The following is a 57,671-nucleotide window of genomic DNA, read 5'->3' as shown; positions in this document are numbered from 1 at the left end:
GGTAATTAAAATCTGTTAGTAGTAAAGATTAATAATATTGCAAAAATATATTGCGTATGCGACATAATTCGATTATATTTTTAGTAGCCAAAATGAGTGGCTATTCATCAAGGGGAGACAGGGGGAAGAAGTTTGAATGAGTTAAAGGGGAGCAACACAAATCAAGGATTACAAAGAACGATGAAAGCACGGCATTTGTTTATGATATCACTGGGGGGAGTTATCGGATCAGGTTTATTCTTAGGCTCCGGTTATACAATTAGCCAGGCAGGCCCGGCTGGTGCTATTCTTTCGTATTTAGTTGGCGGATTTATCATGTTCTTAACGATGTTATGTTTAGGTGAGTTATCTGTCGCTATGCCGGTTTCTGGTTCGTTCCAAACATATACAACAAAATTTATTGGTCCTGGCACTGGTTTTGCACTGGGCTGGCTTTATTGGTTAGGCTGGTCTGTTACAGTTGCGCTTGAGTTGCTATCATCTGGTCAGCTGATGCAACGATGGTTCCCAGATTCGCCAGTATGGATATGGTGCGTTATATTCGCCATTGTATTATTCTCATTGAATGCGCTTTCAGCACGAGCTTTTGCTGAAACTGAATTCTGGTTCGCGAGTATTAAGATATTCGCTATAATTGCGTTTATCGTTTTAGGAGGAGCAGCGATTTTTGGTTTAGTCCCAATGCAAGGTGGACAAGCTGCACCGTTTTTGAGTAACTTTACAGCAAACGGCTTTTTGCCACATGGTATAGGTGCACTGCTTATTACAATGATAGCTGTTAACTTCTCATTCCAAGGAACAGAGTTAATCGGGATCGCTGCGGGTGAAAGTGAAGAGCCAGAGAAGACGATTCCAAAATCAATCAAGCAAACGGTTTGGCGTACGCTGTTTTTCTTTGTATTAGCTATCTTTGTTGTAGCGAGCTTGATTCCAATGAAGCAAGCAGGTGTGGTAGAGAGTCCATTCGTTGTTGTATTTGATAGTATAGGTATACCATATGCTGCAGATATAATGAACTTTGTCATTCTAACAGCATTATTATCAGTCGCAAACTCAGGAATTTATGCTGCAACACGTATGTTGTATGCTATGTCTACTGAGAAAATGGCAAGCCCTGCACTGACAAAGTTAAATAAACGTGGCGTTCCAATTAATGCACTTTTATTAACAATTGGCATTGCGTTATTATCCTTACTTTCAGGATTCTTTGCAGAAGAAACGGTATTCGTTTGGCTATTGTCGGTCGCTGGATTAGGTGCTCAGGTTGGGTGGATTTCTATTTCCGCTTCACAAATTGCATTCCGCAGAAAATTTATTCGCGAGGGTGGTAAGGTGGAGGATCTTAAATTTAAAACACCACTGTTCCCACTTGTTCCGATTGTTTCGTTAACATTAAATTGTATTGTGTTGCTCAGCCTTGCCTTTGATTCTGAACAACGGCTGGCACTGTATCTAGGCACACCATTTGTTATCGCATGCTATCTGATTTATCATTTCAAAATTAAAAAGAAACGTGAAAACTTAGGTGTAGGCGAACAACAACTGCAATTGAAAGAAAATAAAACAATGACTGTCTAACTGACATGTAAAATCTTCAATCTCTTCGGAGGTTGGAGATTTTTTTATTTTGAATGGATGGTGAGTTTGAGTTAAAAATAATCGGTTATAAAAAGAGTTGGGGAGAGATATGAGCGAGCAGAGAAAAACTAAGGAGAGAATAGAAATTAAAAAAGTACTACATGCTTCATTGATTATTTTAAAAACATCTATACTGAAAGATAAATTTCTTAAAAAAGGGCAATATAAAAACATATATAGCGCTTGCTTAATTAAATGCTTTTATAAAAGATTATTTACCGAAGAGGAGTTGTTTATGTGGATCAAGACAATTTAACAATAGAGCCCGGCGATATTAATGTTGTAAATTCGAAAAAAACACGAAAAGCAGTAGTAGCGACGGGCATTGGAAATGCGATGGAATGGTTTGACTTTGGTCTGTATGCTTATTTGGCTGTTACGCTAAGTGAACTCTTTTTTACAGGTGTAGGTAACAGTGGTCTGCAATTGATCTTTACGTTTGGTACTTTTGCTGTTGCCTTCCTCGTGCGGCCAATTGGGGGAATTATCTTTGGGCGGATAGGTGATCTTCATGGGAGAAAAATTGTATTAAGCGTCACCATTATTATGATGGCCTTTTCAACTTTGATTATCGGTCTATTACCTACGTATGAAAAAATTGGTGTCTGGGCACCCATTTTATTGTTGCTTGCCCGTATGATTCAAGGTTTCTCCACAGGCGGCGAGTACTCTGGCGCCATGGTATATATTGCAGAATCTTCCCCTGATAAGAAGCGAGGAAGGTGGGGAAGTGGTCTTGAGATTGGTACACTCGTCGGCTATATTGCAGCCTCAGGCATTGTGACTTTACTGACAGTATTCTTATCTGATGACCAAATGAATTCCTGGGGATGGCGATTGCCGTTTCTGATTGCTGCACCGATCGGGCTGATTGGTTTGTATCTTCGTCGCCATCTAGAAGAATCTCCAGTTTTTGAGGAGATGGAACAAGCGCAGGAGGATGCATCACAGCCAACCTTTAAGGATATTGTGAAGCATTACAAGAAGGATTTGCTGTTAAGCATAGTGATAGTTGCCTTTTATAATATTACCAACTATATGATTTTATCTTATATCCCATCTTATTTGACTGAGACGCTGAAGATTAATCAAACGGCTGGCTTAATTATTTTGCTTATTGTAATGGTGCTAATGATTCCGCTTGCGTTATATTTCGGACGGCTTAGCGACCGTATAGGTAACAAGAAAGTTGTGCAAATCGGCTTAATTGGCTTATTGATCTTTGCCATCCCAGCTTTTTGGATGATGGGTACAGGCAGAATAGGCTTCGTCTTTGTTTCCATTTTGCTGCTAGGCCTGTTTTTAAGCTGTTACGAAGGTACAGTGCCTTCTTTGTTGCCATCATTATTTTTCACAGATGTTCGTTACCGTGCATTAGCAGTATCGTTCAATATTTCCGTCTCCATCTTTGGTGGAACAACCCCGCTTTTAGCTTCATATCTTGTTCATGCGACCAATAATACTCTCTCACCTGCTATTTATTTAGTCGTCGTCAGCTTGATTGGCTTGATTGTATTTACATGGTTATTCACTAGCACTTCTGGGATTGCCCTAAAAGGTTCATACCCAACGGTCGATACAAAAAAGGATTTCAAGGATGTTCTGAGACAAGACCCGGAAGAGGCTTTATGGTGGAAGGATGAAACCATTGAAGCGAAAGAGAACAATAAAACAGAAGGTACCTAAATAAAAAAGGCAATGCAGAATCGTCTGCTTGCCTTTTTTTGTTTATTAAATGTCGACCAAATTGTTATTGTATTTTCATCTAGGATACGTTAGCATTAGCGTTATTAACTGAATTAACAAAAAATTAGTAGTGTATGATTAAAAGAGTAATTGGAGAGTCGGAATTATGAAGGGAATGAATAGAAAGAAAGGTCTTACACTTGTCATTATCGGAGCAGTGCTTTGGGGGATTAGCGGCACGGTTTCGCAAAAATTATTTCAGCAATATCATGTCAATGTGAATGGACTTGTGACGATACGGCTGCTAGTAGCAGGTGTTCTACTTTTGGGGATGCAATCTTTTAGAAGTACACGTTCCCACGTTTTTGACGTATGGCGAAACAAATGGAGTGCCCTTCGGCTACTGATCTTCGGGCTTCTCGGCATGCTTGCGGTTCAATATACATACATGGCATCCATCAAACACGGTAATGCAGCGGTGGCGACATTGTTGCAGTATTTAGCGCCAGTAATGATTATTCTTTACTTATTGCTCCGTAGACAAACAGTTTTTTCACGACATGATGCAGTAACTGTTTTGCTTGCATTGATGGGCTGTTTTTTACTACTGACGAATGGATCAGTATCCAATCTATCAGTGTCACCTGTTGCCGTTGTCTGGGGCCTATTATCTGGGCTTGCATTGGCCTTTTATACTTTATATTCAGTGCCTTTACTTGCTCAGTTTGATTCTCAGGTGATCGTTGGCTGGGCCATGATTATTGGCGGAGTCGCACTTAGTTTGATTCATCCGCCATGGCAAATAGACTTTTCAAGTTTTTCACCAGTTGCATATATGTACTTGCTATTCGTTATTGTATTCGGAACGATGCTTGCATTTTGGTTTTATATCGAAAGCCTTCAAAGTCTCTCCCCAAAAGAAACCAGCCTTTTTAGCAGTTTAGAACCCCTGGCTGCAGTACTTACAACTGTATTTTGGTTAAAAGAACCCTTTGGTATCTTTCAGTGGGTTGGAACGCTCTGCATTTTTGGAATGATTTTGTTATTGGCATTTCAAAAGAAGCCTTCTTCTAAAGCAGAGAAAGTTGCGGAAACAAATTACGATGAAAAGAGTGATGTGGGATAATGATTACGTTCAAAGATATCGATCGGCATAATTTTATGAATGTCATTAATTTAAAAGTGGCAGATGAACAAAAAAACTTCGTGGCATCGAATTTATTTTCACTTGCCCAGGCAAAAGCTTATCCAGAATGTATTTGCTTAGCTATCTATGCTGAGGAAGTTCTAGTCGGTTTTACTATGTATTGTATTGATGCGGATGACGGAGAGTATTGGATTTACCGTTTAATGATTGATGCGCAATACCAGGGGAAAGGGTACGGGAAGGCTGCTATGAAAAAACTGATGAGCTTGATCAAAGAAGATACAGCTCATCATGTGATTTATCTAAGCTTTGAGCCAGAGAATGAAGGCGCAAAAGCACTGTATGAAAAATTGGGCTTTAACGGCGATGGTAGAGTAATCGAAGGGGAAATTGTGTATAAGTATAGCTATTAATAGTTGTATGGTCAAAATTTGATTTATACAGTGTAAAAAAGGGAATCTACCTAATAGATTCCCTTTTTTTTATTCTATAGAGAAGTTGTTTTTACCGTCTTGTTTGATGCGATACATAGCATTATCGGCCTTTGTAATGAGAGAAAGAAAATCTTTACCGTCATCGGGATAAACACTAATTCCAATACTGCCTGTCACACTGATTGTATGACCTTCAATTTCAAAAGGCTGTTTAAAGGCCTCTAAGATACGTTGTGTTTTTTCTTTTATGCTTTCTATATCCCAAATATCTTCTAAGATGAGAATAAATTCATCTCCACCATAGCGGCAAATAAAATCGTTCTTCTCTACATAGCTTTCTAAGTGTGCAGCTGTCATGACAAGCAATTGATCGCCGATTTCATGGCCAAGCGAATCATTAATGCTTTTGAAATTATCCAAATCCATGAATAAGAAAGCAACTCGTTTCTTGTCAGTCGTATCTTCAATGATAGTTGCCATTTTTTTATGCAAAAAGCGTCTATTAGGTAAATTTGTAAGCTGGTCATAATGAGCTTGGTTGTAGATAACCTTTTCTAGCTCTTTTCTTTCGGTTATATCGTGTGCAATAGTTGACAGGAATTCCACCGTACCATTTTCAGTTTTATGAGCGACTAGCATGTGAGAAACCGGTATTTCAATACCCTCACCATTTATAACGGTTGTTTCACCTTTCCAATAGCCTTTTTCTATTGCTGTAGGAATGCCTTCGTTTTTAATAAAATCAGTCATCCATCTACTCGTTACAGATGGAATATTTTCCTCCGTAATGCCAAGGATGTTGCGTGCGGCTGGATTGTAATAGAAGCTATTTCCGTTGATATCTAAAGTTGCTATAAAGCTAGGCGAAGCATCTAAAATTTCTATTAGCTGTTTCTGTTTTTGTTCTATTAGTTTTCTTTCAGTGATATCCCGGTCTACCCCTATATAGCCAATACATTCACCTTCGTCATTTAAAATAGGAGAGCCGCTCGTTTCTAAAATAACTTCATGCCCGTCACGATGCAAGTTAATATTTTCTAAGCTGTTAATTGGCAGCTTGTTCGCAACGTGATACTGAAAAATGGGTCCTATCCGCTCTCCCTCATCTGGTTCCATCAAATCGAATGGAGTTCGGCCTATTATTTCATCTGGTGTATAGCCTAAAATCTGTTCAATTTGCGGACTTGCGTAGGTATAAACTCCATTAGCATCCACTTCCCATATCCAATCACTTACTTGCTCCACAAGCTTGCGATATCTTTCATCATCTGCTTGAAGAGTAACTTTACTTAATATATGTTTTTCCATAAATACCATCCTAAAATTTCTAATTGTAAGAAAGATTATAGCAAAAAATGGTGAAAACACTACTACTTTTTTTCTAAGAAATGTTAAAATTTTTTATTTTGAAAAAGTAAAGTCTTAAAATCTCTTAGTTACTGTCTAGTTTATTAAATCGCATGAAATAGAGGCATTCGAGCTGTTTGGGGAAGAATCGTATACTCATAATCTAAAACTATGTCAGCTGCTTTTTTATATTTATAAAAGATTTAGAGGTTATTTTCAGCAATTGAGGGGTAAGTAACAATATAACTTGCTTTGGAGAGAGGAGAGATGAAGCATGAAAAAAACATACATATTTACCTTGTTAGGCTTGTTATTGATCGGTTTGCTTTCTGGATGTGCAGAAAAGGAAAAGCTTAGCGATGGCACAGAGCTAGTTGAGAAAGGTAAGTTTATATATGCTGCTTCCGGAGAGTTTAAGCCATTTAGTTATATGAAGAAAGACCTTACTATGACAGGTTTTGATATTGCAGTAGGAGAGGCTGTTGGTAAGGAATTGGGTCTTGAACCGGTACAAAAAAGGATGAAATTTAAAGGGTTAATAGAAGGAATTAAAACAGGTAGAGCGGATGTTGCTGTTGCCAGTCATACGATAAATGATGCTCGTGCAAAGCATGTCGCATTCTCTACACCTTATTATTACTCTGGCCCACAAATCTTTACAAGGCCAAACAGCAAAATTAAAACAACTAAAGATCTAAAGGGCAAAGAAGTGGCGGTTGCCAAAGGTTCTACGTATGCAGACATTGCTGGTAGATATACGAAAAATGTCAAAACATACGATAGTGACATTACAGCGTTAAAAGCGCTTAGCATGGGGCGCCACGATGCAGTAGTGACGGACTTTGTTACAGGTAAAAGTGCGAAGAAGGAAGGCTTTAAGATTAAGGGCCAACAATTAATTGAACGAAGTGAACAAGCAATTGTATTGCCGAAAGATAATCCGAAGCTTCTTAAACGTGTTAATGAAGCGCTAGACCATCTGCGTGACGATGGCACACTAGCTAAAATCAGCAAAAAATACTTTGGCCAAGATATCACCAAAAAGCCAGAATAATTACTAGATATTAATAAGGAAGGAAGTGGGTAACATGCCTAGCTTTTCACATTTTTTTGACACACTTATAAGCAGCAAAGGTTTATTTATAGATGCGATGATGGTCACCCTCGAATTGACGGTTGTATCTATTTTAATCGGTATTATTTTTGGGTTATTCTTTGCCCTACTAAAAATTTCACGTATTAAAGTTCTTGGTTATATTTCAAATTTATATGTATTCCTTGTGCGCGGGACTCCGCTAATTGTACAAATCTTTATTCTATATTTTGGTTTTAGTGGTATCTTTTTAATCTCAGATTTCTGGGCAGCAGCATTAGCGCTTGCTTTCCATAATGGGGCTTATATCGCTGAAATTTTCCGCGGGACTATTCAATCTGTGGACAAGGGACAAATGGAAGCAGGTCGTTCTCTTGGGATGACTAGAAGTACGACTATCCGTCGAATTATTCTTCCACAAGCATTCCGAAGAGCATTGCCACCACTTGGCAACCAATTCATCATCGGTCTGAAGGATTCATCATTAGCTGCCTTCATTTCCATGAATGAGCTGTTCAACGTAGCGACGACACTTGGTTCCAATAACTTTGATGAGATGACGTACTTATTGATTGTAGCAGTGTATTACTTAGTACTTGTTGCACTATTAACATTAGCTGTTAGCTTGTTTGAAAAGAAATTAGCAGTGAGCGACCGATAGGAGGTTACTAGAGTGAGTGAAAGAGAAATGATACGAATTGAACACTTAAACAAGTCTTTTGGTGATTTGCATGTTTTAAAAGATATAAATCTTTCTGTACATGAAAGTGATGTGGTTTGTCTTGTCGGGGCATCTGGTTCGGGGAAGAGTACATTATTAAGATGCTTGAACTTTCTAGAAAGAAAGGATAATGGGAATATCTTTATCCAAGGCGACAACATTATGCCAAAAACGCATGATATGAATGAGGTAAGACAAAGAGTTGGCATGGTTTTTCAGCATTTTAACTTGTTCCCTCATAAAACAGTCATTGAAAATATTATTGAAGCACCAACCGTTGTAAGGAAAGTATCAAAAGAAGAGGCAATTGCTGAAGCAAAAGAATTACTTAAGAAAGTGGGACTTGAGGACAAAGCAGATGTCTATCCAAGTAAACTATCTGGCGGTCAAAAACAAAGGGTAGCGATTGCTAGAGCACTTGCAATGAAACCGGACATTATGCTTTTCGATGAGCCAACATCCGCGCTAGACCCTGAACTTGTTGGTGAGGTATTGGCGACGATGAAAGAATTGGCCGATGAAGGGATGACAATGGTTGTCGTAACGCATGAGATGGGCTTCGCACGTGAAGTAGCGGATTGGATTGTCTATATGAACGAAGGTCAAATTATCGAATTAGACCGTCCTGAAGAATTCTTTGAAAATCCAAAAGAAGAACGGACGAAGGAATTCCTTAAAACCACCGCGCTTAAATAAAAGAAATATAATTAAAAGGATAGAAGAGCTTTAAGTAACTTGCTCTATCTATCCTTTTTTATTTTTTGTGCCTTTTGAACAATACAGCACCAATTTATTTTTCTTTAACAGTTATATTATTTCCTTTGAAAAATATTCGGCGTGGTTTATAATTTTTGTTAACCAAATTAATTATTAGGTTAACAAACGTTAATTTCTACTAAAGGGGGAAATGTACATGATTAAAGAAAAAGAGCTAGAACAATTGGCAGATCAAGTGATTAAAGGGAAGGCATTAAATAAAGTTGAAGCACTTTCACTGTTGCAAATAGGCGATAAAGATGTTTTAGCATTAATGAATGCGGCTTATAAAATTCGATCCCATTACTTTGGTAATAAAGTGAAATTAAATATGATTATTAATGCGAAGTCAGGCCTTTGCCCAGAAGACTGCGGGTATTGTTCCCAATCAATTATTGCAGAAACGCCAATAGAGAAATATGCGTGGCTTACAAAAGAGACGATTATCCAAGGTGCCAATGAGGCCATCTCTCGCAAGGCGGGTACATACTGTATTGTTGCATCTGGTAGACGCCCTACTGATAGGGAAGTAGCCCATGTAATTGAGGCTGTAAAGGAAATTCGCGATACAACAGATTTAAAGATTTGTTGCTGTTTAGGATTTTTAAAACCAAGCCATGCTGAAGCATTAGCAGATGCGGGCGTGCATCGCTACAACCACAATATAAATACGCATCGTGATCAATACGAGGAAATTTGTTCAACACATACGTACGACCAAAGAATTGATACAGTACAAGAGGCAAAAAAGGCAGGGATTTCTCCGTGTTCTGGTGCTATTTTTGGAATGGGGGAAAGTGAAGAGCAACAGGTAGAAATGGCCTTTGAATTGCATGATTTAGATGCCGATTCAATCCCATGTAATTTCCTTGTGGCCATAGAAGGAACACCATTGGGTGGAAAAAAAGAATTAACGCCTGTGGAATGTTTAAAAATTCTTGCTATGATGCGTTTTATAAACCCAACGAAAGAAATTCGTATTTCTGGGGGGCGAGAAAAAAACCTTGGAACCCTTCAACCTTTAGGGCTATTTGCGGCTAATTCCATCTTTGTGGGGGACTATTTAACGACCAAAGGACAACAACCGTTAGATGACTGGAAAATGATTGATGATTTAGGATTTGAAATTGAGGAATGTGCTTTGTAAAAAGCGGTTATTTAATTCAATGAGGACTAAAGTTTTGGCATCGGATGTTTAATGAGTAATTGGCAAGAAGTTAAATACTCACTGTATTGTATTTCAAATAAAAAAAGGTACATCACTAAATACATGTGATGTACCTTTTAACTTTTGCTAATTATAACACTACATTCATTTAACTAAAATTTTGCAGGTATATTCCTGCATTTTTGGTGTAAGCAACGTTAAACCGTCTTTCTAGCCTAAAAATAATGGTAGCCCCGTTGCCAAGAAAATAATTGCCGCGAGTATTATCCAAGAAAGTGGGTGAGCCCAGTTATTTGTCCAGCCTACGCCAAATCGTTTTTCCAAAAAGATGGCTGGGTCATTGCGGTTGAAATAAAAGACTCCTAGCTTCCAATGCTGGTCATCATCTCGATCAATCAAATCGCCATTTACTGTAGAGACCACACTTCGAACACGGCTTCCGCCTTGCCCTGTTGTGATCGATAATACAATGGCTCCAATGCAAATGACTAAAGTAAACATCAGTGGGACATATAGTTGCACTTGGCTATTAATCTGATAAAAAAGTGATAGCTGTGGCACCGTTAAAATTAGAATCAGTGCAAGGCCCGTTAAAATAGTAAACAATGACCATCTGCGACGAAAGACAATGTTTTTTTGCAAAGATTCCTCAGGATTAGCAGAAGACACCTGTTGTTTTGCTTTTGCAATCACGACATTAATGAAGAGCATCAGTAATGTTAGATAGATTTGTAAAATCGGCATTAGCATAACAGAACGATAAGATTTGGTCGACCAGCTTGTAACTTCTCCATTAAAGTCATACTGCGAAGGAAAACGAGCAGGAATGTCGTCATAATGCAATAATGTGAAAATCATTGTGGCAAAAGATACGACTAAATGAATAACAAACCAGTAGTTAGAGTAAGTAAGCTTTTGGTGGCGGAACTGTGTATTGACTGTAATCTTTTGCGGCTTCCTCATCCAATCAGGATTTTGTTCTTTTAACTTTTTCATCTTTCCATGGAAGAAAAGATAAAGGGCAAAGGATGCAGCAAGAAAAATGAATATCATGGCGGTATACAAGCCGGCGATTTTGTTCTCGCTCATCCCAGAACCTAACCATGCAAGGATGGCCGTTAAGATTATGGCAAGGACACTGGCTGACCAAGCGTATGTTTTACGCATTTGTTTAATGTTAGATTGTACATAAACCTCTTCAGGAATGGAAACACCAAAGCTTTCTGTCTTCCGTGTCCAATACGGAATAAAGATAGTTGGAATAAATAATGGAACCAACATAAGAATTAAAAAGATGAACATCAACTATCACTCCTTTTCTCGAAATCTTTATAAATTTGTAAACAAAGCTTTTGAAACTCATCAAGGGATACATCCCTGCAAATACTTTCGGCTATTAAGGGACGGAGCTTGGCAGATAGCGTAGTGTAGTAGGATTCATCTGCTTTTTGAACACCATCCGGGTGGATAACCACGCCTTTTTGTCGATGAATCTGGATAAAGCCTTCTTGCTTTAACTGTTGGTATGCTTTATTGACGGTATGAAGATTGATACCTAGATCTGCGGCTAGGGATCTGACAGACGGCAATCCTTCACCTGGCTTTAACTCTTTTTTAGCGATTCCTTCAATAATCTGTTGTTTTAATTGTGTGTAAATGGGTTCTTCAGTTTCAAGATCAAGAGAGATAAACAAACTTTTCACACTCCTTTTTTGTGTTAACTGTTATATATAATGTATAACAGACAAACGAAGGTGTCAACATATTATCTGAAAAATATAAATCTGTTCTATTTTTTAGTAAAAAAGGGGAATAAGTGATATATGCCAATCGTAGTTAGTAAATGAAGTGTGTTTTTAGAGTTGTTCATGATAGATAGTGAATCAGGCTAGACGATGTTTGAACCTGGAGGGTGACAATTAACGAGTGAGCAGCGAAGAAATTTAGGATGAACTATAGTCAAATGTATACTTTTTTCAGATTCCCTAATACTAATTCAGATTATCTAGTTAGCAGGAAGGGAAGAGAGAAATTTGGCAAAGCACTCAGATACAAGCTGGAAACAAGACCATCCCAGCACATTATTCGGTAATTCTGTACAAAAGGCAGACCGCATGTTAAAAATTGCGAAGTCACATCCAGAGGAAATCGCGGTTGAGCATGCATTTGATCAAATTGCGCACAGTGAAAATGCGAAGAAAAATGCAGAGGAATATGGAGAGCATCTTGATATGGTAGAGCTAAATGCAAAACAATTAGAGCTCATCAAGAAAGATTTGGAGCAAGTACAAAAGATGATTAAAGAATAATAATGTAAAATCCCCACCGGAAAAAAATGGTAGGGGATTTTTAAATGGCGATGTTAGTTTTAATGGTCTTTTGAAGAACTTCGAACGTTCTCTGCAACCAATTGAAAGTCCTCCAGAAATTTTGACCATAGATTTGACGTCGTCTTACCGCGAAAGGATGATAGGCGACAGTAGTTAGAAAACCGCGCACATCGTAAAATTTCCCTCGTAATGTTTTCACATCTGCAGCTTCATCATGAAAAAAAGACTGGACTGCCACATTCCCAAGACAAAAGACGAGCTTTGGATTTGTAATAACCAATTGTTGTTGGAGATGTTGGAGACAGATTTCGCGTGTTCTTTCTTTATCATATGCTCGCTTTGGCTTTCTTTTAAGCACATAGGTGACATAGAAATCATCTGCTGACAATCCCGATTCATGTACGGCTCTTTGCAGCGTTTGACGTGTAGTACAAACGTAAGGGCGTTTTTCTCGATCTTCTCGTTCTCCAGGGTTATCCAATAGGATAAGAATGGGGGCATTAGGGTTTCCTTCTCCCCAAATCATACGAGATCCCTGCTGGAAGAGGCCACAGTCCTTGCAGTTTTGCTGGCTTTCCGGTGTTGGATCTTCTGGCCATAAGCAAAAATTCATCGAATCTCCCTCCCTTATGTGTATTTTTGTATTTAAGTTATATTGTGCTCATTTGTTTTAAAAAAATAGCCTTACTTATAGAATTATCCTTGACCCTTACGCAACGGAAAGGCTTATGATTTTTATTAAAGAGAAGGGAGGGTGTGGAATGGAATATAGCGTGAAAGAATTGGCGGAGCTGTCAGGAGTGAGCAGTCGAACACTTCGTTATTATGATGAAATCGGTCTTTTAAAACCGGCGTACTGGAGTGAAGCAGGCTACCGAGTTTATGAAGAAAAGCAAGTGGATTTGCTGCAGCAAATTTTATTTTATCGCGAACTGGGGATTGAACTGAAGGAGATTAAGAGAATCGTATGCGATCCTTCTTACGACCAACTGGAAGCATTAAAGGGCCACTATCGAGAATTAGAGCAAAAGCGCAATCATCTCGATCAATTGCTTAGTACGGTAAGACAAACAATTAGTAGCAGGGAGAGGGGAATAAGAATGAGTGATTCAGATAAATTTGCGGGTTTCAAAGAACAATTAATAGAAGAAAACGAAAAAAACTACGGCAAGGAAGCACGTGAAAAATATGGTGAGGACACCATTGATGAGAGCAATGCAAGATTGAGGGATATGTCGGAAGAGAAATTCGAAAAGATGAAGGCTATTGAAGAGGATATTTTTCAGTTGCTGAAAGAAGCTTACGCGACGGGGAATCCAGCATCAAAGAAAGCACAAGAGCTAGCTGATAAACATAGACAGTGGCTGCTATACTCATGGAAGAGTTATTCAAAAGAAGCGCATGCAGGGCTAGCGGAAATGTATGTTGCAGATGAACGGTTCAAGGCATATTACGAGAAAGCGGTTCAAGGTGGAGCGCAGTTCCTAAAAGAGGCTATTTTAAACTATGTTGCATCAGAATAAGTTTATGTGGGGCGCATTCCTAATGGGAATGCGCTATTTTTCATTCTTTTGTATAAAACTATTTAAATTTAACCATTCCTTTACTTACTAAAGTTATCATTGATATAATTTAAAAGTTATATAAGCATAAGATTCTATCTGAATACGTAAAATCGCTTCATCAGAATGATTTCTTTTTTAATAAAGCGAATAGCACCTGAAGTCTAGCGGGGACGATTCGGACGTACATGCTAAATTCAGTTAATATAGGAGGGGAAACATGGACAACTTAACTAATATCGTAAATAGGACGAATGAGTATCTCTATTCATATGTATTGATTATTTTATTAATCGGGGCAGGTCTCTTTTTTTCGATTCGAATGAAATTTATTCAATTTCGTATGATTCCTGAGATGTTTAGGCTGCTAACAGAAAAAACGCCAACAGACTCATCGGGGAAAAAGGGGATTTCATCCTTCCAGGCCTTCACCATCTCAGCGGCATCCCGGATTGGGACGGGCAATATAGCCGGGGTTGCTACAGCCATTGCCATTGGTGGTCCTGGAGCAGTTTTTTGGATGTGGATGATCGCCCTTATTGGCGGTGCATCAGCTTTAATTGAGAGCACATTAGCACAAGTGTATAAAGTGAAAGACAAAGAAACGGGATTATATCGCGGTGGTCCAGCCTATTATATGGAGAAGGGGCTTAATAAGAGATGGATGGGTGTTCTCTTTGCCATCGTAATTACATTAACATACGGCTTTGTTTTCAATGCGGTACAAGCCAATACGATTACGATTGCGTTTAAGGAAAGCTTTGGAGCAAACCGTTTAGTAGTGGGCATAATCTTGGCTGTGTTAACAGGTATTATCGTCTTTGGCGGTTTGAAACGAATTGTTAGTGTAACACAAGTTATCGTACCTGTTATGGCTATTGCCTATATTGCAGTTGCATTTCTTGTTATTCTGCTAAATATTACTGAACTACCGCATGTATTGCTGTTGATTATCAAATCTGCTTTTGGCTGGGAAGAAGCCTTTGCAGGGATGGTAGGCGCAGCGGTGATGCAGGGAATCAAGCGTGGTTTGTTCTCGAATGAAGCTGGGATGGGTTCTGCGCCTAATGCAGCAGCCACTGCTTCTGTTACGCATCCTGTAAAACAAGGATTAATTCAAACATTGGGCGTATTCATCGATACGATCCTTGTATGTACTTCGACAGCTGCCATCGTTTTACTGAGTGATGCCTATATGCAGAATGATGCAAAGTCTGTAAACCTAACACAACTTTCTTTAGTATCAAACCTAGGCGATTGGGCAGGCATATTCCTGGCTATAGCAGTATTTTTATTTGCTTTTAGTACGGTTATTGGCAACTATTACTATGGTGAAACAAATATTGGGTTTATTAAAGATTCTAAAACAGCTATGTTTATTTTCCGTATTTTAGCGGTTGGCTTTGTGTTATTTGGTTCTTTAGCTAAAGTCGATTTAGTTTGGAATTTGGCGGATCTCTTTATGGCGATGATGGCGATTATCAATTTAATTGCTATTATATTGCTATGGAAGGTTGCAAAACCAGTCATTCGCAACTACCTTGATCAACGGAAACAAGGGAAAAACCCAGTGTTCTATAAAAAAGATGTCCCAGAAGTGGGCGATATTGAATGTTGGGGAGAAGACGAAGAAAATCGTTAAACATTAGAACACATTCCATTAAGGAATGTGTTCTTTTATTTTGTTGAGAAATAAATGATATTATTTTACGATATTTTATAAAAGCGAATTGTTATTTATTGTTAAATTAGTCATTTAGGTATTTATCTTTAAGTAAATAATTGGCGTATAATGTTTACAGACAATATATAAAGGGTAAATGTTAGGTCATATGGCTTAATAATATATATTGAAAGCAGATTATACATATAACTTTTGAATTGATTTTTTAGTAGAGTTTTTGATATCAAGGTCTAAAAAATAGGGGAGGTAATCTTTTGTGATAGGGTGGTTTTCTTTTTTTTCAGGCTTGCTAGGTGGGGGGATTATTAGCTTAATAGTATTGGGAAATAAGATGTTGAAATGGAAAGGTACTTATAATGAAAAGAAAAAAATTAGCCAATTGGTAGAAACGTCAAAAGATATTATTTATTGTTATCAAGTGAAACCGGAGAAGAAATTCCAATATCTTAGCCCTTCGATTAAAACAATTTTGGGAACAAATCCTATGCAAGAAGCTTATAGCAATCCAAACTGGTTGTTTGATATTATTCATCCAGATGATTACAATCTACTCCAAAATAAGATAAATGGAAAAATGGACTACAGCAAACCGATCATTCAACGCTGGAAAAATAGTAAAGGAAAGTATATCTGGCTTGAAGAAAATGCAACACCTATCCATGAAAATGGAGAATTTATTGGAGTTCAAGGTATTGTGCGGAACATTGATGAAAAAATCAAATTGCAGCAGGAGTTGGAATACCAGATTGCCCATGACCCCCTAACCAAAATTTATAATCGGGCCTATTTCCAGAAACAAATGAAAAAGTATAATGAACAAAAAAATGTTCCAGTGGCTATTTTGTTATGTGATCTAGATGGTTTAAAGTATATGAACGACCATTTTGGCCATGAGCAAGGCGATTCTTTTATCATTGCATCAGCAAAACTTCTAAATTACTATTCCACTAGTGAAATCATTGTAGCCCGCATTGGCGGCGACGAATTTTCAATTATTATGGTAAACGCAACAAAGGAGAGTGCGCAAAAGCTTTATAGTGACCTGCATAGAGACATTGAACAGTACAATGAAAATAATGTTAGTGTAAAAATCAGTATGTCTATCGGCCTTTCCTTTGCCGAGAATTCGTATGGACAAATGGAACATCTTTTAGGACTGGCGGATCAGCACATGTACAAGAATAAAAAGCAAAAAAAAAGAAAACGCCTATTGGTGGAGTGTTGAGTTGCATCAATCTAACCGTGTTAGCAGTATAAAGACAACAGTTTTTCTAGCGGAGGAGACAATTGTTTTTGCTGTATTAACACGATATTTTCAATCTTTTTGTACAATATTGCTACTTATTGTTTATAGATAGCTTACCGATATGATATTTAGTTTTGGAGGCATTTTCATGAATAACTTATTATGATACACTAAGGATAGAAAAAACTGATACAGAAAAGGTGTTTGATCAGGTTGCGCCTTGGTTTTATTGTGGTTTCTAAGAGGGAGCGCCTACATCCTTTCTGCAAATCTTAGGGTATAAGGAAGGTAAAAATGAGTAACAGACAAACTACTACAGATGTTATCTTAATTGGTGCCGGAATCATGAGTGCAACTTTAGGAACATTCCTAAAAGAGTTAGCGCCAGACTGGAAAATTAAAGTATATGAAAAGCTTGATAAATCAGGGGAAGAAAGTTCAAACGAATGGAACAATGCAGGTACAGGACACTCTGCTCTTTGTGAACTGAATTACACGCCTGAAAAAGCGGATGGTTCAATCGATATTACGAAAGCAATCCATGTAAATGAACAGTTCCAATTATCAAGACAATTTTGGTCATTCCTTGTAAACAATAATCTTATCAGCAATCCTCAAGAATTTATTATGCCACTGCCACATATGAGTTTAGTGCAAGGCGAAAAAAATGTTGAATTTCTAAAGAAACGTTTTAAAGCGCTTTCTGAACATCCATTATTCCAAGGTATGGAGTTTTCAGATGATGCAGAGAAGCTAAAAGAGTGGATTCCAGTCATCATGAATGAGCGCGCATCTAGCGAACCGATTGCGGCTACAAAAATTGACTCTGGAACAGATGTAAACTTCGGTGCTTTAACTCGTATCCTTATTGAACAATTACAAGGACAAGGTGTAGAAGTAAACTATAAACATACGGTTGATACCATTAAACGTACAAGCGATGGTTTATGGGAAGTTAAAGTGCATAGCGAAGATGGCAAAATCGAATATCAAACAGCGAAATTCATCTTCATCGGTGCAGGCGGCGGCAGCTTGCCATTACTACAAAAAACCGGTATTCCTGAAAGCAAGCATGTAGGCGGATTCCCTGTTAGCGGATTATTCTTGGTATGTAATAACCCTGACATCGTGGAACAACACCATGCGAAAGTGTATGGTAAGGCAGCAGTAGGTGCTCCTCCTATGTCAGTTCCACATTTAGATACACGCTATATCGACAACAAAAAGTCTTTATTATTCGGACCGTTTGCAGGATTCTCTCCAAAATTCCTAAAAACAGGTTCAAATATGGACTTAATTGGTTCTGTCAAACCAAATAATGTATTCACTATGTTAGCAGCAGGGGCAAAAAACCTTTCACTAACAAAATATCTTGTTGAACAATTAATGCTTTCTAAAGAACAACGCATTGAAGAATTGCGAGACTTTGTTCCAAATGCGAAAAGCGAAGACTGGGATATTGTCGTAGCTGGTCAACGTGTTCAAGTCATCAAAGATACTGAAAAAGGCGGCAAAGGTACATTACAATTCGGTACTGAAGTTATCACGGCTGAAGACGGTTCTGTTGCAGCATTATTAGGTGCATCTCCAGGTGCTTCTACTGCTGTTCACGTAATGTTAGAAATCATTGATAAATGTTTCCCAGAACAAAAGAAAGAATGGGAACCAAAAATCAAAGAAATGATTCCTTCTTACGGTATCAAACTAGGGGAAAACCCAGAGTTGTTCAACAAAATCTTTGCTGACACAACAAAAGCTCTTCGTTTAGATGCAGAGAACAACTAGGTTTTATCATTTAGAATAATAGATTTATAGAAAAGCTTCTCACTTAGGTGAGGAGCTTTTTTTATTTATCACATTCTTTTGCTTACACCATCGATAGTTTAACTTGTTTTTTAATAACTCGTATTTTTGGTGTTAGGTCTTAATGACCGAAATGAGAATTTACGTTGACAATTGAGAATGAGAATTGTTATCATTTTAAATGAAATTGAAAATCATTATCATTTAAAATACAATCTAGCGGAGGGAAAGCAGTTTGAGAAAAGTAATCATACCTATGATGGCGGCTGTCACACTATTAACAGCAGCATGCCAGGCAGATTCAACGAATGAGAAGACAAAAGAAAGTAGTGAGCAAAAAGTAGAAGTAAAGAAAACGGCTGTCAAAGCAAAAGAAAGTATTCAACCACAAGATGGTGTAAATGAGAAAGTGCTGAAGGAAACTTTGAGTAAATTGCCGGCTGAAGTTCCTGAAAAAGTAATTACAACTTCCGTTCCTATTGCAGAAATGCTACATCTGCTAGGTATTACACCAGTTGGAGTACCGCAATCAACAAATCCACTTCCAAAAGATTTTGAAAGTATTAAAAAGATAGGTTCGCCTATGCAGCCTGATCTAGAAGTCATCTCTAGTTTGAAGCCAGATTTAATTCTTGGCTCGGATTCGTTACAAAGTACGCTAGATAAAAGTTTGAATGGAATGGATTTAAAGGCTGCATATTTACCAATTGAATCATTAGATGACTTAAAAGTAAGCTTTAAAACATTGGGGACTTATTTTGATAAAAAAGATGAAATGAATAAAGTGTTGAATAATATTTCAGCAAAAGAAAGTGAATTATCTAATGTAGCAAAAGGAAAGGATAAGCCGAGCGTTATGCTCATGATTGGCACTTCTGATTCCTTTATGGTAATGAGTGAAGAATCATATCTAGGAAGTCTGGTGAAGAAAACTGGTGCAGATAATATTGCCTCATCCGTCTTTCATGTGAAAGATACCTATTCGCCCATCAACATGGAAAAAGTAGCAGCAGCAGACCCTGATGTCATTTTAGTTTTAGCATCTGGGGATCATGGGGCTCCGAAAGATATGTTTAAAAAGGAAGCAGCAAATAATAAAGTTTGGAAAAATTTAAGTGCCTTTAAAAATGACAAGGTTCATATGCTGGATTACAGCACATTCGGGGTTACATCCATTGACCATGTTGGGAAGGCCTTAACAGATGTCTAAAAATACTTATATCGATAAGAAAGAGGATTAGTAGTGAAAAGAAATACAAAAAGCTGGAATATCATTCTTTTTACATATGTACTTGTTGCTGTCGCAGCCATTCTTTCCATTGGAATAGGGAGTGTATATGTACCTGTGCCAGCTATTTTAAAAACAATATTCGGCTCCCATCCAGAAGCAGTAAACGAAACTATCATTATGGATATCAGATTGCCTCGTGTATTGCTGGCATTGATAATCGGTGCAAATATAGCCATCTCAGGTGCGTTGCTGCAAGCGGTTATGGGAAACCCTCTTGCTGATCCGGGGTTAACTGGCGTTACGAGTGGTGCATCTGCAGCAGTCTTGGTCATTATGTTGATTTTGCCGCAATATACAAACCTAATACCAGTAGCTGCTTTCGCTGGCGGAATATTCGCTGCCTCCATTGTTTACGCATTAGCATGGAAAAAATCCGGAATATCTCCTATTACCATTATCTTATCGGGTGTAGCTGTGAACGCACTATGTGGAGGGATAGTAGGATTTATGTCTATTTTGTATAGTGATAGATTACCGTCAGCCATTCAATGGTTGAACGGTAGTTTGGCAGCAAAAGGGAGCAATGCTTTATTCATGATACTTCCTTACGCGCTGGTTGGCTGGATTCTATCTATCTTTGCTGTCAGAAAGGCTAACATCATTCGGCTTGGCGATCAGGTGGCGGCTAATCTCGGGGATAATGTACATCGCACTCGAATATGGCTTTCCTTGCTAGCAGTTTTCTTGGCCGCAATTTCTGTAGCTGCTGTTGGCATGATTGGTTTCGTAGGGCTTATTGTTCCGCATATGGCGAGATTGATAGTAGGGTCTGATTATAAAGTTTTGTTGCCGATGAGTACAGCGCTTGGTGCACTGGTATTGCTTGTAGCAGATACGGGAGGGAGAACGTTATTCGCACCGCTTGATATACCAGCAGGCATCCTAATGGCTGTCATCGGCGGACCCTATTTCCTATATTTAATGAGAAAGCGGGCGTTTTAACAATGCTAACACTTGATTCCATATCGATTCGATATGAAAGGAAAGAGGTTGTTCACAATGTCTCTTTCTTTGTAAAACAAGGGGAGGTTGTCTCCATTATTGGCCCGAATGGCTCAGGGAAATCGACCATATTAAAAGCCATCACAGGTTTCATTTCTTCCCATACTGGCACTATCACTTTTGAACAGAAGGAAATTCAACAATATACAACTAAGCAAATCGCTCAAAATATTTGTATGCTTAGCCAAAAGAATCAAGCTCCAAATGACATGTTAGTGAAGGATTTGGTGGCTTATGGAAGATATCCTCACAAAAAGTGGTTTGAACGATTGAATCATGAAGATCAGGATATTGTTCATTGGTCGCTTGAAAAAACACATTTAGCAGACTATAAGGATCAAATGCTAGCATCCTTATCTGGAGGAGAAGCACAAAGGGCATGGATAGCAATGGCTCTTGCGCAGCGCCCGAAACTTTTGCTGCTAGACGAACCCACTACATACTTAGATATAGCACATCAGCATGAAGTTCTAGAATTAGTAAGAGAACTGAATGAAGACATGGGCATTACAGTCATGATGGTCTTACATGATCTAAATCAGGCATCACGTTATAGTAATCACCTTATCGTCGTACAGAATGGGCGCAAGATAATGGAAGGAACGCCGAATCAAGTGATGACATCAGATATGCTACGTGATGTCTATAATATGGAAGCGGAAGTAGTCTCTATGTCAAAAGAAGATGCGCCACGCATTCATTTATTGAATACAATCAGGCAAAAATGAAAGGATGAATAAAGTGACAAAAACAATTGATTTAGAGAAACATAAAAATAATTATCTTCAGTTTATGAAATCACGCAAAAATGTAATGCTCTGTATGATGGATGAGGTCGGGAAGCCATTTAGTAGCTATGCTCCTTTTGTTATGGTTGACGGCAAATTCTATATTTATATTAGTAAAATTGCAGAACATTATCGCTTGCTTGAACGTAATTCTGTGATTGATGCCATGTTTATTGCAGATGAGGCAATGACGCCCAATAAATTTGCTACAGAAAGAGCTCGTTTTGAATGTAATCCTAAGAATATGGGGAACGAACAGCATGAGGATATATTTGCTCTTTTTAACGAAGACCATGGACAAAATTTAATGGATGTACTTCGAGGGTTAGACTTTTCTCTATTTGAGCTAACACCTCAAAAGGGCAGGTATGTAGTAGGCTTTGGAATGGCCTTTGACTTAGATATTAATGGAGAATCATTTGTACATGTAGTAGTAGATAAAAAGCAATAGCCTTGCCGTTTCAAGCATATTGTTGTAAACGGCAGTAACCCTATAAGTTGCCAAAAAGCTCAAGCCACCCCCTCGGTTTGAGTTTTTTTATATGGTTAAATATATTTGTCGATTTATGTTTGAATTTATAAAGCTTTAGCCCTTTTCTACCGATATAATAGTAGTTGACTCTTTGGGAAAGGATTATGGTGCTAAATTTGAACAGATTATTTCAGTTAAATAGTATTAGAAAGAAAATTGTATTTGGCTTTTCAATTGTGATAGCCCTTGTTGTAATATTGGGTGTATTTAATATTCTTGCCATCCAAGCACTCAATAAAAATACGAATGATATGGTTAAGAAGGAAATTCCCTTGTTAAAACTTGATGAGCAAATGGCTTTAAATATGTCTGAAAGAACTTCATTAATCCGAGGGTATATTTTGTATGGAGATGCAAGCTTAAAGGATGAGTTCAAGAACCAAATAGATGAAAGTATCGCACTTGAGAATAAATTGCTGAAGTTAAGCAACTCTACACAAGTCAAATCCTTAATTGATAAAAAGGTGACGTGGGGAGAACAAATAAATCGTGTGATTGAAGAGTATGATAACGGCAATAAAGAAGAAGCAAAGAGAATCATGGCGACAGAAGTAAAGCCGCTTGAAAAAGAAATAATGGATGGCTTTAAACAATTATCAAAGGATAGAGAAGAGAAGATAGCCAAAAATGGAGAAGAATTCGCTTCATACGGAACATCCTCACTTATATTTATATTAATCCTTACGGCTGTTGCGGCTATTGCTGCAGTGTTAATTGAAATTAAAACCGTACACGTTATTTCCCGTCCTATCATTGGTTTAGTAGCTAGAGTGAAAGAAATGGCTAAGGGTGATTTAAGCCAAGAAAAAATAGAACCTACATCGAATGATGAAATTGGAGAACTAATCCTGGCGACGAATGAGATGAACGAAAATACAAGACTAGTCTTGGAAAAAATCAACTCATTATCTAATGTTGTGGCAAGTAGAAGCGAAGAATTAACACAGTCTTCGATGGAAGTCAGAACGGGTACTGAACAGATTGCCACAACTATGCAAGAGCTTGCTTCTGGTGCTGAAACGCAAGCAGATAGTGCGAGCAACTTAGCTATGATTATGGGATCTTTCGCTGAAAAGGTAGAAGAAACAAATGAAAATGGTAGTCTCATTCAACAAAACTCTGAAAAAGTACTTTCATTAACAGAGCAAGGGACTTCACTAATGACCTCAACTACTGAGCAAATGGCTAAGATTGACCAACTGGTAAAAGATGCGGTAATGAAAGTCCAAAGCTTAGATCATCGTTCACAGGAAATTACTACTTTAATATCTGTTATTAAAGATGTAGCAGACCAAACGAACCTACTTGCCCTAAACGCGGCGATTGAAGCGGCAAGGGCAGGGGAACATGGTAAAGGTTTCGCTGTTGTTGCAGAAGAAGTAAGAAAACTGGCAGAACAAGTAGCACTTTCAGTAAATGATATAACAGGCATAATTACAGCAATCCAAAGTGAATCAGGCAGTGCGGTATCATCCTTGCAAGCAGGATATACAGAAGTAGAACAAGGAACAATTCAAATAGAAAATACAGGTATGACATTCAATGAAATCAATGGTGCAGTCACTGAAATGGGACAAAACATCCGTACGGTGTCAGGGAACTTGTCAGAAATTAAACGCCACACACTTTCAATGAATGCATCTATTGATGAGGTCGCTTCTGTTGCTGAGGAAGCAGCCGCAGGAGTAGAACAAACAGCAGCTTCCGCACAGCAAGCTAGTAGTTCAATGGAAGAAGTAGCCGACAGTTCAAAACATCTTGCAACATTAGTAGATGAACTGAATGAATTGGTTAGCCGCTTCAAGATTTAATAAAGAAGAAAAGGAAGGCGCTGTTATAAGCTCCTTCCTTTTTGATTTGATTTTTATTATCGCTATCTCTTACTTATTTTACTTCCACTAGACCTTTTCCTTCATGAATGTATTGAACCCCTTCTTCACACACGCCAAGAGAACGCCAAGAACAGGTTGCACAGACGGTTCCAATATCGAGCGGAACTACATTCTTTTTAACACGTGCTTCAATGTCGGACCACGAAATAGATTGTCCATATTGAAGGCCGAGTTTATCTAAAATAGCTTGATCCATTTTATAAATATCTTGGTCTTGGCAATGATATTCCCCGGATTCTGGAAATTTATCACACAGATGGTCAGGGCCTTTGACAACTTGAATTAAAGTGCTTGGCTCTTTTCTTAATGTTTGATGGAGCTTAGTCATATTTTCCACGTATTCCTCTGAATACCCCATTCCTCTATAGCCAAGAAGGCAAAAGAGGTGATGGCCGCGTAGCTTGTACATCGTCGTTTCCTCCTAAAGTGTTCGTTAACCTATTATAACAAATGGTTAACAATTAGCCATTTAATTTCCGTTGAAATAGAAATTTGAGACGCCAGTTTAAGAGAGCTGAAGGAATGAAGGGTAAGACTGCATTTCGTCCATTAGCCAGCAGTGGATTTGACCACTGGGAGGCCCAGCCGATTTGGCGGGAAACTTGAATGACTTTTTTTGTATGATCTACACGTTCCTCTTCATATTCTTGGAGAGCATCTTCCAAATCGAAGTGACGTAACGCATTCGCGAGTGTTACGGCATCTTCAATTGCTTGTCCTGCTCCTTGGCCCATATTAGGAGTTGTCGCATGTGCTGCATCACCTAACAAGACTACTCGGTCAAATACAAATCTCGAGATAGGTTTAAGATCATAAATATCATGATGAAGGAAATGCGCATCTTTTGTTTGTTGAATCATTTCAGCAACGTTTGGCGGGAACCTTCTGAAATGATAGGAGACTTCACGCTGAGTCAAAGTGGCAAAAAAGTGACTTTTTTCTGCTGCTTTCATGCATGCAAACCAGTATAGCTGGTTGCCATTCATCGGGGCGAATCCGACTCTGCCTTCAGAACCCCAAATCTCATAGGATGTTTGCTCATCAATTAATCCATTGTTCTCTGTAATGCCGCGCCAACATGTATAACCAGCATAGCGAGGAACACTATTAGGAATGTAGCTTTTTCGGATGAGGGAATGAATACCATCTGCTGCAATAAGAAGATCTGCCTCAACTTTTTCGCCATCATCAAATGTGGCGGTGACTTGATGGTCATCTTGTTCTACCTGCACTAACCGTTTGTTGAATGAAATCCATTCCTTAGGGATATGGTGATAAAGGATTTCATGTAGCTTTCCTCTATGAATCGTAATATTTTCTTGCCCATATTTATTTTTAATTTTTTTAAAATCAATCGAGTTCAATATTTTACCGTCTTTATTAAGAAATAGCTGGGTAGTGAGCGGTGTACCATATGCGAGTACATCTTCACCAATACCAAGCCCCATCAATGCTTCTAGTGCATTGGAGCCAATACCAATACCTGTACCTAACGGCTTGAAATCGGCCGCTTTCTCATAAAGATGTACCTCTGCCAGCTTTGAAAGAGCGAGGGCTGCTGTAAAGCCACCAATACCACCACCGATAATAATAATCTTCATGTAGCTCCCTCCCTTGTTTTTGTATGTTAATATATGACATATTATAGCACGAGATAGAAGTACTGCATGACTTGGTTGTTTCAAATGGTAATATGCCTTAAGATAAAAGAATGATAAGAAGTGAGGAGTTTTTAAATGGAAAATAACGATATCCTGATTAGGCTTCGATATGCCTTGGATCTTAAAAATCAAGAAATGAAAGAGATTTTTAAATTGGGAGGCAAAGAATTTACACAAGAGGAGATTCTTAAGATTCTTACAAAGACTTCCGAAGAGGAAACAGATGATAGCCAATTGAAAGTAAATGATAAAATGATGGCATTCTTTCTAAATGGCCTTGTGACATTCAAAAGAGGCAAACAAGATTTAAAACCGGGACAAGCGCCAGAAGCTCCCCAAGTAAAAGAACATGTCAATAATATGCTATTGAAAAAAGTAAAGGTTGCTTTACAGCTGACGACTGAAGATATGCTCGACATTTTAGATGAAGGCGGAATTGCTGTGTCAAAAGGCGAACTTGGGGCCATACTACGGAAAGCAGGACATCGTAATTATAAAGAGTGCGGCGACAATTTCGCGCGGAAGTTCTTAAAGGGCTTAACGATTAGATTAAGAGGGTAACAAGCAAAAAGCGTCTAATGACGCTTTTTGTTTTGCACAGATATTTACATTCAAATTATGGAAGACGGAAAAAACGTCTCGTATTTTCTGTGGCTTGCTGAGCAAGTTTTTCAACAGATACGCCCCTATATTTAGCAACTTCCGATACAATATGCGGAAGGAAGGCTGGTTCATTTCTGCCGTTTTTAGGTTTTGGCGTCAGTGTCCGAGGTGTCAGATATGGTGCGTCTGTTTCCACCATTAAGCGATGTAGTGGAATGAATTTTACTGCCTCCTGCAACTCTTTCCCACGCCTCTCATCGCAAATCCAACCTGTTATACCAATATGGAAGCCCAACTCTACATATTGCTGCACTTCTTCAGCGCTCCCTGTAAAACAATGAACAACAGAACGGTTAATCAAGTCTTGGTGGTTGTCCATTATTTCTAAAAACCGCTGATGAGCATCCCTTACATGAAGAAAGAGAGGCAAGTCCATTTCCCGTGCAAGGTTTAATTGGGCAATAAAGCAGTCCTCCTGTATATCTTGAGGTGAGTACATACGATTGAAATCAAGACCGCATTCACCGATAGCCACCACTTCTTGATGGTTAGCCAATCCACGTAACTGTTCTATTGACTGTCCATTAAATTCAGAAGCATCGTGTGGATGGATGCCCGCTGTGGAAAAAAGAGTGTTAGGGAATTCTTTTGCCAATCGAAGGCTTTTTTGGCTTCCTTTTATGCTTGAACCAGTCAGAATCATATGAGTGACTCCACTTGAGACCGCACGTTCTACGACTTCTTGTGTATCCTTTGAAAAACGCTTGTCCGCAAGATTAAGCCCAATATCTATTAATGAGTCCATGTTATCCCTCCTAAAAGCTTAACTCTATTTTACCCTAGATGATAAGGGATGTTTAATCGTTTACTCTGCTTTGTTTCGATTACACTAACCTGTTTCCATGGCGAAAGACTTGTATAAATCACATACAAACTAACAGTACAAACTTGCCATACATAGGGTAAAAGATTTTAATTAAACAAAAACATATAGTTAAATGGAATTGTTTTATGTAAAAACAATATCAAAAAATCCTGTATATTGCTAAAATGGTATAATAAAAGGAAGATATTGGAGGAGGGTTCATTTTATGAAAAAGATAGCATTAGCAGCAGTCACAACATTAATGTTACTATCAACGGTCGGAACAACTGAGACCACAACCGTATCAGCCGCCGCTACTGGACAATCAAAAGATGGCATACTCGTACAAGCTTCTACTACTGCGACGTACAAACCACTAGCTGCAGGGGAAGTCGCAAAGGGAACATTTGATGACAAAGGCTTTGCATATTACGCTATCAAAGTCGATCAAATAGAAGGAAACTATTACTTTGTTGGAAATCATGAAGTGTCAACTCTAGCTTTTTGGATGAGTGACACAAAAGGAACAATCAATGATGGCGATGAAGAAGTCGCAAGAAAGTTACGCTATCTTGAAAAAGGTGTTTATTATGTGGCAGTAAAAGGGAAACCAAATGCACCATACCGCTTCAAACTATACCAACGAACATATAACTATACGACAATGAAAGTACTTCCTCCTGGCCCAAATGCTTTAAGTACGCCTAGGGTGAAATTACCGTATTACCAATATTCAACCCCGTCCGTTGACATCAACCTAACAACTGATGAACATATTATGTTATATGGGGTATCAAACGAAGATTCATTTAAAAGAACGATTGAAAATATAGTGTTGACGAATAAAAAAACAGGTAAAACATATCCTGTCGTTCATATTTCGACAACACACTTCTCATCAAATGCGCCAAACGGCAAGTATTCATTGTCGATTATACCTACGCAAAAAGGTGTTCCAGGACATGCAGGGATTCGCTACGAAACGACACCTCATCTAAAAATTAATAAACCGAATCAAGAAAGTCGCTTTTATACACTGAACGTCAAAAAAGATACAAAGTTTAAATTTGAGTTAACGGGTTTTGGAAAAATGCTATTATACGATCACAACCATCACCTAGTGAAAAAAGCAACTATCGCAGAAGGAACTGATAAACGGGAGTTTGTCTATACCGTGAAAAAAGGCCGTTATAGCCTCAAAGCTCCTTTGACTATTAAAGTTACACCAAAATAAAAGGTATTCGCTAATTAAATCAGTAGAAAAGGAGAATCTTGTATAAAGATTCTCCTTTTTTATGTTTAACTTTAAAAGAAGAAGAATGGACTGTGCTGCGTGGGTGCTGTACAAGTACACAGATTGAATACACTCTGAATTGGCTTGTTGTCTGAATTGGTTAGTATAATATTTAATCGTTTAACGTGATTTAACCACTTCTGATTTGTTCATTTAACAAAAAATATAGCAAAATAAACAAAAGATATTTTATTTTGGTAAAATGGTATAATAACAGGAATATATTGGAGGGGATTCTGTTTATGAAAAAGATAACTTTAGTAGCAGTAACAACAGCTATGTTACTGTCATCTGTCGGAACAATTGAGACCACAACTGTTTCAGCCGCAGCTACTGTACAACTAAAAGATGGCGTACTCTTAAGTAAGGCAACGGGTAAGCCAATGAAAGGTTACAAAGTATATAAAGGTTGCTTATATAAAGATGGCTCACTAGCACCTGGCCGCGTTAAATATGGTAGCGGAAAAAATTTAAAGCTATATCGTAATGGGCAACTTGAAAAAGGTTTATATATAACACGTGATTATAAATATGCGTTTAAAGATGGAAAATTGATTCAAGGTAAAAGCTTTTTTGTAGGTGAGTTGAATGACCTTTATTACCAAGATGGTGTTTTAACAAAACGGATTTTTGTCAATTCAAACGAGAAATTGTATGAAAATAAATCAATAAAAAAAGGTGATTATGTTATTGGATACTTTTACGACAACGATCATGATTATTATAACTTTAATCGTTTGAGACTTTATACAAATGGTATTTTATCGAAAGGTTATCATTTTGCCGGCTATAAAAAGAAAACTTATTTATTTAAAGATGGACGTATTTCTCAAGCAATGCTTTATAAGGGCAAATTATACGAAAAGGGGCTGCCTGCACCTAAGAATAAAGTGATTTCAGATGGTAGAAGCACATATTATTACAATAATATGCTTGCAGATGGTTCTATTGATGGGTACATTTATGAAAACGGAAAGAGAATACGCAGTGTAAGTACACAAAACTACTTAGAACAATTAGATAAAGTCAAAAAGCTAAGTACAGCGTCAAAAATAGATTCAGCAGTGTTAAATACAAAAATTGCAGAGTTACTGAAAAACTATACAGAGCATTTCGATGCAATTTTTGGAGACTATGTAGAATGGATTACTGAAGATGAATCAGATTCTCATGATGCCTATCTAACACTAACAGTGCAAATGAACGATTTAAAAAAGATTATAGGAAAGCTAGAGCATACAGATGCAACTATAGCGAATGATAAAGCCATCAGAGAAAAATTAGATTTTTTATATGGTAGACAAGAGATTGAACATGCGAATGGCGAGATTTTAGATGGGGAATATAAAGGGAATATTTACAGAAAGGGTGAATTAGTTGGTTCGCGTGAAGATGTTGCGTTAGAGAATGCAACTAAAGCATTTGAAAAAGTGTCTACTGATAAATCAGCGACAATACAACAAAAAATCGATGCTTTAACTGCACAAGTATTGGCGGCAAATGTTGTGTTTACGGCCGCAAAAGCACCCGAATATCCTAATGTGAAATTTGATACGAAGGGAGCCGAGAGAGTACTGCGAGATAGCAAAGTTTCACGACGTGCACTTGTAAAAGAAGCAGCACAGCAACAAGAAACAATCAACACGGATGCTTTAGAAAAAGAACTTATCGCAGGCTTCGCTGAACTTAATGAAAAAATATCGTTTGATCAACCTTCTGCCACAGCAACATATGAACCACTAGCTGTGAATGAAGAAGCAACAGGGACTTTTGATGACAAGGGCTTTGCATACTATGCTATCAATGTTGATCAAGTAGAAGGAAACTATTACTTTACTGGAAATGCAGATGTGCCAAATCAGGTTTTTTGGATGAGTGACGCAAAAGAAAAAATCAACGATGTGGATGAAGAAGTACCGGAAAAATTACGTTATCTCGAAAAAGGTATGCGCTATGTGGCAGTGCAAGGGGAACCGAATGCACCGTACCATTTCAAACTGTATCAAAAAATATATAACTATACGACTATGGCTGAACTTCTTCCTGGTAGAGATGGAGCAGTGGAATTGCCGTACTATCAACATTCTACACCATCCGTTGATCTTAACCTAACAACTGATAAACATATCATGCTGTATGCACTAGAAAACGAAAATTCATTTGAATCGCCGATTGAAAATCTGATACTGACGAATAAAGAAACAGGTGAAACATATCCAGTCGTTAAAATTTCGAGAACATTTTTCTCAACCAATGCGCCAAATGGCAAGTATTCATTATCGATGACATCTACAAAAAAAGGTGTTCCAGGGCATGTGGGCATTTACTATGAAACGTCACCACAATTAAAAATGAATGAACCGAATCAAAACAATCGTTTTTATACGCTGAACGTTGAAAAAGATACGAAATTTAAATTTGTATTAACGTCAAATCATACTCAATATGGTAATAATAAAATGCGTTTTTATGATCAAAATCATAAACTAATTAAACATGTACCATTCGATACTGGGGACAAGCCGCGTGAATTTGTCTATACGGTAAAGAAAGGACGTTATAGCATATCCATGGACGATCCTTCTATTACCATTACAGCTACATTGAAATAAGCGACTTCTATAATAGTAGAAAAGGAGAATCTTGATTAAAAAGATTCTCCTTTCTTTTGTTCAAATTTAAAAGAAGGAGAGTTGACGGTACAAACATCCTTTATCTAAAAAAAAGCAACCGTCCTTAAGGAGGAGGCTGCTTTTTTTAATGATTATTTATTGAGGTTCCTCCGCTTCGGCGATTGCTTTGGTTTGATGGACCGTGCCACGTGGATGGTTAGGAGGGGCATAGATCGAATACAGCTTAATTGGTTTGTTGCCTGTATTGGTCAGATTATGCCATGTACCAGCTGGAACAAAAAAGACATAATCATCCCGCACTGGTTGCTGGAAGTCTAAGAACTGTTTATTTTTGCCCATTTGTACAAGGCCTTCGCCTTCTTCAATGCGAATAAATTGATCCGTATTCGGATGAATCTCCAAACCAATATCTCCTCCGACTGGAATGCTCATCAGCGTAAGCTGTAAATGCTCACCGGTCCACAGCGCTGTGCGGTAGTTCGTATTTTGTTTTGTTGCTGTGTCTATATTGACAGCAAAAGGTGTTGGACCATAATCTCTTAAATAAACACTATTCGGACTTTGGTAGGTTTGCTGGTATTGATTTTGAAACTGGTAAGGGGAGGGGCTATTCGGATAATAGCCGTGGGATGTTCCGCAAGATGGACAATGATAGTGATACAAAACATCATTCCTTTTTTTACTATACTGTACGCTTCTTACGGAACTTTGGTGCCTATTTTAAGTTAGCTTCTTAAAGCTGTGTCTTCTTTACATACAGACTGCAATAGATGCTGTAACTCAGTAGTTTCTTCTTCATTAAGGGGTATTAAAGGCAAACGTACACCGCCTACTGCTATTCCTCTCAAATTCAGAGCAGCTTTTACAGGGCAAGGGTTAGGTGCGCTAAATAATCCTTTGAATACAGGGAGGAGCCTACGATGATCTGCCGCAGCTTCCATCACATCCCCGTTTTTAAACTTTTCCATCATCGCTTGCATTTCATTTCCAATAATATGGGAGGATACGGAAATAACGCCAGTAGCACCAATCGATAGAGATGGCAGCGTTAAATGGTCTTCTCCTGTATAGACACTGAAATCATTGGGTGTTTGCGTAATGAGTTCAGCCATTGCATCCAAGTTTCCGCTCGCATCTTTAATGGACACGATGTTATTAATCGCGGCAAGGCGAGTGACTGTTTCAACGGATAGATTGACAACACTTCTTCCAGGGATATTGTAGAGAATGATTGGTAGCTGTGTTGATTCCGCAATTGCTTTGAAGTGCTGATAAAGGCCCTCTTGTGATGGTTTATTATAGTAAGGTGCAACAAGCATAATTCCATCCACACCTATGTCTTCAGCAGACTTAGTCAGTTCAATGGATGCCCTTGTATTATTAGATCCTGTGCCTGCAATAACAGGAACCCTATGGTTTACTTCATCTACGACAAATTGAAATAAACTGATTTTTTCTGCCGTTGTGAGTGTAGGGGATTCACCTGTAGTGCCAGCTACCACAATGCCATCTGAGCCGTTTTCGATAAGATAATTAATCAGCTCACGAGTAGCTCTAAAGTCAATATTTCCTTGTTGGTCAAATGGGGTCACCATCGCCGTTATAATTCTTCCAAAATTCATTGCTTCTCCACTTCCTTTTCATTTTTTGGAGAAGGGCAGTATAGAAAATAACGCAAAAAAAGCAGCAACGTGATGTGACTACGTTGCTGCGAGAATTCATAAAGTCATCTCCATGCGTACGATAGCCCTCCATATAGTTTCCTACATGACAGTCCTGTGTTTATTCAACAGCAGGCCCAGCAATAGAGAAATATGAGTTTCTCTAAGCTTCGGCAAATTCCCCTTTCCACTGCAGTAGTCGGATCTCATCATCCTCTTGCAGCTTACTCATGGTTTTTGCGCCTCTATCCTTATTTCAAAAGATATTGAAATAAGTGAATATTCAATTACAGAAAGTATAGCAGTCTAGCTATGCTTTTACAAGATAGAAAGCCAAATATTATTATATTTCTCTGTTTTTAATATTGGCATTCATATTGCCAGCTGTAAGCGTATCATCAAGATTGTCTTTTTGAAGGTCATTATCGTGCTTATTAGCAGGATCGTATAGTTCTTGCTCGGTAATAGCACCACGATTTGCATCATCTACATCGCTATCTGTGACAGAAGCATCACCAGTCGTTTCAATGCGTGCTTCCTCGCGTTTTAGATTATCAGTGACTTGTTCTGTTTCGGTCACTTGTTTTTTACCAATGACTACTTCTTCATTTACCACTGGTTTTTTCGTCACTTCAATTTGTTCTTCGACGATTGGAATACGGATGGTGTCATCTTCACCCATTGGAGCATAAGCATCTGTAGTGGCAGCTGCTTCATCAGTAACTTTTCGTCTTTCTACATACACTTCATCGTGTGTGACAGGTACATTGACTGTTTGTGGTTCTTCCACAACATCTTTGTGAACTTCAACCTCACCAGTTTGTACTTGGTCTTTTTCAACATCAAGTTGTTCTTTGCGCAATTTTAATGTTTGCTCATCTGCCACTGTATTATTAACATCCACTGTATCATTAGTAGCTACTGTGGTATCAAGACCTACATTTGCCTCTTGGTTGTCTACTGGTGTTAGTGGGTCAGCAGTGCCTAAAAGGGCATCATCTTCTTTGTTTGCTAAAAGTAGAATACGGCCATCGTTAATATCGCGTTCGTAGCGACGAGCAGATTCTTCATCAAAGCCAAGTGTTAAGAAATATTCGTAATAAGATGCATGGTCCACATCTGTGTGGAAATCACCTTTAAATACTGCTGCTAGGCGATCGAAGAAACCTTCATCTTCTTCCATATTGCGACCGCCGACATCTTCTGTTAGTACACCTGTTTCATTTTTTACGACTGATGGAGCAGAAGGGAAGTTTGTTGTATTAAGGGCAATTGAGAAATCGTCAGTTGCATATCCTTTTTGGCGATATTCATCAATAGCTTTAATCACTTCCGCGCTTGAGTTATAAATTCCTAATACTTTTTTATCCATGTGTATTACCTCCATTATTTGTTTCATTTTTTTGATATGCGATTACAACATAAATATACCCGAATCTCTTTCATCGAAACGCTTAAGCATAAAAGAATGTTTGTTTTAGAATTAGTAAAATGTGACAATGATGAAGAAGATAAACGCTAAAGAAAGGTGCTTATATATATGAAAAAAGCCGTATTTTTAGATCGTGATGGGGTCATTAATGAGGTACTAACCAAGAGGGTAAAGTTTGTGAACAAACCGAAAGATTTATATTTCTTGCCAGGTGTTCCTGAAGCAATAAAAAAATTGAATGCCTATTTTGATTTTGTGTTTGTGGTCACCAATCAGGGCGGTGTAGGTCTTGGATATATGAAAGAATCGGAATTGAAAAAAATCCACTTGCATATGATTGAGGAGTTAAAGAAACAGGGAGCCCGTGTGGATGAGGCAGTCTATTGTCCACATAAACCAAAAGCTGGTTGTGCTTGCCGAAAGCCTAACAGCAAGTTAATTGAAGACCTAGCAAAAAAATATGAAGTTGACTTATCAAAATCCTTTATGGTTGGTGATACCGATACAGATATAATGGCGGGGGAGAAAGCAGGGGCGAAAACAGTTTATTTAGGTGAACGCGATCCACTAGCCGATGCAGTATGTAATGACTTGAGCGAAGCGGCAGAATGGATTATAACACATCAGTAATTCCATGTTAGGAGACTAAGAGGGCGGGAGAAATTGAATTGCAGTTGTTTTTCAGCGAAATAGCTGAAGTTGGATTAGCGAAGACAACTCAGGGCTTACCACTACTCTTAGCAAAACGCAGCTATTCCCACTTCATCTCCACATCAAATTAGTATCTTTAAAATATACAACTCAGGGTTTTTCAGTAATCACAAAACTATTGGAGAACGTGAACTAGTAAGAGGGGCCTTCCCAGAAAGTTTCAATTCTTTGACACATGATTACTTGCAGAATACGATAAATTAGTGAAGAAATGAAAAATAGGAGGTCAATATGTATGGCAGATTTATTTGAAGAATATACCTTGAAAAACGGAGTAGTATTGCGCAACAGAGTCGTGATGGCACCAATGACGAACTACTCTGGCAATGCCGATGGAACCGTTACTGATGCGGAGGTTGCTTATTATGCACGCCGTTCAGAAGGCGTCGGTATGATTGTGACAGCCTGCACGCATGTATTAGAAAACGGTAAAGGCTTTCCAGGACAGTTTGCCGGATATGATGACAAGTTTATCCCTAGCCTAAAACGCGTGGCTGATGCGATTCATACAGGAGGAGCAAAAGCAGTGCTTCAAATTTTCCACGGAGGAAGACGTTCTATTCCAGAAGAGGTACCAAATGGCGAAATCGTAAGTGCAAGTGATGTCGCTTATCCAGACAATGCAACACCAAGACCCATGACAACTGATGAAGTAAAAGAGGCAGTCAAAGCGTATGGCGAAACAACGCGTCGTGCGATCGAAGCAGGCTATGATGGCGTTGAGATTCATGGAGCTAACACATACTTATTGCAACAATTTTTCTCTGCCCACACGAACAAAAGGACCGATGAATATGGTGGAGTAATTGAAAATCGTATGCGCTTTCCTTTAGAGGTTTTACGTGAGGTAAAACAAGTGGCTGCAACGCATGCTAAGGAAGCCTTTATCATTGGCTATCGCTTCTCACCTGAAGAACCTGAAGAAAACGGGATTACAATGGATGATACTATCCAACTTGTAGATGCTTTGGCCGCAGAAGGGCTGGATTATCTGCATGTATCGCATATGGAATTCTTCGCGAAGCCGCATCGTTTTACTGGCGACCAAGAAAAAACACGTGTCCAACTGTTAATAGAAACGATCAATGGCCGGACTGCTTTGATTGGAGTAGGGTCAATTTATAGTTTCGATGATGCAGTGAAAGCATTGGAGACAGGTGTTGATCTTGTGGCATTAGGCCGCGAATTATTAATTGAACCGGATTGGGTACAAAAAGCGCAAGAAAATCCGTCATCCATTAGAACAGAAATGGATATGTCTATGCAGAAAGAATTAGCGATCCCTGACCCGATGTGGGGAGCTCTAAAAAGACCGAATTGGATTCCTGGAATGAAGGCTTGACTTGACAGAATTTTTGACAAATAGTATGCTACTAATAATGAATTAGTTATAGAACATTTTAGCAAAGAGCTATAGCGATATGGTTTTTTGAAAAAATGAAACTATAATACGGTATTCTTCTAAAAGGAAGAATGAATATTAAAGGTAGACGATTAATCCCCATTCAAGATGGGTTCGTTAAAAGTAAACCGATAATTTCTTTGTTTAATAGTGCCTTGCGCCTTTTAAATGATGAAATTGTCGGTTTTTTTATGTAAAAAAAGGAGGGATTTTGGATGTCGTGGCCACTATTGTTTCTCATTTTTCTTGGACTTTCTCTAGGGAGCGGATTGTGTATCCTGCATCCGCAAGTCCCGCTTCGATTCATTCGCATTCATATCGGCATGCTGGCATTAGCACCAATTGCCGCTTTATTAGGTCTTATTTTTTCTAAAGGAGATTATTTCCTAGGAGTATTGCATTTCGATTCATTATCATGGCTCTGGTCTCTGTTTGTTTTGACAATTGGATTAATCGTTCAGCGATATTGTGTCCATTATTTGCTAGGCGATAAGTCATACCGCAAGTACTTTGCACTTTTAACTATTACTACTTCAGCTGATGCCCTTGCATGGTTATCTGATGATGTTCGCCTTTTATTTATTGGATGGGGGCTAACACTATTTTGTTTAACTGTCTTAATCGGATTAAGGAAGGAATGGAAGGTAGCGCAGCATGCTGCAAAAGTATCCCGCGGCTATCTATTAGCTAGTTTGCTGGCACTGGGCCTTGCGTTATTCTGGTTAGCGTACAGTACAGGCGAATGGCGTTTATCAACTATACTCACCCCTGATACATTAGGTTTGTTATCTGGTTATGAAAAGACAGGAATTAATTTATTGCTTCTTGTGTCAGCGCTCATTCCTGCTGCTCAATGGCCAACACATCGTTGGCTACTTGATTCTGTTGTTACACCAACACCTATTTCAGCTGTTATGCATGCTGGGATTGTTAATGCGGGAAGTATTATGCTTGCTCGTTTTTCTCCATTGTTTAATGGGGACTTGGCGCAGATAATTTTACTTGTTATTGCAGGCCTTTCTGTCTTAATCGGCACAGGCATTATGCTTGTGCAAGTGGATTATAAACGGCAGTTGGTGGGATCAACAATAGCACAAATGGGTTTTATGCTGGTGCAATGTGCACTAGGCGCCTATCTTGCAGCTATTACACATGCAGTATTGCATGGTTTGTTTAAATCTACTCTTTTCTTGCAAGCAGGTTCAGCTGCCAAGGCAAAAGCGCCTGTTACTTCTAAGGACCAAGCAGCTTCTGTTATATGGACAGTTGCAGGTGGTGCGCTTGGAACACTTATAGGATTAGGGCTTTGGCTGACAGCTAAAGGAGAAGGCTATCAGCTGATTAGTGCTCTTCTACTCGGCTGGTCGATTGCCCTTGCATGGGCACAGCTGGTAGCGGCACACCCTACTGCTACTGGAAAAATCGCAGGTTTCTTCTTATTAGTTGCAGGTGGACTTGTTTTTAAAGTCGTTCATACACTGTTTTACAACATTTTGCAGGGGACCATCGACAGCGATTTCCATCAGCCGTTTATACTATCGATTATTGTTTTAGTTGTTTTACTAGCTGCGATTGTATGTGGAACTTGGCTGATTCGAAGGAATAATAAAGTATCCTTTGCGCTTTATCTATGGCTAGTTCGGCTTGGAGAACCTAAAAAACGTCTCGCGGAAAGCCATCCAAACTATCTTGCACAATTATTAACGAAGGAGGGGAATTATCAATGAGTACGGCGTCAACACTTCACTATGATGAGGGATTTAAACCGAACGATCGCTCGCTTCAAGAGATTGTAAAAAAAGCGAGCGAGGTCATTGTGCCCCTCGGCGATATTAATAACTTTGCAGCAAGAAGCCCTTGGGCGGGACTCGAGCACCAGACTTTTGACCAAGTGGCAAAAAGGCTGAAGGAGACGGGTGACATTGACATGTATCCTAATCATGCCATCGTCTCCTCTGCTGCTCGTAAGGGAGAAATTGATTTGGCCATCTTAGAAGATGGGTTGAATGCATGGCTTGATGAGCAGTTGATATGCTTGCCTAGAGAACTCGCGAAAGAATATTGCCGTAATGTATTACAACAAGAATCAAATTCCTTCACTACAAGAGAATTGCCTGGCGCAAAGACTGCTGCACTTTGGTATAGTAAATACTTTTCACCCACTAAAAATAAACATTCCATCTTAACAATGAGTCAACGTGTGCAACAACCAGGAAACGAATCTCTTGTAGAAAATGTAAATCTACATGTGATTAAATGGTGTAAATTATATTTGGATGAATCACTTGCGGTGTGGTCCATGCCCAATAAAGAGGCTGGATTTTATGCAGCATGGCGCCAAATGGCTAAATATGATCGCACGCTTACTCATGAAACGCGCAGGCAACTTGATCAACTAAATCAAAATGCAGAGCAAGCATTGATGGAAGTGCTTCACAGTATGGATATTCCTAACACAGAATGGCAAGAATATTTGGAGGCTCACCTCCTTGCACTACCAGGATGGGCAGGTATGATACGCAGCCGTGAAGAAGAATCAGCGGCACTGCTTTTAGAATATCTGGCTATGCGGCTATCTCTTGAATATATATTCGTAAAAGAATATCTTCCGTTGCCAGAGCCAGTGCAAGATGATGTTCAACTCATTGAAAAACTTGTTATTAGCTGGGTTGAATTTGGCAGAGAGAGACTCGAGGATTGGGCAGCATTAGAACCAGAGGAAATAAAAGCACGCCTTATGCTCGCAAATCGCTTCGATTCCTTTGTCCAAGGCCGCCTTTGGCTAGAAGCTTGGGAGAAAACGTATGAAAAAAATCTTCAAGAATGCTTGCCGACTAAACCTACAACAATAGAAGAAGCAAAAACAATCGCAGCACAATTTGCTTTTTGTATTGATGTACGTTCTGAAACGTTCAGAAGGCATTTAGAAAGAAGCGGGCCATTTGAGACTTTTGGGACAGCTGGATTTTTTGGCTTGCCTATTGAAACAAACGAACTTGCAAGCTCCAATAGCCATAATTCATTGCCGATTATGTTTAAGCCTTCTCACAAAGTGCTTGAATCTACGGACAGGGACCAGCTAGAACAATACATTGAGCGGGCACATACTGCCCATTCCGTTGGGAAAACATTTAAAACAATGAAACAAAATATGCTGACGAGCCTGCTATTGCCTGAAATCAGCGGACCATGGCTTAGTATTCAAACATTAGCACGAAGCTTTATCCCGCAAAAAGCTGGTGAAGTCATGCGACAAATGAGCGAAAAATGGCTTAAAAAGCCAATGACAAAATTGACGCTTCATTCTCCAGATGAAGGAGCAGGTGAATTGCCTGTAGGTTTTACGGAAGAAGAACAAGTATTTTATGTACGGCAAGCCCTTCAAACAATGAGTTTGACAGAGAACTTTGCCCCATTGGTTGTTATTTGCGGTCATGGAAGCCAAAGTCGAAACAACCCATATGCATCAGCTCTTGATTGCGGGGCATGTGGAGGAGCATCAAGCCAATTTAATGCACGTGTGTTGGCGACATTATGTAATCTATCTAATGTTCGTGAGACTCTTGCCAAAGAAGGCATTCACATACCAGAAGATACTGTTTTTGCAGCGGCTGAGCATATTACTTCGTTGGATGAGTTGAAATTTACGTATCTGCCGGAATTACCGGTAGCTGCAAAAAATTCATTCCAGCTTATTCAAGGGGCTCTTCCAACTGTGCGTAAGAGTGTAAACGCTGAAAGACTTGCTCAGCTTCCGACACTCCATCCTGATTGCCTAAATCCGGAAGAGGAGGTACGCCGTTTCGCTGACGATTGGAGCGAGGTGCGTCCTGAATGGGGGTTAGCGCGGAATGCTGGATTTATAATCGGCGAACGGACCTTAACGGAAGATTGTGACCTAGAGGGAAGAGTATTTCTTCAAAATTATCAGTGGCAGCTAGATCCAACAGGCGATATACTGGCTAGTATCATTGCAGGCCCTGCTCTAGTAGCACAATGGATTAACTTACAATATTATGCGTCTACAGTAGCTCCGCATTATTATGGCAGCGGCAATAAAGCCACACAGACGATTACTGCGGGAGTTGGCGTCATGCAGGGTAATGCAAGCGATCTTCTTTTTGGACTTCCATGGCAATCTGTTATGATGTCTGATGAAGAGGCGTACCATGCACCTATACGTTTATTAGTGGTCGTGCAAGCTCCTAAGTATAGGGTTCAGCAAATCTTAGAACAGAATGCGGAGTTCCGCCAGAAGCTACAGAACGGCTGGATTCGCCTTTCGTGCATCGATCCAGATGGCATATGGCACAGTTTTTCATAAGTTATTGCTTTACGTGATTACCTTCGCATTATTAAAATAGAAGCAGAATGACTAAAATGCCAACAGGTTAGCGGGAGATTGAAAAATGGATAAAACTAGAGGAACGGTAGAATCGGAAATCAGCAAAGCTTTGACGCACTGGGAGAAGAATTATTTAGGGCGCGGATCGGTTTCAGTGAAATCGGATATTTTGCGAGACATGATTATTGTCGTGCTACAAGGTATCCTAACGCCTGCAGAATATTCTGTCTGTGAAAAGAAAGAAGGATTGCTAAGGGTAAAAGATCATCGCAATAGTCTTGTAGAATCAGGAATAGATGAATTAAAGGCAATTATCAGATCGATCACAAACCAAGAGGTTTTAAGCTTCCACACAGATATAAGCACACAAACAGGAGAGCGAATAATGCTCTTTAAGCTGTATAAAGATTTACAAAGTGAATTAAGTTAATTATTTACCCATTCTATCTGTGAAAAAAGTGAAATCTTTCTAACGATTTCACTTTTTTCTTATAATGTTTGAAAAAAATATGATATACATAGAGGTATCTCATCATGCTATTTATTACTAAAAAATCGCTTGAAAGTCTTGCTGAATCTCATAGAGAGCCAGATATGCTTCTTTGTTACGCGACGCCTCAAGGCTTTTCAGCTATCACCAATCGAGCTATACTACTGATAAATGATAATCATATGATTGTTCTTTTTCTAAATCTATTCTCCACCAAAATAGTACATAAACTTATTTTTGAATTAGCTGAAATCCAAGATCAAAAGTATGCTACTAAAGATCCGCTTACAGTCCTATGGTCTTTCAATTTAAAGAGGCAGGCATGGAAGTTTAGAATTCCCACCAAAATATTGACTCTTGGCTCGATGCAAAGAGAATTTTTAATGTTTGTAAAACAAAATATCCTGTAAATGATAAAAGATAATAATGAATTGCCTATGAAAAAACCGAACAATGTGAAAAAATCTCACATTTGTTCGGTATTTTTTGTTCTTCTATAGAATTCATTCAGTAGGAAGAACTTTTGGTGATCCGTTCCAGAGAGCATTTTCTACGAGGCTTGCCTTCAATTTCCTTCTATCCAATCCTGCGGAGCTTTAAAGCTCATCCGCAGAGTCGCCGTCTACTACACACCACTTTTAAATAAGATTCATCGTTTTTTGAAGTGGATTCTATGAAGCCCAAATTTTTAGCTTCGTAAAATCTCCTTTTGTTCTGTTTATCCAAACTTTGGTTTCGTTAGTTCTTTTTAAGTTGGGCTTTCGCCGTCCTTTCCCATTGTAGAAGGGAAGGGTAAGGGTCATAAGCCCATTCATAACGGCCGTTAAATTTATAAATACCATAGTGGAGATGCGGTGGAAACTTACCTGAGGTTCCTTCACTTCCATAACCTGAGCTACCTACATAACCAATTATCGTTCCAGGTTTGACGATATCACCGACTTCTATTTCTTTGGCATAGGAGGAAAGATGAGCATAGTAATGATAGGAATTATGGTGATCCCGAATGCCGATTCGCCATCCACCAAATTTGTTCCATCCTTTTGTGACGACAACTCCATATGAAGCAGATAATACCGGCGTCCCATAGTCAGCAAAGATATCTGTTCCTTCATGAATACGCCTTCCGCCCCAACCACGGTTGGCTCCCCAGGTTCCCTTGAAGGTATAATTATATCCGAGCGCTACGGGGAAAGTGTACTGGTCTAAATTGATATCTTGATATTTTTTATATAATGATGCAATGGCCAAGACTTGATTGACGATCGTCTCATTGGTGTAATAATCCCATAAAGCTTTTTTGAAATCGGCTTCTGATGGTCCGTAATGACTTAAGTAACTGGCCATCGTATAGATTATGTCAATATCATTTTCAGCATCAGCCACACCATCTTTATCTCCATCAAGCCCCATGCCACCAAAATAATCAATCGTAGTTGGTGAATTATCCTGTATTAAAGGATTAAAAGGGCCTGCCCAATATTCATCAGAAAAGCGGATGGCAACTACGCCTTCCCGTGATGGAATATCTTTTCGTACTGCCTGAATATTACGTTCATATTGATCAATAGCAGCTAAGAAATACCAAGGCACCAACATATCTTCAAATTGAACATAAAGAGACATTCGCTGCTTTAGCAGGTCTTCTTTAGATGTTTCCGTTTCAGCTAATACATTTAGAGGAAGAACCATTTGAATAGATGAGAGTGCTAGTAAGAATGCGATAATCAAGCGATTCATCAAAATCCTCCTTTCCTTCTTCGATAGAATATCCAAAAATGTTGATTTCATAAGCCAGTGTCTAAAAATCATAGTAGTTCCATAAATCCCTAAATTAATTAGTTATCATTCGAAAGTTCCTAACATATCATGGTTAAAACAGGCCTGAATGGAGGGATAACAATCGATATTTTAAATAAGTTTAAACGTTACCGTGAAGAAGAAAACAGGCTGAAGTGGGAAGGTACTTTTGCAGACTATTTAGAGATAGTCAAAGAAAGGCCTGAAGTGGCTCAAACTGCTCATTCGCGCGTTTATAATATGATTAAAAGCTCTGGTCTCAATGAAAGAGACGGCAAGAAAATGTATCACTTCTTTGGTGAAGAAATTTTTGGACTTGAAGAAGCCATTGAGAGGCTGGTAGAAGAATACTTCCACCCTGCAGCCAAACGATTAGATGTAAGAAAACGTATCTTGTTATTAATGGGGCCAGTCAGCGGTGGTAAATCCACGATTGTGACTATGCTTAAACGGGGATTAGAACAGTATTCACGTACAGATGAGGGAGCAGTTTATGCGATTAAAGGCTGCCCAATGCATGAAGATCCGCTTCATCTCATTCCACCCCATCTGCGTAACGACTTTTATGAGGAATACGGCATTCGTATAGAAGGAAATCTTTCGCCTCTAAACACAATGCGCCTTGACCAAGAATATAGGGGAGAGATTGAAAATGTGCAGGTAGAACGCATCTTCTTCTCTGAAGATAAACGCGTAGGTATCGGCACATTCACACCATCCGATCCGAAATCACAAGACATCGCTGATTTAACCGGAAGCATCGACTTTTCAACGATTGCAGAATACGGATCAGAATCTGATCCAAGAGCCTATCGTTTTGATGGTGAGTTAAATAAAGCGAATCGCGGAATGATGGAATTCCAGGAAATGTTGAAGCTAGACGAAAAATTCTTATGGAATCTCCTCTCCTTAACGCAAGAAGGAAACTTTAAAGCAGGTAGGTTCGCATTGATTAGTGCGGATGAATTGATTGTGGCACACACAAATGAAACGGAATACCGTACGTTTATATCCAATAAAAAGAATGAAGCCCTACATTCACGTATTATTGTCATGCCTATTCCTTATAACCTGAAGGTGAGAGAGGAAGAACGGATTTATGAGAAAATGATTCGCGACAGTGATATGAATCATATTCATATAGCACCGCATGCATTAAAAGCAGCTGCGATTTTCTCTGTTTTATCCAGGTTGGAAGTACCTAAAAAACAAGGAATCGATCTTGTAAAGAAAATGAGACTGTACGACGGCGAGAGTGTTGAAGGCTATAATTCTGTAGATGTGGAAGATTTGAAGAAAGAATATCCGAACGAGGGCATGCATGGTATCGATCCACGCTATATTATCAATCGAATTTCTTCAGCGATTATTCGCAAGAAGTCACCATCAATTAATGCGCTGGATGTCCTTTTAGCTTTAAAAGATGGGCTTGATCAGCATGCTTCCATTAGTCAGGAAGATAAAGACAAATACATGAATTTTATTGCCATTGCTAGAAGAGAGTATGATGAGATTGCGAAAAATGAAGTCCAAAAGGCATTTGTCTATTCATATGAAGAATCTGCTAAGACGCTGATGAATAATTATTTAGATAATGTAGAAGCCTTTTGCAATAAAAATAAGCTGCGTGACCCGCTGACAGGGGAAGAACTAAACCCAGACGAAAAGCTAATGCGTTCAATCGAAGAACAGATTGGTATTTCAGAAAATGCGAAAAAAGGCTTCCGCGAAGAAATCTTGATTCGGATCTCTGCTTATGCGCGTAAAGGAAAACGATTTGAATATAACTCGCATGAACGGTTAAGAGAGGCTATTCAGAAGAAGTTGTTCGCCGATTTAAAAGATGTCGTGAAAATCACGACTTCCTCCAAAACACCGGATGAATCGCAGTTGAAAAAAATGAATGAAGTAATCGCAACTTTGGTGGATGAACATGGATATACAACTACTTCTGCCAATGAATTGCTTCAATATGTTGGTAGTTTATTGAATCGCTAAGTGTTAAGGAGTGTCCACATTTTTTAAGGACACTCCATTTTTTTATATCAAAAAGTTAAATAATTCAATCTCTATGCATAGTATAAGTAAAGCATTAAGAATTATCCCAATGCAAACGCCAAGTGCAGAGTTTCAAAATTAAGAGATGGGTGAGGATATAATGGCTGAAAATCCGAATAAGCATTTTGTCATTTCACAGGAAAATTGGTCTCTCCATCGCAAAGGGCATCAAGACCAGCAACGCCATATGGAAAAAGTAAAAGAAGCTATCAAAAGCAATTTGCCTGACTTAGTCAGTGAAGAAAACATCGTGATGTCGAATGGGAAAGATGTCATCAAGATTCCCATTCGTTCATTAGATGAATACAAAATTCGTTATAACTATGACAAATCGAAGCATGTAGGCCAAGGAAAAGGAGACAGCAAAGTTGGGGATGTGATCGCCCGTGATGGCAGCGGCCAACAAAATGGGCCAGGCAGAGGGAAGAAGGCCGGAGACCAAGCTGGGGAAGATTATTATGAGGCAGAGGTAAGCATAGAAGAAGTGCAAAGTGTATTGTTTAAGGAGCTTGAACTGCCGAACTTACAGGAAAAAGATAAAGCAGAAATCCAATCGGAAAAAATTGAATTTAATGATATACGTAAAAAAGGGTTAATGGGCAATATTGATAAAAAACGGACTATACTGAATGCCATCAAACGAAATGCGATGAAGGGGAAAGCCGAGATTGCCCCTATTTATAATGATGATCTTCGTTTTAAGACGTGGGATGAGGAGATTAAACACGAATCAAAAGCTGTGGTACTTGCAATGATGGATACAAGTGGCTCTATGGGAAGCTTTGAAAAATATTGTGCGAGAAGCTTCTTCTTTTGGATGACACGTTTCCTGCGCACCAAATATGAAAGCGTCGAAATTGAATTTATCGCACACCATACGAAAGCGAAAGTAGTGACGGAAGAGGAGTTTTTCACAAAAGGGGAAAGCGGAGGAACGATTTGTTCATCTGCCTATGTGAAGGCTCTTGAACTCATTAACGAAAAATATCCACCTTCTAAATACAATATATATCCTGTCCATTTTTCAGATGGAGAAAATATGTCTACTGATAATGATGCTTGTTTAAAACTTGTACAGCAACTAATGGGCGTGTCCAGCATGTTTGGATATGGAGAGGTCAACCAACATAATCGTTTTTCAACGATGATGTACAACTATAAAAAGATTGTAGACCCTAAGTTTCGCCACTATGTCCTTAAAAGTAAACATGATGTATATGAAGCGTTGAAATGCTTCTTCCAAAAAGAAGTCGAAGAACAAAAGTTATAAGATTCAACACAGCTAGAGATAGAATGTTAGGTTAATAAGCGCGGAGGAGGATTAAAAAATGGAAAGAGAACTTCAAATAGCAATCGAAGAAATTACGGAGATTGCTAGTGGTTTTGGGTTAGACTTTTATCCAATGCGCTATGAAATTTGCCCCGCGGAAGTAATCTACACAATTGGCGCTTATGGAATGCCAACACGTTTTACCCATTGGAGTTTTGGAAAACAGTTTCATAAGATGAAGCTGCAATATGATTTAGGCCTAAGTCAAATTTATGAACTTGTGATTAATTCAGATCCTTGCTATGCTTTCTTGCTTGATACGAATTCATTAACTCAAAATAAATTAATCATCGCACACGTTTTAGCTCACTGTGACTTCTTTAAAAATAATATTCGTTTTTCCAATACACGAAGAGACATGGTGGAAAGTATGACTGCTACTGCAGAGCGTATTGCCCACTATGAAAGGCTGTATGGAAAAGATGAGGTAGAAGAGTTTCTAGATGCTATTTTAGCGATTCAAGAGCATATTGATCCTTCATTAATGCGGCCACAGCTCGGCGAAAAATCAGAAGAAGTGGACATAGGAGCTCCACGGAAAAGAAAATCGCCTTATGACGAGCTTTGGAATTTAGAACAACAAGAAGAAGAGCCTCTATCCACTCGCTTCAAGAAAAAGAAATTCCCCGAGGAACCAGAAAAGGATCTCCTCTTATTTATTGAAACACACAGCCGCGAGCTGGAGGACTGGCAGCGAGATATTTTGACGATGATGAGAGAGGAGATGCTCTATTTCTGGCCGCAATTAGAAACAAAGATTATGAATGAGGGCTGGGCATCTTATTGGCATCAACGCATTATGCGAGAGTTAGATTTATCGACGGAGGAAACAATTGATTATGCTAAGCTGAATGCAGGTGTTCTCCAACCATCCAAAACCTCTATTAATCCTTATTATTTAGGAATTAAAATTTTTGAAGATATTGAAGAGAGATACAACAATCCAACAGAGGAAATGAAAAGGCTTGGCGTAGCACCCAATTCGGGTCGCCAAAAAATGTTCGAAGTGCGAGAAGTTGAATCGGATATGTCCTTTATTCGTAACTATTTAACGAAAGATCTAGCGAAACGGGAAGATCTCTATTTATTTGGAAAACAAGGATCTGATTATCGAATTACAGATAAAGACTATGTAGCAGTGAGGGACCAACTCGTTCAGATGCGCGTCAATGGTGGCTTCCCTTACATTGTCGTCGAAAATGGTGATTATCTAAGAAATGGAGAGCTCTTTTTAGTACATGGCTATGAAGGAATGGAGCTGGATCCTCGTTATTTAGAACAGGTCCTGCCTTATGTTTATCAGCTGTGGGGGCGGCCCGTGCATCTTCGAACAGTAGTAGAAGATAAATTTGTCCTTTATTCTTATGATGGAAAGAAAAACTCAAGAAAGTATCTTTAATACTGATTAACCCATGGAAAACTCTATGGGTTTATTTTTTTTCTAATAATAAACTAAAAACTAGGTATTATAGCTTATTATATAGGTAAATGTATTTAACTAATAGTTCTATTTGCATGTATTGATATAAGTCAATAGTTGAGAATATGAAAATTGTTAAAAAACCCTGTTGAAGAATAGAGTAAATGAGCTATGATGGATTAGGATGTTTTTCCAAAAAAAGTTTAATAGGAGGTTTTTAAGTGAAGCAAAATAACACTCGCAAAATTGCTGTTTGGCTATTAGCATTTGCTATCATTCTAGGATTGACGCTTCCGCCGCAACAAAGCTTTGCAGCAGAAACGACTACTGCAACAGCAATTGATGATGCGACAGCTATAACAAATGGCGCGACCGTTAAAGGTTCATTTGACCAACCAGGTGTATATTGGTACAAAGTTACACCAACGAAAGAAGAAGTTTCAAAGTACTCACATATAAAATTCGATATAAACAGTGACCAAGTTGTAAATGTATCTGTTTATCCTAATAAAGCAAAAGCAATCGCGGATGATGCTTTTGAGCAATACGTAACAGGGACAGTTTCTGATCAAGCTGCTACTATTTCATTCCCTTACGCATGGGAAGGACCTTATTATGTGAAGGTGGAATACAGTGGCTTTGCAGATGATCTTCCGATGGAAAGTCTTAGTGAGGATGAAGGTAGTAGCACAGACTCAGTCAACTATAGTATCACAGCAAAATCTGTTAAGCTTTCACCTGCTAAAGAAGAAGCAACAGGCTCTGTATGTCCTGTTGAATACAGTGTCGCAAAACAAAAAAGTGCTACACAAATCTTAAAAGATATCCGTCTATTCCGTGATGGTACTCTAGCAAAATCAACACAAGGCAAGCAGCTATCATCTTTATACTACAAAGCAGCACCATTCCTTGTGGCAAAAATGATTTTTAACAAAGATACAAAACAAGATGTGTACAAGCATTTGGTTGAAATTCAACCGCTTATCACTGATTTAAACCAAAATGGCGGAAACAGCACACGTGTTATCAGCAAATCAGAAGCGAATGCGATTAAGCAGCTTTTCGACATTGCATATGCTGCAGTACCAGCTAAATTACAACAAAGCATGGATGCTATCGCGAAAAAAGTACAGATTGATAGCCTAGCGGGTGAAGATTTAGTAGCTATCGTGAAAAATGTTGGTATTAAATTAAATGGAAACTCAGCTTCCGGTAAATATATTGTTAAATTAAAAGATGGCAAGACATTGAAATCTGTACAATCTAAAATCTCTGGTAACAAAACGTTCTCTACATTATCAAATGTTGAACACTCAGATGAGTTGCTTGACAATACGTATGTAGTAGAAATGGATGCAAAAACAGCAAGCATGAGTGCAAAAGCTCAAACGAAAGCACTTCAAGCAACTGTTTCCCAAGTAGAAAAGTTAAATGAAGTAGAATATGTAGAGCCTGTCCAAACCTACCATGCGCTATCTAGCGATGTTTTATCAAGTTATCAATGGTCATTAAAGAATCTTGGTAAAAATGAAGGAACAAAAGGCGCGGATGTTCAAAACGATAAACTTCAATCACTATTAAGCACTAAAAAAGTTAAAGATACAGTCATTGCAGTTGTAGATACTGGTGTTGACTATACTCTTGCTGATTTAAAAGGACATGTTGATCCGTCTATCGGCAAAAACTTTGTTGACGAAACAACAGGTCCATTAGATGATAATGGTCACGGTACGCATGTAGCGGGCATTATAGCAGCAGAGGCAAATAATGGCTATTCAATTCAAGGGCTTGACCAGCACGCAAAAATTATGCCTGTCAAGGTGTTAACAGCTGATGGAGCAGGCGATACAGAAACGATCGCTAGAGGTATTAAATATGCTGCAAGCCATGGCGCAAAAGTAATAAACCTAAGCCTTGGTGGTTCATATAGCCGTACACTTGAGGCAGCAATGCAATATGCATCTTCAAAAGGTGTAGCAGTTATTGCAGCATCAGGAAATGATGGACAAATGGGCATTTCTTATCCTGGACGTTCTCGCTATGCTATTTCTGTAGGTGCTACAAACGATTGGGACATTGTATCGGATTACTCCAACTTCGGTGAGAAATTAGACCTTGTTGCACCTGGTACGAATATTCCTAGCCTTGTGCCAAACGGTAATGTGACATATATGAGCGGTACTTCAATGGCAGCGCCTCACGTAGCAGCTGTTGCTGGATTATTACGTTCTGTTGATTCTACATTAAGCGTTTCTGATATCAAAACAATTCTTCACCAAACTTCAAAAAATGTAACCTTTGAAGGGAAAGATAACACTGGTGAGGACGGCAGCATCTTTGATATGTTGTTAGGCGGCGACATGGATCCGGAAGATTTCGATCTTCGTGTCGGTACTGATCTTGTATCAGGCTATGGCCGCTTGAATGCATTTAACGCAGTAAGTACTGCAGATTTACGAGTAAAAGTACATCCAATTCTAGAAAGAGCAACTTCAGTAACAGGTAGAGCAAAAACTGGTTCTAAAGTTATCGTGAAAAAAGGCTCTAAAGTGATTGGTAAAGCCACTTCTGTACATGGAAAATTCAAAGTGAAAATTCCTGCACAAAAAGTGAATCAACACTTAACAATGACAGTGACGAATCCATCATATAAAGCTGCTTCAACATTAGCCTTGTATGTAGCAAAGGACAATCGTCCGGCAGCACCAGAAGTAAAAACTATCACAACTAAAACAACTGTTGTGTCAGGTTTTGCAAAACCTAAATTACAAGTAGTTATGAAAAATTCAGCTAAAAAAGTAATTGGCAAAACAACAGCTTCAAAAAATGCTCAATTCAAAATCAAGCTGAAAAAACAAAAAGCCGGCACAAAATTATATTTCAATACGGTTGACTCTAAAAAACGCACAAGCAAAACAGTCACAGTTACTGTGAAAAAGGCGAAAAAATAAAAGATAAAAGCCCCTACTATAGGGGCTTTTTCTTTTGGCCTTTTATATCTCAAAAATTATAGGCAAAATCATCGGTCTTCTTCTTGTTTGTTCAAATAAATATTGGCCAACCGATTTTTTTACTTTGCGCTTTACGATATTCCATTGCTGTGCGTCTCTACCCTCTAAATCTTCTATTGTAGATGTTACGAGGCGGTTGACATTTCCAAGCAATACTTCATTATCTTTCGCATAGACAAAGCCACGGGAGATGGTGTCGGGAGGGGCAGTCATGCTGCCGTCTTCTTTACTTATGGTGAGTACAATGACGAGCATCCCATCTTCAGCAAGCTGTTTTCGGTCGCGTAAAACAATTTCTCCCACTTCGCCTATGTCAATGCTGTCGACATAGGTATCACCAGCAGGAATTTTACGCGTTTGCCTTGCTTCTCCTTTTTCAATATCCAGCACGTCTCCGTTTTGCATAATAAAGGTGTTGCCTTCCTCTACGCCGACAGACTCAGCCAACTCACGGTGAAGATACAGCATTCGATATTCGCCGTGAATCGGAACAAAGTATTTCGGTTTCATAAGTGTCAGCATCCATTTCAAATCTTCTTGGTAGCCATGTCCGGAAACATGCATGCCTGTAATGCTGGATGAGCCATAGATAACTTTTGCTCCAAGCTGGAAAAGATTATTGACAATACGTGATACATCTTTTTCATTGCCTGGAATAGGAGAGGCTGAAAAAATAACAGTGTCTCCAGCATGGATTTGAACATCACGATTATCTGATGTCGACATTCTGGAAAGCGCAGCTAAAGGCTCCCCTTGACTGCCCGTACAAAGTACCACGACTTCTTCAGGGGGCAGACTCATAACAGTTCGTGCATCTACTAATAATCGCGGAGGTACCTGCAGATAGCCTCTTTCAATCGCAATTGGAACGACAGTGAGCATGCTTCGTCCTAACAAAGCCACTTTGCGGTTTGTCTTTACTGCTGCATCGATAATCTGCTGAACACGATTGATATTGGAAGCAAAGGTAGAGATTATGATTTTCTTCTCTGCCGCGAAGAAAGCTTCATCAATATGTTTTCCCACTTCTTGTTCAGAAGGAGCGGACCCTGGGCGTTCAGCATTGGTACTCTCTGATAAAAGAGCCAATACGCCCTTGTTGCCGATTTCGGCCATTTTATGAACATCTGAATATTGAGCATTCACAGGTGTTAAATCAAACTTAAAGTCACCTGTATGTACAATGATTCCTTCTTCAGTAGAAAAGACAATTCCCAGGCAATCTGGAATACTGTGACTCGTCTTAAAGAAGCTCACTTCTATGCGATCAAATGCAATCACTGTATTGGAATTTATTTCATGAAGCTTTGTTTTACGTAATAGCTTATGCTCTTTTAATTTGACTTCAATAAGGCCAAGGGTAAAACGAGATGCATAAATAGGAACATTTATCTTCTTTAGGAAATAAGGGATGCCACCAATATGATCTTCATGGCCATGCGTGACAATCAGACCGCGAATCTTTTCTTTATTTTCCATGAGATAGGTGATATCAGGGATAATCAGGTCGATCCCCAATAGACTTTCATCGGGGAACTTACCGCCACAGTCAATAATCAAAATTTCATCTTCATCTTGGATAGCATACATATTTTTGCCGATTTCATTTAATCCGCCCAATGCAAAGATGGATAAAGCGCTCGTATTCTTTTTAGCCAACTGTATAACACTCCTCTTGCCAGATTTCTTATCTTCATCCCTAGTATGGCGTAATAGAAAAGCAGTTATGCAAATGGAATAAAATGAAATGTTTTAAAAAATACACAAATACTAAAAAACGTCTGAGCTGTTCTATCTCTGATTTGAAATAACTTGAAAAAGGGTATAAATTGAAAAAGAAAAGGGGGAAAATGAAATGATTGGAAATTACAAAAACATACTTATAGGTATTGATGGCTCTAAAGAAGCTGAGTATGCCTTAAAAAAGGGCGTTGAAATCGCTAAACGTAACCAAGCTAAGCTACACTTGGTGAATATCATCGATTCAAGAGCGTACGCTGTATTAGACTCTTATAACCTAACAGATGAACAAAGAAATGCAGAACAATTTGCTAAAAGTCTATTAGAAGGCTACAAAGAGGCAGAAACGGCTGGCGTTTCAGATGTTAATTTAATGGTTGAATACGGCTCACCTAAAACAGCTATCACAGGGGATATTGCTAAACAAGTGGAAGCTGACTTAATTATTTGCGGTGCAACAGGACTAAATGCGGTAGAGCGCTTCTTAGTCGGTAGTGTTACCAATGCGATTGTCCGCACTGCAAACTGCGATGTGCTCGTTGTCCATCCACCATACTTAGAAGATTAATAAAAAAAGTTGGCCACAACTATTTGTTGGCCAACTTTTTAAATGGATTATTTTAAATTCCGGTGCAAAAATGCTTTTGTCCGTTCAAATTGTGGGTTGTCAAAGACTTCTTCGGGTGTGCCTGCCTCCAGGATTTCACCTTGATCCATAAAGAGGACACGATTTGCGACTTCACGTGCAAATCCCATTTCATGCGTTACCACAATCATCGTCATTTGCTCTTTAGCCAATTCTTTCATAACGCTTAACACTTCTCCTGTAAGCTCAGGGTCTAGTGCGGACGTTGGTTCGTCAAACAACAGAATGTCCGGCTGCATCATGAGGGCTCTTGCGATCGCCACACGCTGTTTTTGGCCGCCTGATAGGTTAGAGGGATAGGTAGATGCTTTATCTGCCATGCCTACTTTTTCTAACAATTCCATACTGCGACGACTAAGCTCTTGAGCAGATTCTTTCTTTACAAGCTTAGGTGCCATTTCTAAATTTTCCTTTACCGTTAAATGAGGAAAGAGATTGAAATGTTGAAACACCATGCCCATTTTGGTAGATGCTTTCTTTAAATCTGAAGGTGAGGCATAAGCACCTTTATTTACGAGATATTCACCATCAATATTGATAGTGCCATCATCTATTTTTTCAAGGTGCACCAAGCTTCTGAGCATAGTACTTTTTCCTGAACCAGAGGGACCGATAACGGCTACCACTTCGTTTTTTTGTACATCAAAGGTGATACTTTTTAATACTTCTAGATCGCCAAATGTTTTCTTTAGATTGGTCACTTCCATTATTGCCATATCAATTGCTCCTCTCTATTCAAATGTAAACCGTCGCTCGATCCACTTGAAAAGCAGTGTTAAGATTAGTGTCATAATTAAATAAATAATGCCGGCTATAAAGAATGGCACAATAGTGAAGTCCCGATTTACAGCTGTTTCCGCAAAATGTAATAATTCTGGTACAGCGACTGCATATAAAAGAGCTGTATCTTTAATTAATGTCACAGATTCATTTGCAAGCGATGGGATGGCAATCCGAAACATTTGTGGCAGAATAACACGCACTGTAGTTTGGAACTTGTTTAAGCCCAGTACTTGAGCTGCTTCATATTGGCCTTTATCGATAGCCAATAAACCACCTCGGAATATCTCTGCAAAGTATGCCGCGTAATTTAGGATGAATCCGATACACGCTGCAGTAAAACGGTCTAATACTAAATATTGTCCGATTCCCGGTATCATCGGTAAACCAAAACAAATAATTAATAATTGTAGCAAAAGCGGAGTGCCCCGCATGATATAAATATAAGCTTGGGCTAATAAGGAAAGCAGTTTGATGCTGCTGTTGACAGCTAATGTTAATAAAAACCCAAGCGGAATGGATAGCACAATGGCTATGATAAATAATAATAGCGTCATTTGAGATCCTTGAAGCATTGGCTTTAGAATCGTCAGGATATAATCTAAACTCATGTCATTTCCTCCTATAAGGCTCGCGCGCCTATTGTCCGCACAGCGAAAGCAATTCTTCCTATACGAATAGCATGTTTAAGGAATGGGCACCCAAGCCTCAAAATAAAGGGAGAATCATTTCTTTATTGTTGTTACTTTAACACCTTGTCCTCGCCGAACCATTTGTTTGAAATTTTCTTCGCAGTACCGTCTTCGTTCATACTGTCTAAAGCCTTTTGAAGTTTATTTAACAGTTTTTCATTGCCTTTTTTCACACCGACACCATATTCTTCAGGTGATAGCGATTCATCTAATACTTTAAATGTGTCAGGATCTTTGGCCATATAATAATCAATTACCACTTCATCAATAATCACGGCATCTGTTCGACCGCTTTTCAGATCATTTAATGCCATTACATTATTTGCATACTCACTAGTACTTTTGAGAGTAGCTTTAACAGGGCTCGCATCTAAAGCGTCCGCAGCAGAAGATTGAGCTTGCAGACCGACGATTTTGCCCTTTAAATCTTTTAATGAAGAAAGGTCTGTTTTAGCTAGCGTTGCAACGACTTGCGCATTTTTTAGATAAGGTTTAGAAAAGTCTACTTTTTTCTTTCTTTCGTCCGTAATGGTATAACCATTCCAGATTAAGTCAATACGTCCGCTATTTAATTCGGATTCTTTCGCTTTCCATTCAATAGGCTGAATATCTACTTTATAGCCCATTTTCTTCGCAGCAGCTTTTGCATAGTCGATATCAAAGCCTACTAAGTTATTATCTTTATCTCGAAAGCCCATTGGCGCAAATGAGTCATCTACACCGATGGTCAATGTTTTTGAATCAGAACTTGATTTGCTGGAACATCCAGCAAGTATGCCTAGCAGCATAATGGATGTAAGGAAAAGCATGGATAAACGTTTCATATTTCAGACCCCTTGCTTAATAGATTTTTATTTACACTTTAGTACACTAGTATGCTAACACGATAAAATTATAACATCCTTTTGTTTTTGAGTAAAATATTTTTTTAGATTGTTTTTAAGAGCTTAGTAAAAAAATTGTATAAATTTATACATAGTACAATCCTTCATCACAATAGACTGAGGGTAGAGTGATTTTGAAGGAGTGATAGAGGTCGCTGATTATTTAAAAAGTGCAGTGTATGAACATGACTTTTGGCTAGAAATCCTAATGAATCATGGTCAATTTATTCGTGACTCGTTATATGAATCTGAAAAAGAAGCCATTGAGAAGGCAAAAGGTTTTATCAAGCGTTTTAAGGAGCTGCATGGAAAAGTAAAGTCATTAGATATTGCAAGTGCGCCAAGCTTTGCAAGTGAGGCCAATGAAGCAGCAGAGCAATTAAAGCGATTCAAATTCGATATAATTAGACGTCAGTTAGAAGGCAAGATCGGAATTCATTTAACCCCTTCGTTTATTGGACATATGGTGCTGGAGCTAGAAGAGTACCAGAATGTTTTGGGTTATTTAGAAAAAGGAGAAGTTCCGCCCATTTTTCATGAGTTGCACCATCACTTATTATGGTTGAGAGATGCTTATGGGCATGCGGGAACAATAAACGATAATATGGATGGAGTGGAAAAGAGGCTAAAAGAAAAAAGCCATTTGTTCACTCAGCATTTTGAACAGTTTTATTTAAAGGCAGTGGAGTTAACTACTTTTTTACAAGCTAATATAGATTCTTTCCCAGCGTTGAAACGATTTAATAATGAAGTAGACGTTGAAATGAATTTGTTTAAAATATTTTTGCTAGAGTTAGAGGAACACGAGCTAAGTGCAGAAGTATTAAGCAGCTTTACAGCACCCATGGCAGAACATATGGCAAAGGAGGAGCAATACTATTTATTGAAGTTAGCAGAATCGAGAAGTGCATAGGAAGGCAAGAAATAAAGAGATTGAAAAACCCAAGAATACTTGATTCTTGGGTTTTTGATTATTAGTCTTCAAATAAATCGGATGATAAATAACGCTCGCCTGTGTCTGGTGCAATGCAAAGCACTTTAGCAGTAGGTGGCAGCTTTTTAGCTACTTGAACTGCCATAAAGGCTGAAGCAGCACCTGAAGCGCCAACAAAAATACCTTCTTCCGCTGCAAGGCGGCGTGCCATGACTGTAGCATCTTCATCTTCAATATGAAGAATTTCATCATAGATATCTCGGTTTAAAATAGAAGGGACAAACCCAGGGCCTGTGCCAGGAATTTTATGCGGTCCAGGTTGGCCGCCAGAAAGAACTGGTGAACCCGCTGGCTCTACTACATAGATTTTTAAATCAGGCAACTGTTTTTTTAGCTCTTCACCTGTGCCAGTTACTGTGCCACCTGTACCTGCTGTTAAGACAAAGGCATCCAATGAACCATCAAATGTATCTAGGATTTCCACAGCAGTTGTTTTACGATGGGCATCCGCATTAGCTTGGTTATCAAATTGCATAGGAATGAAGCTATCTGGAATGTCTTTTGAGAGACGTATAGCCTCATCGATAGAACCTTGCATCCGAAATTCGGATGGCGTCAAATGAACCTCCGCACCATACGCTTTCATAATTTTAATGCGTTCCTTTGTTGCATTATCAGGCATCGTAATGATGCAGGGGTAACCTTTTACTGCACACACCATAGCAAGACCAATTCCTGTATTGCCTGAAGTCGGTTCAATGATTGTGCTCTTACCAGGAATGAGTTTTCCTTCTTTTTCAGCTCTTGTAATCATATTGAGAGCTGCACGGTCTTTTACGCTCCCTCCAGGATTAAAAGACTCTAATTTAATAAAGACTTCTGCTCCAGTTGCTTCGGGAATTTTATTCAACTTAACGATTGGAGTTTTTCCGACTAAGTCAAGAATAGAATGATAGTAGTTCATTCTAAAGCCACCTTTCAATACCATTTTCAATTCTTCTAAATCCATTTTAAAAACCTTTACAATAGTGTATTAACGAAATGTGATATTTTTAATCATTCATAATGTCAATTCATCTCACAGGACAAAAGGCCATCCATTTATTGAAATTGATTCTGTATCTACACCTGCATTTTAATTATTCTTATAAGATTACTA

The 57,671-nt window shown here is 38.7% G+C and carries 49 protein-coding genes and 1 riboswitch; of the genes, 33 read left to right on the top strand and 16 right to left on the bottom strand.

The features are described from left to right. Window positions 1-180 precede the first annotated feature (180 nt). The 4 genes from AC6CHJ_RS12895 to AC6CHJ_RS12880 all read left to right on the top strand — a co-directional run bounded on the left by AC6CHJ_RS12895 (window position 181) and on the right by AC6CHJ_RS12880 (window position 4,884). The gene (locus AC6CHJ_RS12895; RefSeq protein ID WP_498288976.1) at window positions 181-1,578 is read left to right on the top strand and encodes an amino acid permease; all 1,398 of its coding nucleotides are present in this window, start codon (window positions 181-183) and stop codon (window positions 1,576-1,578) included. Between the two features lie 297 nt (window positions 1,579-1,875). Then, window positions 1,876-3,324, top strand: a complete 1,449-nt coding sequence (locus AC6CHJ_RS12890) for an MFS transporter (RefSeq protein WP_147197308.1) — start codon at window positions 1,876-1,878, stop codon at window positions 3,322-3,324. A 166-nt stretch (window positions 3,325-3,490) separates the two neighbouring features. Next, entirely contained in the window at window positions 3,491-4,450 is a 960-nt protein-coding gene (locus tag AC6CHJ_RS12885; RefSeq protein ID WP_498288846.1) for a DMT family transporter, read from the top strand. Next, window positions 4,450-4,884, top strand: a complete 435-nt coding sequence (locus tag AC6CHJ_RS12880) for a GNAT family N-acetyltransferase (RefSeq protein ID WP_498288844.1) — start codon at window positions 4,450-4,452, stop codon at window positions 4,882-4,884. The genes AC6CHJ_RS12885 and AC6CHJ_RS12880 overlap by 1 nt, the downstream gene beginning before the upstream one ends. Window positions 4,885-4,953: 69 nt before the next feature. Here AC6CHJ_RS12880 and AC6CHJ_RS12875 read toward each other — a convergent pair whose 3' ends face one another. Continuing rightward, window positions 4,954-6,213, bottom strand: a complete 1,260-nt coding sequence (locus AC6CHJ_RS12875) for a sensor domain-containing protein (protein ID WP_498288842.1) — start codon at window positions 6,211-6,213, stop codon at window positions 4,954-4,956. A gap of 313 nt (window positions 6,214-6,526) precedes the next feature. On the opposite strand from AC6CHJ_RS12875, the gene AC6CHJ_RS12870 reads away from it, so the two are divergent. The 4 genes from AC6CHJ_RS12870 to bioB all read left to right on the top strand — a co-directional run bounded on the left by AC6CHJ_RS12870 (window position 6,527) and on the right by bioB (window position 9,969). Then, a complete protein-coding gene (locus tag AC6CHJ_RS12870; protein ID WP_392996852.1) occupies window positions 6,527-7,306 on the top strand; it encodes a transporter substrate-binding domain-containing protein in 780 nt (259 codons plus the stop codon). Window positions 7,307-7,340: 34 nt separating this feature from the next. Continuing rightward, window positions 7,341-8,006, top strand: coding sequence for an amino acid ABC transporter permease (locus AC6CHJ_RS12865; protein WP_147197297.1), 666 nt, complete (start codon window positions 7,341-7,343; stop codon window positions 8,004-8,006). A 12-nt stretch (window positions 8,007-8,018) separates the two neighbouring features. Further along, window positions 8,019-8,762: an amino acid ABC transporter ATP-binding protein gene (locus AC6CHJ_RS12860; RefSeq protein WP_305882086.1), complete on the top strand. Its 744-nt coding sequence runs from the start codon at window positions 8,019-8,021 to the stop codon at window positions 8,760-8,762. Between the two features lie 211 nt (window positions 8,763-8,973). After that, a complete protein-coding gene (gene bioB / locus AC6CHJ_RS12855) occupies window positions 8,974-9,969 on the top strand; it encodes a biotin synthase BioB (RefSeq protein ID WP_498288839.1) in 996 nt (331 codons plus the stop codon). Between the two features lie 231 nt (window positions 9,970-10,200). Here the strand turns inward: bioB and AC6CHJ_RS12850 are convergent, their stop codons facing one another. Both AC6CHJ_RS12850 and AC6CHJ_RS12845 read right to left on the bottom strand, forming a co-directional pair. Further along, window positions 10,201-11,292: a DUF1648 domain-containing protein gene (locus AC6CHJ_RS12850; RefSeq protein WP_498288838.1), complete on the bottom strand. Its 1,092-nt coding sequence runs from the start codon at window positions 11,290-11,292 to the stop codon at window positions 10,201-10,203. Further along, window positions 11,292-11,684, bottom strand: a complete 393-nt coding sequence (locus tag AC6CHJ_RS12845) for a GntR family transcriptional regulator (protein ID WP_251647812.1) — start codon at window positions 11,682-11,684, stop codon at window positions 11,292-11,294. The genes AC6CHJ_RS12850 and AC6CHJ_RS12845 overlap by 1 nt, the downstream gene beginning before the upstream one ends. A gap of 339 nt (window positions 11,685-12,023) precedes the next feature. Here AC6CHJ_RS12845 and AC6CHJ_RS12840 point away from each other — a divergent pair, with 339 nt between their 5' ends. Next, the gene (locus AC6CHJ_RS12840; protein WP_066789863.1) at window positions 12,024-12,299 is read left to right on the top strand and encodes a hypothetical protein; all 276 of its coding nucleotides are present in this window, start codon (window positions 12,024-12,026) and stop codon (window positions 12,297-12,299) included. A 40-nt stretch (window positions 12,300-12,339) separates the two neighbouring features. Here the strand turns inward: AC6CHJ_RS12840 and AC6CHJ_RS12835 are convergent, their stop codons facing one another. Continuing rightward, window positions 12,340-12,933: a uracil-DNA glycosylase gene (locus AC6CHJ_RS12835; protein ID WP_498288836.1), complete on the bottom strand. Its 594-nt coding sequence runs from the start codon at window positions 12,931-12,933 to the stop codon at window positions 12,340-12,342. A 148-nt stretch (window positions 12,934-13,081) separates the two neighbouring features. Between AC6CHJ_RS12835 and AC6CHJ_RS12830 the strand changes: the two genes are divergently transcribed. The 9 genes from AC6CHJ_RS12830 (at window position 13,082) to AC6CHJ_RS12790 (ending at window position 24,039) form a co-directional block, all read left to right on the top strand. Next, complete coding sequence (locus tag AC6CHJ_RS12830; protein WP_498288834.1) at window positions 13,082-13,843, top strand: MerR family transcriptional regulator; 762 nt, start codon at window positions 13,082-13,084, stop codon at window positions 13,841-13,843. A 259-nt stretch (window positions 13,844-14,102) separates the two neighbouring features. After that, window positions 14,103-15,524, top strand: coding sequence for an alanine/glycine:cation symporter family protein (locus AC6CHJ_RS12825; protein WP_498288832.1), 1,422 nt, complete (start codon window positions 14,103-14,105; stop codon window positions 15,522-15,524). Between the two features lie 298 nt (window positions 15,525-15,822). Then, window positions 15,823-16,791 (top strand): sensor domain-containing diguanylate cyclase, encoded by a 969-nt coding sequence (locus AC6CHJ_RS12820; RefSeq protein ID WP_498288831.1) that lies wholly within the window; start codon window positions 15,823-15,825, stop codon window positions 16,789-16,791. Window positions 16,792-17,106: 315 nt separating this feature from the next. Next, window positions 17,107-18,597 carry a malate:quinone oxidoreductase gene (locus AC6CHJ_RS12815; protein WP_066789854.1) on the top strand — a complete coding sequence of 497 codons (1,491 nt, stop codon included), beginning with the start codon at window positions 17,107-17,109 and terminating at the stop codon, window positions 18,595-18,597. A gap of 253 nt (window positions 18,598-18,850) precedes the next feature. Further along, window positions 18,851-19,825 carry a helical backbone metal receptor gene (locus AC6CHJ_RS12810; RefSeq protein ID WP_498288829.1) on the top strand — a complete coding sequence of 325 codons (975 nt, stop codon included), beginning with the start codon at window positions 18,851-18,853 and terminating at the stop codon, window positions 19,823-19,825. A 33-nt stretch (window positions 19,826-19,858) separates the two neighbouring features. Continuing rightward, window positions 19,859-20,848 carry a FecCD family ABC transporter permease gene (locus AC6CHJ_RS12805; RefSeq protein WP_147197280.1) on the top strand — a complete coding sequence of 330 codons (990 nt, stop codon included), beginning with the start codon at window positions 19,859-19,861 and terminating at the stop codon, window positions 20,846-20,848. 2 nt (window positions 20,849-20,850) lie between these two features. Next, a complete protein-coding gene (locus AC6CHJ_RS12800; RefSeq protein ID WP_498288828.1) occupies window positions 20,851-21,636 on the top strand; it encodes an ABC transporter ATP-binding protein in 786 nt (261 codons plus the stop codon). Window positions 21,637-21,649: 13 nt separating this feature from the next. Beyond that, on the top strand, window positions 21,650-22,147 hold the full coding sequence (locus AC6CHJ_RS12795) for a HugZ family pyridoxamine 5'-phosphate oxidase (RefSeq protein ID WP_249774801.1): 498 nt from the start codon (window positions 21,650-21,652) through the stop codon (window positions 22,145-22,147). 197 nt (window positions 22,148-22,344) lie between these two features. After that, window positions 22,345-24,039 carry a methyl-accepting chemotaxis protein gene (locus tag AC6CHJ_RS12790; protein ID WP_498288827.1) on the top strand — a complete coding sequence of 565 codons (1,695 nt, stop codon included), beginning with the start codon at window positions 22,345-22,347 and terminating at the stop codon, window positions 24,037-24,039. 73 nt (window positions 24,040-24,112) lie between these two features. Here the strand turns inward: AC6CHJ_RS12790 and AC6CHJ_RS12785 are convergent, their stop codons facing one another. Beyond that, the gene (locus AC6CHJ_RS12785) at window positions 24,113-24,529 is read right to left on the bottom strand and encodes a DUF1284 domain-containing protein (protein WP_498288825.1); all 417 of its coding nucleotides are present in this window, start codon (window positions 24,527-24,529) and stop codon (window positions 24,113-24,115) included. A 52-nt stretch (window positions 24,530-24,581) separates the two neighbouring features. After that, window positions 24,582-25,721, bottom strand: coding sequence for an FAD-dependent monooxygenase (locus AC6CHJ_RS12780; protein WP_498288824.1), 1,140 nt, complete (start codon window positions 25,719-25,721; stop codon window positions 24,582-24,584). Window positions 25,722-25,856: 135 nt separating this feature from the next. On the opposite strand from AC6CHJ_RS12780, the gene AC6CHJ_RS12775 reads away from it, so the two are divergent. Beyond that, the gene (locus AC6CHJ_RS12775) at window positions 25,857-26,342 is read left to right on the top strand and encodes a YehS family protein (RefSeq protein WP_498288822.1); all 486 of its coding nucleotides are present in this window, start codon (window positions 25,857-25,859) and stop codon (window positions 26,340-26,342) included. A 55-nt stretch (window positions 26,343-26,397) separates the two neighbouring features. Here the strand turns inward: AC6CHJ_RS12775 and AC6CHJ_RS12770 are convergent, their stop codons facing one another. Beyond that, a complete protein-coding gene (locus tag AC6CHJ_RS12770; RefSeq protein WP_446739112.1) occupies window positions 26,398-27,189 on the bottom strand; it encodes a TatD family hydrolase in 792 nt (263 codons plus the stop codon). Between the two features lie 286 nt (window positions 27,190-27,475). Between AC6CHJ_RS12770 and AC6CHJ_RS12765 the strand changes: the two genes are divergently transcribed. Next, on the top strand, window positions 27,476-28,483 hold the full coding sequence (locus AC6CHJ_RS12765) for a hypothetical protein (RefSeq protein WP_446739111.1): 1,008 nt from the start codon (window positions 27,476-27,478) through the stop codon (window positions 28,481-28,483). Window positions 28,484-28,785: 302 nt separating this feature from the next. After that, window positions 28,786-31,155 (top strand): hypothetical protein, encoded by a 2,370-nt coding sequence (locus tag AC6CHJ_RS12760; RefSeq protein ID WP_498288820.1) that lies wholly within the window; start codon window positions 28,786-28,788, stop codon window positions 31,153-31,155. A gap of 156 nt (window positions 31,156-31,311) precedes the next feature. Here AC6CHJ_RS12760 and AC6CHJ_RS12755 read toward each other — a convergent pair whose 3' ends face one another. From AC6CHJ_RS12755 to AC6CHJ_RS12745, 3 genes are all read right to left on the bottom strand, one after another. Beyond that, complete coding sequence (locus AC6CHJ_RS12755; RefSeq protein ID WP_498288819.1) at window positions 31,312-31,839, bottom strand: cupin domain-containing protein; 528 nt, start codon at window positions 31,837-31,839, stop codon at window positions 31,312-31,314. A 62-nt stretch (window positions 31,840-31,901) separates the two neighbouring features. Beyond that, the gene (gene dapA / locus AC6CHJ_RS12750; protein ID WP_498288817.1) at window positions 31,902-32,798 is read right to left on the bottom strand and encodes a 4-hydroxy-tetrahydrodipicolinate synthase; all 897 of its coding nucleotides are present in this window, start codon (window positions 32,796-32,798) and stop codon (window positions 31,902-31,904) included. Between the two features lie 114 nt (window positions 32,799-32,912). Beyond that, window positions 32,913-33,093: riboswitch (Lysine riboswitch) on the bottom strand. A gap of 87 nt (window positions 33,094-33,180) precedes the next feature. Next, a complete protein-coding gene (locus AC6CHJ_RS12745) occupies window positions 33,181-34,209 on the bottom strand; it encodes a YsnF/AvaK domain-containing protein (RefSeq protein WP_498288815.1) in 1,029 nt (342 codons plus the stop codon). A 168-nt stretch (window positions 34,210-34,377) separates the two neighbouring features. Between AC6CHJ_RS12745 and AC6CHJ_RS12740 the strand changes: the two genes are divergently transcribed. The 6 genes from AC6CHJ_RS12740 to AC6CHJ_RS12715 all read left to right on the top strand — a co-directional run bounded on the left by AC6CHJ_RS12740 (window position 34,378) and on the right by AC6CHJ_RS12715 (window position 41,627). Then, the gene (locus AC6CHJ_RS12740) at window positions 34,378-34,899 is read left to right on the top strand and encodes a D-glycero-alpha-D-manno-heptose-1,7-bisphosphate 7-phosphatase (protein ID WP_498288813.1); all 522 of its coding nucleotides are present in this window, start codon (window positions 34,378-34,380) and stop codon (window positions 34,897-34,899) included. A 316-nt stretch (window positions 34,900-35,215) separates the two neighbouring features. Then, window positions 35,216-36,322 (top strand): NADH-dependent flavin oxidoreductase, encoded by a 1,107-nt coding sequence (locus AC6CHJ_RS12735; protein ID WP_498288811.1) that lies wholly within the window; start codon window positions 35,216-35,218, stop codon window positions 36,320-36,322. Window positions 36,323-36,597: 275 nt separating this feature from the next. After that, window positions 36,598-38,109, top strand: coding sequence for an NADH dehydrogenase subunit 5 (locus AC6CHJ_RS12730; RefSeq protein WP_147197252.1), 1,512 nt, complete (start codon window positions 36,598-36,600; stop codon window positions 38,107-38,109). Further along, window positions 38,106-40,706, top strand: a complete 2,601-nt coding sequence (locus AC6CHJ_RS12725) for a DUF2309 domain-containing protein (protein ID WP_498288809.1) — start codon at window positions 38,106-38,108, stop codon at window positions 40,704-40,706. Before AC6CHJ_RS12730 ends, AC6CHJ_RS12725 begins: the two co-directional genes overlap by 4 nt. Window positions 40,707-40,791: 85 nt before the next feature. Next, window positions 40,792-41,157 (top strand): Na-translocating system protein MpsC family protein, encoded by a 366-nt coding sequence (locus tag AC6CHJ_RS12720; RefSeq protein WP_249774790.1) that lies wholly within the window; start codon window positions 40,792-40,794, stop codon window positions 41,155-41,157. A 104-nt stretch (window positions 41,158-41,261) separates the two neighbouring features. Continuing rightward, complete coding sequence (locus AC6CHJ_RS12715; protein WP_392996814.1) at window positions 41,262-41,627, top strand: hypothetical protein; 366 nt, start codon at window positions 41,262-41,264, stop codon at window positions 41,625-41,627. 328 nt (window positions 41,628-41,955) lie between these two features. On the opposite strand, the gene AC6CHJ_RS12710 is transcribed toward AC6CHJ_RS12715, so the two are convergent. Then, window positions 41,956-42,957 (bottom strand): M23 family metallopeptidase, encoded by a 1,002-nt coding sequence (locus tag AC6CHJ_RS12710; RefSeq protein ID WP_147197246.1) that lies wholly within the window; start codon window positions 42,955-42,957, stop codon window positions 41,956-41,958. 162 nt (window positions 42,958-43,119) lie between these two features. On the opposite strand from AC6CHJ_RS12710, the gene AC6CHJ_RS12705 reads away from it, so the two are divergent. The 4 genes from AC6CHJ_RS12705 to AC6CHJ_RS12690 all read left to right on the top strand — a co-directional run bounded on the left by AC6CHJ_RS12705 (window position 43,120) and on the right by AC6CHJ_RS12690 (window position 50,776). Beyond that, complete coding sequence (locus AC6CHJ_RS12705; protein WP_147197358.1) at window positions 43,120-45,015, top strand: PrkA family serine protein kinase; 1,896 nt, start codon at window positions 43,120-43,122, stop codon at window positions 45,013-45,015. Window positions 45,016-45,175: 160 nt separating this feature from the next. After that, window positions 45,176-46,345: a sporulation protein YhbH gene (yhbH, locus tag AC6CHJ_RS12700; protein ID WP_150285176.1), complete on the top strand. Its 1,170-nt coding sequence runs from the start codon at window positions 45,176-45,178 to the stop codon at window positions 46,343-46,345. Between the two features lie 58 nt (window positions 46,346-46,403). Then, window positions 46,404-47,804: a SpoVR family protein gene (locus AC6CHJ_RS12695; RefSeq protein WP_150285175.1), complete on the top strand. Its 1,401-nt coding sequence runs from the start codon at window positions 46,404-46,406 to the stop codon at window positions 47,802-47,804. 242 nt (window positions 47,805-48,046) lie between these two features. Next, window positions 48,047-50,776 (top strand): S8 family peptidase, encoded by a 2,730-nt coding sequence (locus AC6CHJ_RS12690; protein ID WP_498288806.1) that lies wholly within the window; start codon window positions 48,047-48,049, stop codon window positions 50,774-50,776. A 42-nt stretch (window positions 50,777-50,818) separates the two neighbouring features. Here the strand turns inward: AC6CHJ_RS12690 and AC6CHJ_RS12685 are convergent, their stop codons facing one another. Next, the gene (locus AC6CHJ_RS12685) at window positions 50,819-52,426 is read right to left on the bottom strand and encodes a ribonuclease J (RefSeq protein ID WP_498288974.1); all 1,608 of its coding nucleotides are present in this window, start codon (window positions 52,424-52,426) and stop codon (window positions 50,819-50,821) included. Between the two features lie 265 nt (window positions 52,427-52,691). Between AC6CHJ_RS12685 and AC6CHJ_RS12680 the strand changes: the two genes are divergently transcribed. Further along, window positions 52,692-53,144 carry a universal stress protein gene (locus tag AC6CHJ_RS12680; RefSeq protein ID WP_066789814.1) on the top strand — a complete coding sequence of 151 codons (453 nt, stop codon included), beginning with the start codon at window positions 52,692-52,694 and terminating at the stop codon, window positions 53,142-53,144. 47 nt (window positions 53,145-53,191) lie between these two features. Here AC6CHJ_RS12680 and AC6CHJ_RS12675 read toward each other — a convergent pair whose 3' ends face one another. The 3 genes from AC6CHJ_RS12675 to AC6CHJ_RS12665 all read right to left on the bottom strand — a co-directional run bounded on the left by AC6CHJ_RS12675 (window position 53,192) and on the right by AC6CHJ_RS12665 (window position 55,518). Beyond that, window positions 53,192-53,938, bottom strand: a complete 747-nt coding sequence (locus tag AC6CHJ_RS12675) for an amino acid ABC transporter ATP-binding protein (RefSeq protein WP_498288805.1) — start codon at window positions 53,936-53,938, stop codon at window positions 53,192-53,194. 15 nt (window positions 53,939-53,953) lie between these two features. Further along, entirely contained in the window at window positions 53,954-54,613 is a 660-nt protein-coding gene (locus tag AC6CHJ_RS12670) for an amino acid ABC transporter permease (protein ID WP_066789802.1), read from the bottom strand. Between the two features lie 131 nt (window positions 54,614-54,744). Continuing rightward, complete coding sequence (locus AC6CHJ_RS12665; protein WP_498288803.1) at window positions 54,745-55,518, bottom strand: amino acid ABC transporter substrate-binding protein; 774 nt, start codon at window positions 55,516-55,518, stop codon at window positions 54,745-54,747. A 268-nt stretch (window positions 55,519-55,786) separates the two neighbouring features. Between AC6CHJ_RS12665 and AC6CHJ_RS12660 the strand changes: the two genes are divergently transcribed. Continuing rightward, window positions 55,787-56,491 carry a DUF2935 domain-containing protein gene (locus tag AC6CHJ_RS12660; protein ID WP_498288973.1) on the top strand — a complete coding sequence of 235 codons (705 nt, stop codon included), beginning with the start codon at window positions 55,787-55,789 and terminating at the stop codon, window positions 56,489-56,491. 61 nt (window positions 56,492-56,552) lie between these two features. Here AC6CHJ_RS12660 and cysK read toward each other — a convergent pair whose 3' ends face one another. Then, on the bottom strand, window positions 56,553-57,476 hold the full coding sequence (cysK, locus tag AC6CHJ_RS12655; protein ID WP_150285172.1) for a cysteine synthase A: 924 nt from the start codon (window positions 57,474-57,476) through the stop codon (window positions 56,553-56,555). Between the last annotated feature and the right edge of the window lie 195 nt (window positions 57,477-57,671).

The sequence above is a fragment of the Rummeliibacillus sp. GQ308 genome (assembly GCF_059759115.1).
This window is presented reverse-complemented; position numbering and strand designations above follow the sequence as displayed.

What these genes read in the sequence shown, in the direction of transcription:
- AC6CHJ_RS12735 (WP_498288811.1), top strand. Translation starts at nt 35,216, where the DNA reads ATGGCAGATTTATTTGAAGAATATACCTTGAAAAACGGAGTAGTATTG.
- AC6CHJ_RS12775 (WP_498288822.1), top strand. Translation starts at nt 25,857, where the DNA reads ATGGAAAATAACGATATCCTGATTAGGCTTCGATATGCCTTGGATCTT.
- dapA (WP_498288817.1), bottom strand. Translation starts at nt 32,798, where the DNA reads ATGAATTTTGGAAGAATTATAACGGCGATGGTGACCCCATTTGACCAA.
- AC6CHJ_RS12880 (WP_498288844.1), top strand. Translation starts at nt 4,450, where the DNA reads ATGATTACGTTCAAAGATATCGATCGGCATAATTTTATGAATGTCATT.
- AC6CHJ_RS12720 (WP_249774790.1), top strand. Translation starts at nt 40,792, where the DNA reads ATGGATAAAACTAGAGGAACGGTAGAATCGGAAATCAGCAAAGCTTTG.
- AC6CHJ_RS12765 (WP_446739111.1), top strand. Translation starts at nt 27,476, where the DNA reads ATGAAAAAGATAGCATTAGCAGCAGTCACAACATTAATGTTACTATCA.
- AC6CHJ_RS12670 (WP_066789802.1), bottom strand. Translation starts at nt 54,613, where the DNA reads ATGAGTTTAGATTATATCCTGACGATTCTAAAGCCAATGCTTCAAGGA.
- AC6CHJ_RS12675 (WP_498288805.1), bottom strand. Translation starts at nt 53,938, where the DNA reads ATGGCAATAATGGAAGTGACCAATCTAAAGAAAACATTTGGCGATCTA.
- AC6CHJ_RS12815 (WP_066789854.1), top strand. Translation starts at nt 17,107, where the DNA reads ATGAGTAACAGACAAACTACTACAGATGTTATCTTAATTGGTGCCGGA.
- cysK (WP_150285172.1), bottom strand. Translation starts at nt 57,476, where the DNA reads ATGAACTACTATCATTCTATTCTTGACTTAGTCGGAAAAACTCCAATC.
- AC6CHJ_RS12800 (WP_498288828.1), top strand. Translation starts at nt 20,851, where the DNA reads ATGCTAACACTTGATTCCATATCGATTCGATATGAAAGGAAAGAGGTT.
- AC6CHJ_RS12685 (WP_498288974.1), bottom strand. Translation starts at nt 52,426, where the DNA reads ATGTATGCTATCCAAGATGAAGATGAAATTTTGATTATTGACTGTGGC.
- AC6CHJ_RS12830 (WP_498288834.1), top strand. Translation starts at nt 13,082, where the DNA reads ATGGAATATAGCGTGAAAGAATTGGCGGAGCTGTCAGGAGTGAGCAGT.
- AC6CHJ_RS12730 (WP_147197252.1), top strand. Translation starts at nt 36,598, where the DNA reads ATGTCGTGGCCACTATTGTTTCTCATTTTTCTTGGACTTTCTCTAGGG.
- AC6CHJ_RS12770 (WP_446739112.1), bottom strand. Translation starts at nt 27,189, where the DNA reads ATGGACTCATTAATAGATATTGGGCTTAATCTTGCGGACAAGCGTTTT.
- bioB (WP_498288839.1), top strand. Translation starts at nt 8,974, where the DNA reads ATGTACATGATTAAAGAAAAAGAGCTAGAACAATTGGCAGATCAAGTG.
- AC6CHJ_RS12760 (WP_498288820.1), top strand. Translation starts at nt 28,786, where the DNA reads ATGAAAAAGATAACTTTAGTAGCAGTAACAACAGCTATGTTACTGTCA.
- AC6CHJ_RS12665 (WP_498288803.1), bottom strand. Translation starts at nt 55,518, where the DNA reads ATGAAACGTTTATCCATGCTTTTCCTTACATCCATTATGCTGCTAGGC.
- AC6CHJ_RS12785 (WP_498288825.1), bottom strand. Translation starts at nt 24,529, where the DNA reads ATGTACAAGCTACGCGGCCATCACCTCTTTTGCCTTCTTGGCTATAGA.
- AC6CHJ_RS12850 (WP_498288838.1), bottom strand. Translation starts at nt 11,292, where the DNA reads ATGTTCATCTTTTTAATTCTTATGTTGGTTCCATTATTTATTCCAACT.
- AC6CHJ_RS12895 (WP_498288976.1), top strand. Translation starts at nt 181, where the DNA reads ATGAAAGCACGGCATTTGTTTATGATATCACTGGGGGGAGTTATCGGA.
- AC6CHJ_RS12870 (WP_392996852.1), top strand. Translation starts at nt 6,527, where the DNA reads ATGAAAAAAACATACATATTTACCTTGTTAGGCTTGTTATTGATCGGT.
- AC6CHJ_RS12695 (WP_150285175.1), top strand. Translation starts at nt 46,404, where the DNA reads ATGGAAAGAGAACTTCAAATAGCAATCGAAGAAATTACGGAGATTGCT.
- AC6CHJ_RS12885 (WP_498288846.1), top strand. Translation starts at nt 3,491, where the DNA reads ATGAAGGGAATGAATAGAAAGAAAGGTCTTACACTTGTCATTATCGGA.
- yhbH (WP_150285176.1), top strand. Translation starts at nt 45,176, where the DNA reads ATGGCTGAAAATCCGAATAAGCATTTTGTCATTTCACAGGAAAATTGG.
- AC6CHJ_RS12715 (WP_392996814.1), top strand. Translation starts at nt 41,262, where the DNA reads ATGCTATTTATTACTAAAAAATCGCTTGAAAGTCTTGCTGAATCTCAT.
- AC6CHJ_RS12725 (WP_498288809.1), top strand. Translation starts at nt 38,106, where the DNA reads ATGAGTACGGCGTCAACACTTCACTATGATGAGGGATTTAAACCGAAC.
- AC6CHJ_RS12660 (WP_498288973.1), top strand. Translation starts at nt 55,787, where the DNA reads ATGAATCATGGTCAATTTATTCGTGACTCGTTATATGAATCTGAAAAA.
- AC6CHJ_RS12835 (WP_498288836.1), bottom strand. Translation starts at nt 12,933, where the DNA reads ATGAATTTTTGCTTATGGCCAGAAGATCCAACACCGGAAAGCCAGCAA.
- AC6CHJ_RS12745 (WP_498288815.1), bottom strand. Translation starts at nt 34,209, where the DNA reads ATGGATAAAAAAGTATTAGGAATTTATAACTCAAGCGCGGAAGTGATT.
- AC6CHJ_RS12825 (WP_498288832.1), top strand. Translation starts at nt 14,103, where the DNA reads ATGGACAACTTAACTAATATCGTAAATAGGACGAATGAGTATCTCTAT.
- AC6CHJ_RS12875 (WP_498288842.1), bottom strand. Translation starts at nt 6,213, where the DNA reads ATGGAAAAACATATATTAAGTAAAGTTACTCTTCAAGCAGATGATGAA.
- AC6CHJ_RS12710 (WP_147197246.1), bottom strand. Translation starts at nt 42,957, where the DNA reads ATGAATCGCTTGATTATCGCATTCTTACTAGCACTCTCATCTATTCAA.
- AC6CHJ_RS12740 (WP_498288813.1), top strand. Translation starts at nt 34,378, where the DNA reads ATGAAAAAAGCCGTATTTTTAGATCGTGATGGGGTCATTAATGAGGTA.
- AC6CHJ_RS12780 (WP_498288824.1), bottom strand. Translation starts at nt 25,721, where the DNA reads ATGAAGATTATTATTATCGGTGGTGGTATTGGTGGCTTTACAGCAGCC.
- AC6CHJ_RS12865 (WP_147197297.1), top strand. Translation starts at nt 7,341, where the DNA reads ATGCCTAGCTTTTCACATTTTTTTGACACACTTATAAGCAGCAAAGGT.
- AC6CHJ_RS12680 (WP_066789814.1), top strand. Translation starts at nt 52,692, where the DNA reads ATGATTGGAAATTACAAAAACATACTTATAGGTATTGATGGCTCTAAA.